This window comes from Pseudomonas sp. Q1-7, assembly GCF_028010285.1.
Lineage (GTDB): Bacteria > Pseudomonadota > Gammaproteobacteria > Pseudomonadales > Pseudomonadaceae > Metapseudomonas.
On record NZ_CP116304.1, the window covers coordinates 2,971,507 to 3,028,021 of the forward strand.

Annotated in this window: 49 protein-coding genes and 3 pseudogenes (2 of these 52 running past the window's edge); 19 read left to right on the forward strand and 33 right to left on the reverse strand. The window is 66.0% G+C overall.

Features of this window, described 5'->3' with window-relative positions:
- The 5 genes from PJW05_RS13645 to PJW05_RS13665 all read right to left on the reverse strand — a co-directional run.
- Positions 1–399, reverse strand: partial view of an SDR family NAD(P)-dependent oxidoreductase gene (locus PJW05_RS13645; RefSeq protein ID WP_271407557.1) — the 5' portion only. It extends 366 nt beyond the left edge of the window; only the first 399 of its 765 coding nucleotides appear in the window; it begins with the start codon at positions 397–399; the stop codon falls past the left edge of the window.
- Position 400: 1 nt separating this feature from the next.
- Positions 401–1,549: a thiolase family protein gene (locus PJW05_RS13650; RefSeq protein WP_271407558.1), complete on the reverse strand. Its 1,149-nt coding sequence runs from the start codon at positions 1,547–1,549 to the stop codon at positions 401–403.
- Entirely contained in the window at positions 1,546–1,902 is a 357-nt protein-coding gene (locus tag PJW05_RS13655; protein WP_271407559.1) for a Zn-ribbon domain-containing OB-fold protein, read from the reverse strand. The genes PJW05_RS13650 and PJW05_RS13655 overlap by 4 nt, the downstream gene beginning before the upstream one ends.
- Before the next feature lie 260 nt (positions 1,903–2,162).
- On the reverse strand, positions 2,163–4,328 hold the full coding sequence (locus PJW05_RS13660) for a xanthine dehydrogenase family protein molybdopterin-binding subunit (protein WP_271407560.1): 2,166 nt from the start codon (positions 4,326–4,328) through the stop codon (positions 2,163–2,165).
- Positions 4,325–4,804: a (2Fe-2S)-binding protein gene (locus PJW05_RS13665; protein ID WP_271407561.1), complete on the reverse strand. Its 480-nt coding sequence runs from the start codon at positions 4,802–4,804 to the stop codon at positions 4,325–4,327. Before PJW05_RS13665 ends, PJW05_RS13660 begins: the two co-directional genes overlap by 4 nt.
- Positions 4,805–5,232: 428 nt before the next feature.
- On the opposite strand from PJW05_RS13665, the gene PJW05_RS13670 reads away from it, so the two are divergent.
- The gene (locus tag PJW05_RS13670) at positions 5,233–6,189 is read left to right on the forward strand and encodes a LysR substrate-binding domain-containing protein (protein WP_271407562.1); all 957 of its coding nucleotides are present in this window, start codon (positions 5,233–5,235) and stop codon (positions 6,187–6,189) included.
- Positions 6,182–7,057, forward strand: coding sequence for a LysR substrate-binding domain-containing protein (locus PJW05_RS13675; protein ID WP_271407563.1), 876 nt, complete (start codon positions 6,182–6,184; stop codon positions 7,055–7,057). The genes PJW05_RS13670 and PJW05_RS13675 overlap by 8 nt, the downstream gene beginning before the upstream one ends.
- A gap of 340 nt (positions 7,058–7,397) precedes the next feature.
- On the opposite strand, the pseudogene PJW05_RS13680 reads toward PJW05_RS13675, so the two are convergent.
- The 7 genes and pseudogenes from PJW05_RS13680 to fae all read right to left on the reverse strand — a co-directional run.
- Positions 7,398–8,300 (reverse strand): annotated as a pseudogene (locus PJW05_RS13680) (IS3 family transposase); the annotation flags it as partial.
- Positions 8,301–9,650 (reverse strand): IS110 family transposase, encoded by a 1,350-nt coding sequence (locus tag PJW05_RS13685; RefSeq protein ID WP_442969162.1) that lies wholly within the window; start codon positions 9,648–9,650, stop codon positions 8,301–8,303. It abuts the pseudogene before it with no gap.
- A gap of 224 nt (positions 9,651–9,874) precedes the next feature.
- Positions 9,875–10,135 (reverse strand): annotated as a pseudogene (locus PJW05_RS13690) (transposase); the annotation flags it as partial.
- A 591-nt stretch (positions 10,136–10,726) separates the two neighbouring features.
- A complete protein-coding gene (locus PJW05_RS13695) occupies positions 10,727–12,088 on the reverse strand; it encodes an MFS transporter (RefSeq protein WP_271407564.1) in 1,362 nt (453 codons plus the stop codon).
- Between the two features lie 78 nt (positions 12,089–12,166).
- Positions 12,167–13,600: an NAD-dependent succinate-semialdehyde dehydrogenase gene (locus PJW05_RS13700; RefSeq protein WP_271407565.1), complete on the reverse strand. Its 1,434-nt coding sequence runs from the start codon at positions 13,598–13,600 to the stop codon at positions 12,167–12,169.
- Positions 13,597–14,631 carry an aldo/keto reductase gene (locus PJW05_RS13705; protein ID WP_271407566.1) on the reverse strand — a complete coding sequence of 345 codons (1,035 nt, stop codon included), beginning with the start codon at positions 14,629–14,631 and terminating at the stop codon, positions 13,597–13,599. Before PJW05_RS13705 ends, PJW05_RS13700 begins: the two co-directional genes overlap by 4 nt.
- A gap of 10 nt (positions 14,632–14,641) precedes the next feature.
- A complete protein-coding gene (fae, locus tag PJW05_RS13710) occupies positions 14,642–15,154 on the reverse strand; it encodes a formaldehyde-activating enzyme (RefSeq protein WP_271407567.1) in 513 nt (170 codons plus the stop codon).
- Positions 15,155–15,615: 461 nt separating this feature from the next.
- Between fae and PJW05_RS13715 the strand changes: the two genes are divergently transcribed.
- From PJW05_RS13715 to PJW05_RS13745, 7 genes and pseudogenes are all read left to right on the forward strand, one after another.
- The gene (locus PJW05_RS13715; RefSeq protein ID WP_442969257.1) at positions 15,616–16,926 is read left to right on the forward strand and encodes an OprD family porin; all 1,311 of its coding nucleotides are present in this window, start codon (positions 15,616–15,618) and stop codon (positions 16,924–16,926) included.
- A gap of 77 nt (positions 16,927–17,003) precedes the next feature.
- Positions 17,004–18,428, forward strand: a complete 1,425-nt coding sequence (gene aldA / locus PJW05_RS13720) for an aldehyde dehydrogenase (protein WP_271407569.1) — start codon at positions 17,004–17,006, stop codon at positions 18,426–18,428.
- A 99-nt stretch (positions 18,429–18,527) separates the two neighbouring features.
- The gene (locus tag PJW05_RS13725; protein WP_271407570.1) at positions 18,528–19,829 is read left to right on the forward strand and encodes an MFS transporter; all 1,302 of its coding nucleotides are present in this window, start codon (positions 18,528–18,530) and stop codon (positions 19,827–19,829) included.
- A gap of 2 nt (positions 19,830–19,831) precedes the next feature.
- Entirely contained in the window at positions 19,832–21,049 is a 1,218-nt protein-coding gene (locus PJW05_RS13730) for a mandelate racemase/muconate lactonizing enzyme family protein (RefSeq protein ID WP_271407571.1), read from the forward strand.
- A 116-nt stretch (positions 21,050–21,165) separates the two neighbouring features.
- The gene (locus tag PJW05_RS13735) at positions 21,166–22,776 is read left to right on the forward strand and encodes a GMC family oxidoreductase (protein WP_271407572.1); all 1,611 of its coding nucleotides are present in this window, start codon (positions 21,166–21,168) and stop codon (positions 22,774–22,776) included.
- A 371-nt stretch (positions 22,777–23,147) separates the two neighbouring features.
- Positions 23,148–24,206, forward strand: a pseudogene (locus PJW05_RS13740) (alkaline phosphatase family protein); the annotation flags it as partial.
- Between the two features lie 31 nt (positions 24,207–24,237).
- Complete coding sequence (locus PJW05_RS13745; RefSeq protein ID WP_271407573.1) at positions 24,238–24,657, forward strand: group II truncated hemoglobin; 420 nt, start codon at positions 24,238–24,240, stop codon at positions 24,655–24,657.
- Between the two features lie 139 nt (positions 24,658–24,796).
- Here PJW05_RS13745 and PJW05_RS13750 read toward each other — a convergent pair whose 3' ends face one another.
- Positions 24,797–25,375 (reverse strand): CGNR zinc finger domain-containing protein, encoded by a 579-nt coding sequence (locus tag PJW05_RS13750; protein ID WP_271407574.1) that lies wholly within the window; start codon positions 25,373–25,375, stop codon positions 24,797–24,799.
- Between the two features lie 175 nt (positions 25,376–25,550).
- Between PJW05_RS13750 and PJW05_RS13755 the strand changes: the two genes are divergently transcribed.
- The 3 genes from PJW05_RS13755 (at position 25,551) to acuI (ending at position 28,287) form a co-directional block, all read left to right on the forward strand.
- Positions 25,551–26,438, forward strand: coding sequence for an alpha/beta fold hydrolase (locus tag PJW05_RS13755; RefSeq protein ID WP_271407575.1), 888 nt, complete (start codon positions 25,551–25,553; stop codon positions 26,436–26,438).
- 168 nt (positions 26,439–26,606) lie between these two features.
- Complete coding sequence (gene acuR, locus PJW05_RS13760; RefSeq protein ID WP_271407576.1) at positions 26,607–27,239, forward strand: acrylate utilization transcriptional regulator AcuR; 633 nt, start codon at positions 26,607–26,609, stop codon at positions 27,237–27,239.
- A 64-nt stretch (positions 27,240–27,303) separates the two neighbouring features.
- Positions 27,304–28,287: an acrylyl-CoA reductase (NADPH) gene (gene acuI / locus PJW05_RS13765; RefSeq protein WP_271407577.1), complete on the forward strand. Its 984-nt coding sequence runs from the start codon at positions 27,304–27,306 to the stop codon at positions 28,285–28,287.
- Between the two features lie 28 nt (positions 28,288–28,315).
- Here the strand turns inward: acuI and PJW05_RS13770 are convergent, their stop codons facing one another.
- From PJW05_RS13770 to PJW05_RS13845, 16 genes are all read right to left on the reverse strand, one after another.
- Positions 28,316–29,176, reverse strand: coding sequence for a methyl-accepting chemotaxis protein (locus PJW05_RS13770; protein WP_271407578.1), 861 nt, complete (start codon positions 29,174–29,176; stop codon positions 28,316–28,318).
- A gap of 169 nt (positions 29,177–29,345) precedes the next feature.
- On the reverse strand, positions 29,346–30,602 hold the full coding sequence (locus PJW05_RS13775) for an OprD family porin (RefSeq protein WP_271407579.1): 1,257 nt from the start codon (positions 30,600–30,602) through the stop codon (positions 29,346–29,348).
- A gap of 108 nt (positions 30,603–30,710) precedes the next feature.
- Positions 30,711–31,925: a benzoate/H(+) symporter BenE family transporter gene (locus tag PJW05_RS13780; protein ID WP_271407580.1), complete on the reverse strand. Its 1,215-nt coding sequence runs from the start codon at positions 31,923–31,925 to the stop codon at positions 30,711–30,713.
- Positions 31,926–31,954: 29 nt separating this feature from the next.
- On the reverse strand, positions 31,955–33,286 hold the full coding sequence (locus PJW05_RS13785; protein WP_271407581.1) for an MFS transporter: 1,332 nt from the start codon (positions 33,284–33,286) through the stop codon (positions 31,955–31,957).
- 175 nt (positions 33,287–33,461) lie between these two features.
- Complete coding sequence (locus PJW05_RS13790; protein ID WP_271407582.1) at positions 33,462–34,238, reverse strand: 1,6-dihydroxycyclohexa-2,4-diene-1-carboxylate dehydrogenase; 777 nt, start codon at positions 34,236–34,238, stop codon at positions 33,462–33,464.
- Between the two features lie 125 nt (positions 34,239–34,363).
- Positions 34,364–35,377 (reverse strand): benzoate 1,2-dioxygenase electron transfer component BenC, encoded by a 1,014-nt coding sequence (benC, locus tag PJW05_RS13795; protein WP_271407583.1) that lies wholly within the window; start codon positions 35,375–35,377, stop codon positions 34,364–34,366.
- 10 nt (positions 35,378–35,387) lie between these two features.
- A complete protein-coding gene (benB, locus tag PJW05_RS13800; protein ID WP_271407584.1) occupies positions 35,388–35,876 on the reverse strand; it encodes a benzoate 1,2-dioxygenase small subunit in 489 nt (162 codons plus the stop codon).
- Positions 35,873–37,231, reverse strand: a complete 1,359-nt coding sequence (gene benA, locus PJW05_RS13805) for a benzoate 1,2-dioxygenase large subunit (RefSeq protein WP_271407585.1) — start codon at positions 37,229–37,231, stop codon at positions 35,873–35,875. Before benA ends, benB begins: the two co-directional genes overlap by 4 nt.
- A 243-nt stretch (positions 37,232–37,474) precedes the next feature.
- Positions 37,475–38,434 carry an AraC family transcriptional regulator gene (locus PJW05_RS13810; RefSeq protein ID WP_442969163.1) on the reverse strand — a complete coding sequence of 320 codons (960 nt, stop codon included), beginning with the start codon at positions 38,432–38,434 and terminating at the stop codon, positions 37,475–37,477.
- A 139-nt stretch (positions 38,435–38,573) separates the two neighbouring features.
- The gene (locus PJW05_RS13815; RefSeq protein ID WP_271407587.1) at positions 38,574–39,923 is read right to left on the reverse strand and encodes an MFS transporter; all 1,350 of its coding nucleotides are present in this window, start codon (positions 39,921–39,923) and stop codon (positions 38,574–38,576) included.
- A 249-nt stretch (positions 39,924–40,172) separates the two neighbouring features.
- Entirely contained in the window at positions 40,173–40,871 is a 699-nt protein-coding gene (locus PJW05_RS13820; RefSeq protein ID WP_271407588.1) for a class I SAM-dependent methyltransferase, read from the reverse strand.
- On the reverse strand, positions 40,855–41,817 hold the full coding sequence (locus PJW05_RS13825; RefSeq protein WP_271407589.1) for a C-terminal binding protein: 963 nt from the start codon (positions 41,815–41,817) through the stop codon (positions 40,855–40,857). The genes PJW05_RS13820 and PJW05_RS13825 overlap by 17 nt, the downstream gene beginning before the upstream one ends.
- Positions 41,814–42,125, reverse strand: a complete 312-nt coding sequence (locus PJW05_RS13830) for an AzlD family protein (RefSeq protein WP_271407590.1) — start codon at positions 42,123–42,125, stop codon at positions 41,814–41,816. Before PJW05_RS13830 ends, PJW05_RS13825 begins: the two co-directional genes overlap by 4 nt.
- Positions 42,122–42,829 (reverse strand): AzlC family ABC transporter permease, encoded by a 708-nt coding sequence (locus PJW05_RS13835; protein ID WP_271407591.1) that lies wholly within the window; start codon positions 42,827–42,829, stop codon positions 42,122–42,124. The genes PJW05_RS13830 and PJW05_RS13835 overlap by 4 nt, the downstream gene beginning before the upstream one ends.
- Complete coding sequence (locus PJW05_RS13840) at positions 42,826–43,926, reverse strand: aminotransferase class I/II-fold pyridoxal phosphate-dependent enzyme (protein WP_271407592.1); 1,101 nt, start codon at positions 43,924–43,926, stop codon at positions 42,826–42,828. Before PJW05_RS13840 ends, PJW05_RS13835 begins: the two co-directional genes overlap by 4 nt.
- Before the next feature lie 20 nt (positions 43,927–43,946).
- Positions 43,947–45,131: a KamA family radical SAM protein gene (locus PJW05_RS13845; protein ID WP_271407593.1), complete on the reverse strand. Its 1,185-nt coding sequence runs from the start codon at positions 45,129–45,131 to the stop codon at positions 43,947–43,949.
- 139 nt (positions 45,132–45,270) lie between these two features.
- Here PJW05_RS13845 and PJW05_RS13850 point away from each other — a divergent pair, with 139 nt between their 5' ends.
- The gene (locus tag PJW05_RS13850) at positions 45,271–46,662 is read left to right on the forward strand and encodes an aminotransferase-like domain-containing protein (protein ID WP_271407594.1); all 1,392 of its coding nucleotides are present in this window, start codon (positions 45,271–45,273) and stop codon (positions 46,660–46,662) included.
- Between the two features lie 15 nt (positions 46,663–46,677).
- On the opposite strand, the gene PJW05_RS13855 is transcribed toward PJW05_RS13850, so the two are convergent.
- Together PJW05_RS13855 and PJW05_RS13860 are read right to left on the reverse strand one after the other, a co-directional pair.
- Complete coding sequence (locus tag PJW05_RS13855) at positions 46,678–47,520, reverse strand: IclR family transcriptional regulator domain-containing protein (protein WP_271407595.1); 843 nt, start codon at positions 47,518–47,520, stop codon at positions 46,678–46,680.
- A gap of 157 nt (positions 47,521–47,677) precedes the next feature.
- Positions 47,678–48,646, reverse strand: coding sequence for an AraC family transcriptional regulator (locus tag PJW05_RS13860; protein ID WP_271407596.1), 969 nt, complete (start codon positions 48,644–48,646; stop codon positions 47,678–47,680).
- Positions 48,647–48,870: 224 nt separating this feature from the next.
- Between PJW05_RS13860 and PJW05_RS13865 the strand changes: the two genes are divergently transcribed.
- From PJW05_RS13865 to PJW05_RS13880, 4 genes are all read left to right on the forward strand, one after another.
- Positions 48,871–49,143 (forward strand): DUF4242 domain-containing protein, encoded by a 273-nt coding sequence (locus tag PJW05_RS13865; protein ID WP_271407597.1) that lies wholly within the window; start codon positions 48,871–48,873, stop codon positions 49,141–49,143.
- 9 nt (positions 49,144–49,152) lie between these two features.
- Positions 49,153–49,965 carry a class I SAM-dependent methyltransferase gene (locus tag PJW05_RS13870; protein ID WP_271407598.1) on the forward strand — a complete coding sequence of 271 codons (813 nt, stop codon included), beginning with the start codon at positions 49,153–49,155 and terminating at the stop codon, positions 49,963–49,965.
- A gap of 259 nt (positions 49,966–50,224) precedes the next feature.
- Positions 50,225–50,668 (forward strand): type II 3-dehydroquinate dehydratase, encoded by a 444-nt coding sequence (gene aroQ / locus PJW05_RS13875; protein ID WP_271407599.1) that lies wholly within the window; start codon positions 50,225–50,227, stop codon positions 50,666–50,668.
- Positions 50,669–50,673: 5 nt separating this feature from the next.
- Positions 50,674–51,531, forward strand: a complete 858-nt coding sequence (locus tag PJW05_RS13880) for a shikimate dehydrogenase (RefSeq protein WP_271407600.1) — start codon at positions 50,674–50,676, stop codon at positions 51,529–51,531.
- A 423-nt stretch (positions 51,532–51,954) separates the two neighbouring features.
- On the opposite strand, the gene PJW05_RS13885 is transcribed toward PJW05_RS13880, so the two are convergent.
- Both PJW05_RS13885 and quiC read right to left on the reverse strand, forming a co-directional pair.
- Entirely contained in the window at positions 51,955–52,623 is a 669-nt protein-coding gene (locus PJW05_RS13885) for a TetR family transcriptional regulator (RefSeq protein WP_271407601.1), read from the reverse strand.
- 96 nt (positions 52,624–52,719) lie between these two features.
- Complete coding sequence (gene quiC, locus PJW05_RS13890) at positions 52,720–54,630, reverse strand: 3-dehydroshikimate dehydratase QuiC (RefSeq protein WP_271407602.1); 1,911 nt, start codon at positions 54,628–54,630, stop codon at positions 52,720–52,722.
- Here quiC and PJW05_RS13895 point away from each other — a divergent pair.
- Together PJW05_RS13895 and PJW05_RS13900 are read left to right on the forward strand one after the other, a co-directional pair.
- Positions 54,629–54,874 carry a hypothetical protein gene (locus PJW05_RS13895; protein ID WP_271407603.1) on the forward strand — a complete coding sequence of 82 codons (246 nt, stop codon included), beginning with the start codon at positions 54,629–54,631 and terminating at the stop codon, positions 54,872–54,874. The two genes, quiC and PJW05_RS13895, sit on opposite strands and share 2 nt — an antisense overlap.
- Positions 54,875–55,319: 445 nt before the next feature.
- Positions 55,320–56,515 carry the 5' portion of an MFS transporter gene (locus PJW05_RS13900; RefSeq protein ID WP_271407604.1) on the forward strand. 142 nt of this gene lie beyond the right edge of the window, so 1,196 of the gene's 1,338 nt are visible here — the first part of the coding sequence; its start codon is at positions 55,320–55,322; its stop codon lies off the right edge, out of view.

The window sequence follows — 56,515 nt, forward strand, 5'->3', positions numbered from 1 at the left end:
CAGCATCAGCGGCAAGGCTGCCTTGCAGCAGAGGAACTGCGCCCGCAGGTTGGTATCCACCACCAGGTCCCAGTCGTCCTCGGTCATCTTCAGGAAACGCTTGTCGCGCACCACGCCCGCGTTGTTCACCAGAAAGTCCAGTCGCCCGGACCGTTCGCGGATCTGCCCGAAGGCCTGCTCCACTTCGCCGCCCTGGGTCAGGTCCAGGGCGATGCCATGGGCATCCAGGCCTTCGACTCGCAGCCGTTCGGCCGCGTCCTGCAGGGCCGCCACGTCGCGGTCCAGCAGATACACCGCCACACCCTGGCGCGCCAGGCGGGTGGCGATGCCCAGTCCGATGCCGCGGGCGGCGCCGGTGACGGCCGCCACCTGGCCTTGCTGGAATCGATTCGCGCTCATCTCACACCCCCAGCACGTGAACGGAAGACGCGGCGTGATCGACACCGGCGATACCGCCGCCGGTGCACTGGGCAACGCCGATGCGCGGCTGGTTGTCGGCCTGGCGGCCGTGGGCCCGGCCCTGCAACTGCCACATCAGTTCGACCATCTGCGCGACGCCGGTGGCGCCCAGCGGATGCCCCTTGGCGAGCAGGCCGCCGCTGGGGTTCACCGGCACCCGGCCGCCCAGGGCGGTGGCCCCGGACAGCAGCAGCGGCACGGCCTCGCCGTGGGGGGCCAGGCCCAGGGCCTCGTAGTAAAGGAGTTCGGCGATGGTGAAGGCGTCATGCAGCTCCACCACGCCGACATCGCGGGGCTCCACCCCGGCCTGCTCGTAGGCCAGGCGCGCCGCGCGGGCGGTGATTTCGGCGTCAAGGATGTCGTCGCGGGCGCCCTCGCGCAGGCCGGAAACCACGACGGAACCCAGCACGCGCACGTCCCTGGCGTGGGGGCCGGGCTGGTTGCCCAGCACCAGGGCGGCGGCGCCATCCACCTGGGACGGGCAGCACTGCAGCAGGGTCAGCGGGTCGGCGATCATGCGTGAGCCCAGCACCTCTTCCAGGGTCACTTCGCTGCGCTGCTGGGCGTACTCGTTGAGGGCACCATGGCGGCGGTTCTTCACCGCCACCCGGGCGAGGTCCGCCGGACTGGCGCCGCGCTCGTGGAGGAAGCGCGTGGCGCGCATGGCATAGACCGCCGGCAGGACCATCCCGGCGGTGGCGTAGAGGTCGGTCTTCTCGTCGTTGCGTTGCAGCGGGATGGTGCCGCCGCCGAGCTGGGTGAGTTGCTCGATGCCGAACACCAGCACCCGTTCGTACTGGCCCGCCAGCAGCGCGTGGCGCGCCAGGTGCACGGCGGTGGCGCCGCTGGCGCAGGCGTTCTCGACGTTGTAGACCGGGATGCCGGCGAGGTTCAGGTCACGCAGGATCACCTGGCCGAGGATCATGCCACCCAGCACATTGGCGCAGTAGATCGCCTGGATATCCTTGAGTTCGACACCGGCGTCGGCCACCGCGGCGAGGATCGCCTGTTGCGCCAGCTCCGGCGCCATCACGCCCGGGTGACGGCCGAAGCGGGTCATGGCGCCGCCCATTACATGCATCTGGCTCATTGGCGGGCCTCCAGGGATTCGAATACATAGCCATAGGTGTCGTCGGGCAGGATGCGGTAGCGGCCGCCGATCACCGGGCGCTCACCGCCGGTGATGCGACCGAACAGGCGCAACGGGCCTTCGAGGTCCAGGTAGCCCAGGGCGAAGGGCGCGAGGCCGCTCTTCGGGCTCGGGTGGATGAGGGTGAAGCTGTACAGCTCGCCCTCGCCGGCCAGGGCTTCGACCTGATACTGGTCAGCCAGCGGCGAGTGACCGGGCAGCGCCGGGAATACGAGTTCGCCACTGGCGATATGGCGGGAGCCAAGCAGGCGCGAGGGGCTATCGGCCCCCCAGAGGGATGGCAGCGGGTTCATGTCGACCTCCTGTTGTTTTCAGCCGCGAGAACGGCTCTGGACTGGAGCTATGGTCGACACCGGGCGGGAGCCCGACAAACGATATAAAGACCGCTATCGATTGAGTTTTAATCAACCCAAAGGGCGTACAGCCCCGGTAGGGCGCGCCGCGTGCACGTGTTGACGATGGGTTTCGCTCCGCTCTACCCATCCTACGGCTGCGTCCACATGTAGGATGGGTAGAGCCTGCGAAACCCCTCAGATCGGTGAAGGAGCCGTCCCTACGCCTGCTTAAGCTCCGCCGGATCGATGGGCAAGGACCGCAGCCGTTTGCCGGTGGCGGCGAAGATGGCGTTGACCACCGCCGGGGCGATGACCACGGTGGAGACTTCACCCATGCCGCCGGGAGATTCGCCGCTGTTGATGAGGTGAGTCGCGATGGGCGGCGCTTCGTTCAGGCGCAGCAGGCGATAGCTGTCGAAGTTGCCCTGCTCCACCCGGCCGTCCTTGAAGGTGATGTTGCCGAACAGCGCCGCCGTCAGGCCGAACAAGGTGCCGCCTTCCATCTGCGCCACCACCGAGTCGGGGTTGACGGGAATGCCGCAGTCCACCACGCAGGTGACCTTGAGCACCTTGACCGTGCCATTGGCATCCACGCTGACTTCCGCCACCTGCGCCGCATAGGTGCCGAAGCAGTAGGTCAGCGCCAGGCCACGGCCGTGGCCGGCCGGCAGCGGCGAATCCCAGGCGGATTTCTCGCGCAGGGTCTCCAGCACCTTGACGGCCCGTGGGTGCTTCTCCAGCAGCGGGTAGCGGTAGCTGAAGGGGTCGGCCTTGTTCATCGCCGCCAGCTCGTCCATGAAGCCTTCCACCATGAAGGCGTTCTGGGTGTGGCCCACACCGCGCCAGAACGCCGGGGTGATGCCCTTGGGTGGCTCGTGGCGCACGTAATGCACGGCCAGGTTGGGGAAGGCGTAGGGGCCGCAGGCGTCGCGCACCGCGTCGCCGTCCACGCCATTCTTGAACAGGCTCGGCGCCCAGCGCGCAAGGATCGAGCCACCGGTGACCTTGTGGGTCCAGGCGATGGGCCGGCCCTGCTCGTCCAGGCCTGCGGCCAGGTGGTTGTAGTGGAACGGCCGCAAGGAGCTGTGGCGGGTGTCTTCCTCGCGGGAATAGATCACCTTCACCGGGTAGTCCACCTGCTTGGCCACCTCCACCGCATGGCCGACGAAGTCCGTCTCCAGGCGCCGGCCGAAGCCACCCCCGAGCAGTTGGTTATGCACCTGCACCGCGTCTTCGGGCAGGCCGGTGAGCTGGGCCGCCAGGGCCTTGGCCCGCGTCGGCACCTGGATACCGACCCAGAGGTCGCAGCCATCCTTGCGCACGTGGGCGGTGCAGTTGACCGGTTCCATGCAGGCATGGGCGAGGAAGGGCACCTGGTAGGTCGCTTCGACCTTCTTCGCCGCCTTGCCCATGGCGTCCTGCACATTGCCTTCGGCGCGGGCCTGGGCGCCCTCGCCCTTGGAGGCCTCGGCGATGTTCTTCAGCAGTTCGGCGCTGGACACCTTGCCGTTCTCGCCTTCGTTCCACTTGATCTGCAAGGCCGCCAGACCCTTGCGCGCGGCGCCGGTGTGGTCGGCGATGACCGCCACCGCATCCTGGGTGCGCACCACCTTGCGCACGCCATTGATCGCCATCGCCGGCGCGTCGTCCACTTCGGCCAGGGTGCCGCCGATCACCGGGCAGATGGTCAGCGCGGCAACCTTGACCCCTTCGGGGCGGGCGTCGATGCCATACATTGCCTTACCGCGCACCTTGTCCGGCGTATCGGTGCGCTTGGCGGACGTGCCGATCAGCTTGAACTGCGACGGGTCCTTGAGCGGCACCTCGCCCGGCAGCGGCAACTGCGCGGCGGCGTCCACCAGTTCGCCATAGCCGAGCGTGCGGCCACTCTCGGCATGCACCACGGTGCCGTTCTCGGCGCGGCAACTGTCCACCGGCACCGACCATTGCTGGGCGGCGGCCGTGACCAGCAGGACTCGCGCAGTGGCGCCGGCCTGGCGCAGGGGTTTCCAGTTGGCCGGCACCGAGGTGGAGCCGCCGGTGACCTGGAAGCCGAGCATGGGGTTGGAGTAACGCTTGTCATCGGCCGGCGCGTGCTCGACGACGATCTGGTCGAGGCGTACTTCAAGCTCCTCGGCGATCAGCGCCGGCATGGAGGTGTAGGTGCCCTGCCCCATTTCCACCGGCTGGATGATGAAGACCACCTGGCCGTTGCGGTCGATGCGGATGTAGGCGTTGGGGCTGAACTCGCCCTCCGCCGCCTGCGCCTCGCCCATCAGGCCCGGCAGCGTGAAACTGATCAGCAGGCCACCACCCACGGCGGCACCCACCTTGAGAAAGCTCCGCCGACTGAGGCCTGGGGCAAAGGAAGAGAGGTCGTTCATGCCGCATCCTCCGCCTTGGGTTTGGTCTGTGCGGCAACCTTGATGGCCTCGCGAATGCGCAAGTAGGTGCCGCAGCGGCAGATGTTGCCGGACATGGCGCCGTCTATCTCGGCGTCGCTGGGGTTCGGGTTGCTGGCCAGCAGCGCGCTGGCGGACATGATCTGCCCGGATTGGCAGTAGCCGCACTGCACCACTTCCCGGGCCAGCCAGGCGTCCTGCACACGCTTGCCGACTTCGCTGTCGCCAATCGCTTCGATGGTGGTGATTTCGGCGCCGATCATGCTGCTCACCGGCATCACGCAGGAACGCACCGCAGCACCGTTCATATGCACCGTGCAGGCCCCGCACAGGGCCATGCCGCAGCCGAACTTGGTCCCGGTCATGCCCAGCACGTCACGCAGGACCCAGAGCAGCGGCGTGTCGGGGTCGACATCGACGCTGTGTTCGGTGCCATTGATCTTCAGGGTGAGGGCCATAACGCCTCCCATGTCTTCTCATCAGGTCGGACGGCCGCCCGTCGTCGCGGGCGATCCAGAGTAGGCCAGGGCGTCGGTCGGCCCTGGAGGGGGGGGACGGGCGGGAGGGAATCAGGGGGAGCCGGAATGGGCTTCGGGGAGTGTGCCTGGGACGTCGAGGGCCAGTGGGCATTCAAGCAGAACCTGAAGCATGGTTGCCTCCGTGGGCAGGCCGTTCCATCAGGACTGGGCGGCTGGCTGCCGGGGGCGCCAGCGCGGGTGGAGGAAATCCTAGAAGCCGTCTGCGCAAGCTGACAATCGATTTTATCGCACGCTTCGGCTGAGTTTTTTTCAAGCCGTTTCCGTTCCCGGCTGTAGCGCTCCACGGTTCGCGATATGCTGCCCCACCTCGGCGTCCGCCGCCGCGCAGCGAACAAGAAGAGTCCGAATTGAAACGCAGGTTGCCCGCGCTCAATGCGCTGAAAGCTTTCGAGATCGCCGGCACCACCGGCAGCTTCACCCGCGCAGCCGAGCTGCTCAACGTCACCCAGAGCGCCGTCAGCCGCCAGGTGCGCCAATTGGAAGAACAGGTCGGCGAAGCCCTGCTGGTGCGCCGCCATCACCATCTGGAACTGACCCGCGCCGGCCGTGTGCTACTCAACGCGTTGAACCAGTCCTTCGACCGCATCGAAATGGCGGTGCGCGGTATCCAGCAGAAGGGCCATCTCAAGCGTCTGCGCGTCAACGCCCCACCGACCTTTACCAGCCGCTGGCTGCTGCCACGGCTGGGCCGCCTGCGCGAACAGCATCCCGAACTGGAGCTGAGCATCACCACCCGCCTGCAGGACAGCCTGGTGGAGCGCGGCACCCTGGACTGTGCCATCCGCTTCGGCAACGGCGAATGGGAGCAGTTGGACAGCACCCTGCTGATGCACGAGCGGCACATCGCGGTCTGTTCCCCCGGCCTGCTGGCGAGCCGCCAGGACGTCGGCGAGACACCCGACCTCGACCATCTCACCCTGCTCCACGTGCTCTCTACCGAAGAACGCCGCTACCAGACCTGGCGCCACTGGCTGGACGCCGCCGGGATCGAAGGCGTGGATACCCAGGGCGGCTACGAATTCGACCTGCTGGACCTGGCCATCCAGGCCGCCGTCGATGGCCTTGGCATCACCATTGCCGACTGGCACATGGTGACCCGCGAGCTGGCCACGGGGCGGCTCACCCAGGTGCTCAATGTGCATGTGGAGGGCCACCAGTCCTATTGGCTGGTGACCCGCCCGGAACAGGCCGAATCCCCGGCCTTGCAGGTATTCCGCGAATGGCTGCAGCAGGAACTGTGGCTGTCGATGCGGGCCCTGGAACCGTCCACCGCAGCCAGCGGCGGGGACAGCGTCCATGCGTGAGCTGCCATCGCTCAATGCCCTGCGGGTGTTCGAGGAAGTCGCCCGCCACAGCAGTTTCAGCCGCGCCGCCCTGGCGCTTAACGTGACCCAGGGCGCCGTCAGCCGGCAGATCAAGCAATTGGAGGAATACCTGGGCGTCGCGCTGTTCGTACGGACGCCCCAAGGGCTCAGCCTGACCCCCGCCGGGGCCGCCCTGGTGCCGCAGTTGGCCGACGCCTTCGACCGCATGCAGCAGGCCTTGCAAGGGGTTCGCATACCGAATCTGCGCCAGCGCCTGCGCATCCTCGCGCCCCCCACCTACGCGACCCGCTGGCTGTCGCCGCGCTTGCGGCGGTTCAACCAGCGCTACCCGGATATCGCCCTCAGCGTGCGCAATGACGCCGGGCCCGAAAACCCGAACGAGATCGACTGCCGCATCCGCTTCGGCCTGCAGGCGGCGGCCGGTTGGCAGAGTCGGTTGTTGCTGCTGGAGCGGCATATCGCCGTGGCCAGCCCGGAGCTGTTCGACAACGGCCTGCCACCCGCGCTGAGCGCCCATCCGCTGCTGCACATCATTCACGAGGGCCGCCACCTGCAGGTGTGGGAAAACTGGCTGGAAGCCAACGGCAGGGACGACGTCGATCCGAGCCAGGGCCTGGAGTTCAGCACCCTCGACCAGGTCATCCACACCGCGCTGGCTGGCGGAGGCCTGGCGGTGATCGACCGGCGGATGATCGAGCATGAACTGGCCACCGGGCAGTTGCTGCCCATCAGCCCGGTCGAAGTCTCGGGGCCCTATGGCTACTGGCTGGATGTACCGGCCGGCAGCCAGGGGCTGTCGAAGGTGATGCTGTTCTGCGAATGGCTGGACGCGCAGAGCGCGGGATGAAATCAGGCAATTCTTCCGCCGCAGGCTGGCGCCGAGCGTAGCGTGTCCCAACAGCGATGGGTTTCGTACCTCTACCCATCCTACGTTCAGCTCCCAGCCCGTTCCCGCGTAGGTTGGTGTAGAGCGCAGCGAAACCCAACGCCACGAAACGATGGGTTTCGTGCCTCTACCCATCCTACGTCCCGCTCCCAGCCCACTCCCGCGTAGGTTGATGTAGAGCGCAGCGAAACCCAACACCCCGAAACGATGGGTTTCGTACCTCTACCCATCCTACGTCCAGCTCCCAGCCCGCTCCCGCGTAGGTTGGTGTAGAGCGTAGCGAAACCCAACGCTGTAGTGGTCAACCCATTCCGGACAGTGGGTTAAGTTTTTCTTCGGCCACCGCAGGTGGCAGTCCGTCGTTGAACTGATGCGGCCTGATCCAGTTGTAACGGTGCATCAGGTAATGACTGATGTCCCGTTGAGCTTCCTGGGCGGTCAGGTATCCGGTCGTTGGTACCCATTCCGACTTCAGGCTTCGGAACAGGCGCTCCATCGGCGAGTTGTCCCAGCAATTACCCCGACGGCTCATGCTCTGCTGCATCCGGTAACGCCACAGCCGCTGGCGGAACAGGCGGCTGGCGTACTGGCTGCCCTGATCCGAATGGAACATTACCTGTTGTGGCTTGCCGCGTTGCTCGTAAGCCATGTCCAGGGCCTTGATTACCAACTCGGCATCCGGTTTGGCCGAGAACGCCCAGCCAACTACCCGACGGGTATGTAGATCCAGCACTGCGGCCAGGTAATGCCAGCGACCTTGCGCCCAGACATAGGTGATGTCGCCACACCAGACCTGATTGGGAGTTTCGGTCGTGAACTCGCGATTCAGCCGATTCGGAATATCTGGTCGTTCAACAGTGGCTTGCTTGTAGGCGTGCGAGCCCGGCTGCTTGCTGACCAGGCCCAGTTCACGCATTAGCCGGCGTACACGAAAACGGCCAATCGTCTCGCCACTCTCGCGCAGCATGCCCAAGATGCTCCGGCTTCCGGCCGAGCCTCGACTCTGACTGAACAACTGATTGACCTGGCTGCGTAGCGCCACGCGGCGAGCATCGATACGGCGACATCGAAGACGATGGGCGTAGTAGCAAGAGCGCGCCACATCGAAGGCTGAACAGACCACCTCTACCGGCTCCTGCTCACTCAACTGGTCTATCAGCGCGTACGATCGAGTTCGTCTGACATCAAGAGAGCGGTAGCCTTCCTAAGAAACACCTTCGACGGCCTGTAGCGTGAAGCCGAATTCGGCTGCTCGCCGGTGCAGGCCTCTGACCACGCGCTCGCGATATTTTTGCTCATAGTGGTCGGCTCCCGGATCCTGATAAGCCATGCCGAAGCGCATCGCGTTGTAGAACAGGATGGCGATCTTGCGCGCCGTGGCGGTCACCGCCTTGGCCTTGCCGATACGCGCCGACAAGCGTCGATAAAAAGCGCCCAACGCCGTGTTCGTTCTGCCAGTGGTTACGGCAGCCAACCGGAGATGGGCTGTCACCCGATTCTTGGTCTTGCGCGTGTGTGCCGAGAGCACTTTGCCGCCGCTGATCCGGCAACCCGGCGCTAAGGTCAGCCAGGAGGTGAAGTGCTGGGCGGTACGCCAGCGGCTCAGATCGGTACCGCACTCGGCGACTAACCGCAGTGCCAGGTAGGGGCCGATGCCGTGGATCTGGGTCAGATCGACGCCGACCAGTTGATAGAGCAAGACACGGACATCGAAGTTGAGCGCGTTCGGCTGTCGCGCGCGGTGGCGTGGCTTCGGTAGCGGTTCACTGGGTGAGGGGCGCTGCCGGGCGAGCCGCTGCAGGCTCTCGGCAATCTGCTGGTCGCAGACTTCAAGCTGCGCCTGATAGGCGTCGTACATGGCCAATGCCTGCGCCAGGGCAAACACATGTTCCGGCTGGTAATTGCCCACCAGGGCACTCTGGATGGTCTCAACGCTCGACTTGCAGCGGGTATCGCGCAGGGTTGCCAGTGTCGCCGCGTTGCGCTCGCCGGCGACGATCGCCCGGATGATGCGCATGCCGGTGGCCCCGGTAATGTCGGCGACCACATGCTGCAATTGCAGGTTCATGTGGGTGAGCGCCTTCTGCATGTGCTGGATATGCGCCGCGGCGTAATCGAGGTGGCGTTCGCGCAAACGTAGATAACTGCGTAACGCTGCGATCTCGCGCTCGGGATGGAAACTGGCCCGCAGCAAGCCACAGGCATGCAGACGCTGGATCCACTGCGCATCGTTGACGTCGGTCTTGCGCCCAGGCACAGCGCGGGCATCGCGCGCATTGGCCAGCACGACGTGCAAACCGTGGCTCTCGAGAATCTCGTAAACCGGAATCCAATACACCCCGGTCGACTCCATCGCCACCGTGGTGACGCCCAGCTCGACCAGCCAAGCGGCCATGCGCTCCAGGTCGGCGGTAAACGCCTTGAAGGTTTGCACCGGCTCTTCGGCGAGATCGATGGGCACGGCCACCACATGGAAGCGCGATCCGATGTCGATGCCGGCTGCACGCTGGTGAATCACTGGCAGACCCTGCCGCTGTGAACTGGACGTTTTCATGAGAACCCTCCACTTACCGGATGTACTGGACGGGGACTCGGATCAGATCACATTCCTAAACGGGGTCACGAAACGCGCCACCACTCACGGGTCCGCAGCTTCCCCTGGGTCAGGTTTTTTGACGGGGACTGAGCCTCCAAAAAGCAGACGACCACTGTCCAGCGCTGTCAGTGTAGTGGTCGTGTTTCTAGCCCAATGGGGCGCGGTGCGCCGGGGAGGCGGTTTTTTAATATCGCTTTCTCCCGCTCCAGCCGGTTGATCCGGGCTTCCAGCTCTTGGATCTTCTGCTGCTCGGGCGTCAGCGCCTTGCTCTTCGGGGTGACTCCCTGGCGCTCATCTTGGAGCTGTTTCACCCAGCGGCGTAATGCCGAGTCCACGACGCCCAGCGAACGGCAGGCTTCGATATGGCTGTAGCCTTGATCCAGTACCAAGGCCGCTGCCTCTCGCTTGAACTCGGCGGAAAACGTACGTCGTTGCTTGCTCATCAGACACCTCTTTCACGGCGAGGATTTTCGCCTAAATCGGTGTCCGGGATCAGTAGACCACTACACGCCACGAAACGATGGGTTTCGTACCTCTACCCATCCTACGTTCAGCTCCCAGTCCACTCCCGCGTAGGTTGGTGTAGAGCGCAGCGAAACCCAACGCCACGAAACGATGGGTTTCGTGCCTCTACCCGTCCTACGTCCAGATCCCAGCCCGTTCCCGCGTAGGTTGGTGTAGAGCGCAGCGAAACCCAACGCCACGAAACGATGGGTTTCGTACCTCTACCCATCCTACGTTCAGCTCCCAGTCCACTCCCGCGTAGGTTGGTGTAGAGCGCAGCGAAACCCAACGCCACGAAACGATGGGTTTCGTGCCTCTACCCATCCTACGTCCCGCTCCCAGCCCGCTCCCGCGTAGGTTGGTGTAGAGCGCAGCGAAACCCAACGCCACGAAACAATGGGTTTCGTGCCTCTACCCATCCTACGTTCAGCCCCAGCCCGTTCCCGCGTAGGTTGGTGTAGAGCGCAGCGAAACCCAACGTTGGCGGGCGACGGGGCCGCTCGTTGGGCTTCGCATGGCCCGGCCACACCCTACAAGAGCGACCCACCTGCGGTCATGCCAGCGGCCGCCTTGCCTTCACCCTCCTCGGCCTGGCCGGCTTCGGTCAGGGACAGGGCCTTGGTTTCCGGCGCCCAGGCCCACGACACCAGGGCCCCGAACACCAGCACACCGCCCAGCACCGCCATGGTCGGGTTGAGGCCGATGCCGGCCACGCTCACCGGCAGCAGGAAGGTGCTGATGGCCGAGCCCAGGCGGCTGGCGGCGGTGGCCAGACCCACGCCGCTGGCGCGCACGTCGGTCGGGAAGCTTTCCGCCGGAAACACGCCCACCAGGTTGCTCACCGCCGACAGCACCAGGGTGAAGACGCCGAACAACGCCACCATTGCCCAGGTCGCGCTGCCAGGCATGGCCACCAGCAGGAACAACGAGGCGGCGAGGACCCAGAAGGAGCCGATGAGGAAGCCGCGCCGGCTGAACTTCACCGTGCACCAGATGCCCGCCAGGGCGCCCAGCACCAGCAGCGCGTTGAGCATCATTTCGGTACCCATGCCTTCGGCCAGGCCCATCTTCGCCAGGATCGACGGCAGGAAGGTGTAGATGGCGAAGTACGGCATCACGATGCAGATGAAGAACAGGCAGTTGAAGGCGGTCCGTTTGCGGTACTCACGGCTGAACAGCACGGCATAGCCGCCCTGCCGCTGCTGCGGGCGTTCGTCCTCCAGTTCGACGTGCGGGCCGATGTGCTTGTGCACGATGGCCCGGGCTTCTTCGACGCGCCCCTGGTTCACCAGCCAGCGCGGCGATTCCGGGGTGCCGATGCGGGCGATCAGGATGATCGCGGCGGGAATCGCCGAAGAGGCCAGCATCCAGCGCCACGCATCGTCGCCCAGGCTGAGCATCGCGGTGCCGATGAAGGTGGCGGCCACATAGCCGAAGGTCCAGATCACGCTGAACGAGCCGAGCAACACCCCGCGATGCTTCTTCGGTGCGAACTCCGCCAGCAGCGTATGGCCGACGCTGTAGTCGCCGCCCAGGCCGATGCCGATCAGCACCCTGAGCAGGAACAACTGCATGGCGCTTTCGGCGTGGAACTGCAGCACCGAGGCCAGGGTAATCAGCACGAAGCTGACGACGAAGATCTTCTGCCGCCCGACGTAGTCGGATATCCAGCCGAAGAACAGGCTGCCGAGGAACAGACCGATCAGCGCCGAGCTGCCGATCAGCCCCTGCCAGAACGGATCGAGCTGCATCTGCGGGCTGATCAGGGTAAAGGCAATGCCGATCAGGCCGAGGATGTAGCCATCGGTGAAATGGGCGCCGAAGGTGAGGCCGGCGATCTTGATATGGAACCGGCCCAGCGGGACGTCATCCAGCTTGGTGGTGTGTGTCATGTTTATCTCCCGTTTCTTGTTGTACGCCGTGGCGTGGTGTTGGGAGCGGGACTCCGGATGAGTCCCGCGACAGGGGCGTCAGAGGCCGCCCATCAGCACGTACTTGATCTCCAGGTAGTCCTCGATTCCGTACTTCGAGCCTTCGCGGCCCAGGCCTGATTCCTTGATGCCGCCAAAGGGCGCCACTTCGGTGGAAATGATCCCTTCGTTGATGCCCACCATCCCCGCTTCCAGGCCTTCGGCCACGCGCCAGACGCGGCCGATGTCGCGGCTGTAGAAGTAGGCGGAAAGGCCGTAGGGCGTGTCGTTGGCGCGGGCCAGCACCTCGGCTTCGTCCTTGAAGCGGAAGCAGGCGGCGACAGGGCCGAAGGTTTCTTCGCTGGCGATGAGCATGTCCGGCGTGGCGTCGCCCAGTACGGTCGGCTCGAAGAAGGTGCCGCCCAGGGCGTGGCGACGGCCGCCGCAGATCAGCGTCGCGCCCTTCTCCAGGGCATCGCCCACGTGCTGCTCCACCTTGGCCAGGGCCGCTTCGTTGATCAGCGGGCCCTGCTCGGTCTCGCCTTCCAGGGCGGCGCCGACGCGCAGGGCGCGCACGGCCTCGGCGAGCTTGCGGGTAAAGGCCTCGTACACCGCGTCCTGGACGAAGAAGCGGTTGACGCAGACGCAGGTCTGCCCGGTGTTGCGGAACTTGGACGCCATGGCGCCCTTCACCGCCGCGTCGATGTCGGCGTCGTCGAAGACGATGAAGGGGGCGTTACCGCCCAGCTCCAGCGAGACTTTCTTCAGGGTGTCCGCCGCCTGGCGCATCAGCAGCTTGCCGGTGCGGGTGGAGCCGGTGAAGCTCAGCTTGCGCACGCTGGCGGAGGCCTGCAGGGCAGCGCCGATAGCCGGGGCGTCGCCGGAAACGATGTTGAACACCCCGGCCGGGATGCCCGCCTCCTCGGCCAGCACGGCCAGGGCGAAGGCGGACAGCGGCGTTTCTTCAGAGGGCTTGAGGATCATCGTGCAGCCCGCCGCCAGGGCCGGGCCCACCTTGCGGGTGACCATGGCCAGGGGGAAGTTCCAGGGCGTGATGGCCGCCACAACGCCTATCGGCTCCTTGGTCAGGATGATGCGTGCATCCGTCTTGTGGCTGGGGATCACGTCGCCATAGACGCGCTTGGCCTCCTCGGCGAACCACTCGAGGAAACTGGCGGCGTAGACCACCTCGCCCATGGCCTCGGCCAGCGGCTTGCCCTGTTCGCGACTGAGCAGCTCGGCCAGCTCGCGCTGACTGGCCAGCATCCCCTCGGCCCAGCGACGCAACGCCTGGCTGCGCTGCTTGGCGGTGAGCGCCCGCCAGCCCGGCAGGGCGCGTTCGGCGGCGCCGAGGGCGAGTTGGGTCGCCTCGGCCCCGCCGCGCGCCACTTCGGCGATCAGCTCGCCGTTGGCCGGGTTGCGCACCGCGTAGTGGGCGCCCTCCTCCAGCCAGCGGCCGTCGATGTAATGCCCCTTGCGCAGCAACCGGCTCATGCCACGGCCTCCTGCGCTTGGAACGCTTCGCGGGCCGGGCGGGCGACGCGGAGGATGCGCTGGCCGGCGGTGTAGTCGTTGATCAGGTCGCAGGGGGTGTAGTTGCGCTCCAGCTCATAGCGTTCTTCCGCGTCCAGGCGGGTTTCCAGGGCGGCCAGGGCGCTGTCGAACTGCTCGGTGGAGTCGGCGCCCACCAGCATGCAGTCCACGCCCGGATGGTTGAGCACCCAGGCCTGGGCGATCTGCGCGTTGGAAACGCCACGGGCGCGAGCCACGCGCTGCACCGAACGGGCGATCTCGAAGGACGCCTCGTCGGCGTACATCTGCTGGGTGAAGAAGTCGGTCTGGTTGCGGGTGGACTGCGCGTCGCCGGTCAGCAGTCCGCGTGCCAGCGGGCTGAACACCGAGACGCCGAGGCCCTGGTCGCGGCAGAAGGGGATCATCTCGCGCTCTTCTTCGCGGTAGGCGCAATTCAGCTGCAACTGCATGTTGATCGGCTTGACCCAGCCATTGCGCTCGCAGGCCATGAGGATTTTCGCCAACTGGCCGGTGAGCATGGTGGAGACGCCGATGTAGCGCGCCTTGCCGGCTTTGACGATGTCGTTCAGGGCCTCCATGGTCTCTTCCACCGGGGTATTCAGGTCGAAGAAATGCAGCATGTAGAGGTCGACGTAATCCATGCCCAGGCGCGTCAGCGACGCGTCAATGCTATCGAGGATGTGTTTGCGCGAGTGGCCGCTGGCGTTGATCCCTTCGCGGGTGCCGTAGCCGACCTTGGTGGTGACCACCACGTCCTCGCGGCGCACCAGGCGCTTGAGGATGCGCCCCACCACTTCTTCGCCCACGCCGGCGGAATAGAAGTCGGCCAGGTCGATGAAGTTCACGCCCTTGTCCAGGGCGTGGCGGATGATCGGCTCGCTCTTCTGTTCGTCGAAGATCCAGGGCTTCCACTGGGGGGTGCCCATGTTCATGGTGCCGAGGCAGAGCTTGGAAACCTGCAGGCCGGAATGGCCGAGACGGGTGTATTGCATGGCGACCACCTCAGGCTTTCGGGGTGTAGAACGGGTTGGCGATAGCTCCCGCCACGTCGGCCAGCTGGGCGCGGGATGGCAGACCGGACAGCGCCGCGCGGATCGCGGTGCGGCAGGCGTTGTAGTTGTTCAGGTAGACGGCATCCAGGTCGTCGCAGGCGGGGTTGACCCAGTTGGCGGTGACGATGGCCCATTCGTCCTCGGCCTCCGGCGGCAGGGTGCCGTCCAGCAGGGCCTCGGTGACGGCCTTGGCGATGCCGGCCTGGGACGCCCCCCAGGTGGCGTTGGCATGCAGGTCGCCGCTGATCTCGGCCTTGTTCACGTAGAGGGTCATGGGCTTGACCGGCACATTGGGCTGGGCAATGACCATGAACGGGCAATGGCCCTGGCTGGGCGACGCCAGGCTGTTGGCGAACGCCTGGCCGGCCGGGCCGTTGCGCGGACCGATCAGGATGTTGATGTGGGCGGCGTTGACGCCGGGGCCTTCGAAGCCTTCGCCGATATAGAGGTCGAGTTGTTTCATGGCAGTCATCCTCGGGAGGTTGCGTAAAAGTCGGGTACGCCGCAGTGCCTCACCCGCACGCGATGGCGGGCTGGGAGCGCAGGGGAAAACGCGACGGAGGGGAGCGGAAAGGAACGGTCTCAACCCACGGCAACAGCGCGCCGAGGCAGCCGTAGGCAGGCCTGAACCCGAGGCGGGATAGGACATTCATGGTTGCGGTGCTCGTTGTTGTTGTTGGGAGAGCCGGGCCGGTGGATCCAGCCGCAGCGATTTTTAGCACCGCCCACCGCACCGCCAGTAACCATAAAAACGCAAGGGGCCATGACAAAATCTCATAGGCATGACTCGCCAGTAACATGCGTTTTTCGAATGTTTCACCCCGAATTTAATCGTTTGTTCACCGGCTCGCGGCGAACAACACTGGCGCACCCTCACACAACAACAATTCGAGGATCGTCAACGTGCCCTACCCGTCTCGTGCCCTGCCCGGACTGTCCGCCGCCACCCTGCTGCTGTGCAGCCTGCCACTCATGGCCGCTGAGGACGCCAAGCCTGCGGAAGGCTTCTTCGAAGGCAGCTCGCTCAAGCTGATCAACCGCAACTTCTACTTCAACCGTGATTTCCGCAGCCGTGGCGATGGCCTGTTCAACGGCCGCCAGCAGAGCTATCGCGAGGAGTGGGCCCAGGGTTTCCAGGGTTTCTACAGCTCCGGCTATACCCAGGGCACGGTCGGCGTGGGTGTCGACGCCCACGCCCTGCTCGGCGTGAAGCTGGACAGCGGTGGCGGCACCTCGGGGACCAACCTGCTGCCGCTGGACAGCCAGCGCCATGCCGAAGACGACTACTCCGCCGCCGGCGCCGCCCTCAAACTGCGCGCCTTCGACAGCGAACTGAAGCTGGGCGACCTGTTTCCCATCACCCCGGTGTTCCAGCGCGGCGACGGCCGCCTGCTGCCCCAGAGCTTCCGTGGCGCTTCACTGCAGAATGCCTCCATCGACGGCCTGATCCTCCAGGGCGGGCACCTGCATTCGGCGCGCAACAAGGCCAGCAGCAACCACGACGGCGAGATGACCACCGAATACGGCGGCACCACCTATGGTTCGGCCAGCTACCTGGGCGGTGATTACGAATTCGCTGGCGGCACCCTGCTGAGCCTCTACCAGGCGCAGTTCGAGGATGTCTGGAACCAGTCCTACGTCAGCCTCGGCCATCAGTTCAGCCTGACCGATGACGGCATCCTGGCCCTGGGCGCCAACCTCTACCGCACCCGCGACGAAGGCAGCGCCCGCGCCGGCGAGATCGATACCGACAGTTGGAGCGCCTATGCCAGCCTGCGCCTCGGCGCACACCGCTTCATGGTCGCGCACCAGCGCATCGACGGCGACCAGCCCTTCGATTACCTGGGCGACGGCGATTCGATCTACCTCGCCAACTCGGTCCTGTATTCCGACTTCAACTCGCCCAACGAACGTTCCTGGCAGCTGCGCTACGACTTCGACATGGCCGCGCTGGGCGTTCCCGGCCTGAGCGTCATGACCCGCTACCTGCGCGGCACCGACATCGATAACTCGAAGGTCGACCCCAACGGGGCCTACGCCTACTACGCGGTGCTCGGCGACGGCGGCAAGCACTGGGAACGCGACATCGAGATCAAGTACCTGGTCCAGGACGGCCCGGCCAAGAACCTTTCCATCGCCGTGCAGCAGACCGTCCACCGCGCCAATGCGGCGCAGGCCGATGGCGACGTCGACCAAGTGCGGATCATCACCCAGTACCCCCTGGACGTGTTCTGAGCACGATCGGCTGCGCTTTCCAGCGCGAGCGATCGTGTGGATTCACGAAAACCCGCTTCAAACCAGGTAAGAAACCCATGCGACAGGATCGAAATTTCGTCGACGGCCAGTTCGTCGAACCCGCCCGCGATGCCCGTATCGCCGTGTACAACCCGGCCACCGAGGAACTGATCGCCCAGGTGCCGGCCGCCAGCGCCGACGAGGCGCGCCACGCCGTGGAGGTGGCCGCCGCTGCACAGAAACGCTGGGGCAAACTGACCAGCATCGAGCGCGCCGAGCACCTGCGTCGTTTCGCCGACGCCCTGGTGGCCAACGCCGACGTCATTGGCGCCGCCCTGGCCGCCGAATCCGGCAAGAGCCTGGCGGACGCCAGCAACGAGGCGCGCTACGCCGCCGAGATCACCCGCTACCATGCCGAGTGGGCGCGACGCATCGAGGGCGAGGTGATTCCCAGCGACACCCCCGATGAAACCCTGCTGCTGCAGCGTGAGCCGATTGGCGTGGTCGCCTGCCTGATTCCCTTCAACTACCCGGTCTACACCCTGCTGCGCAAAGTGGCGCCGGCACTCATTACCGGCAACACAGTGGTGGTGCGGCCGAGCAACAACACCCCCACCTCGGCCTTCGAGATCGCCCGTGCGGCGCAGCAGGCCGGGCTGCCGGCCGGCGTGTTCAACCTGCTGACCATGGATCACGCCACCGCTGGCGTGCTCTGCACCCAGCCGTCCGTTGGCCTGATCACCCTCACCGGTAGCGTCAATGCCGGGCGCACCGTGCTGGAGTACTGCAAGGAGAACATCGCCAAACCGTCCCTGGAACTGGGCGGCAAGACCCCGGCGATCATCGAGGCCGACGCCGACCTGGAGAAAGCCGCCAGCGACCTGGTGCGATCCAAGACCACCCACTGCGGCCAGCTCTGTACCGCCATCGAGCGGGTTTACGTGCAGGACGCCGTGCATGATCGCTTCCTCGCCCTGCTCAAGGAAAAAATGGCTGCCGTGCGCATCGGCGATCGCGCCAGGGACGCGGGCCTGATGGGGCCGCTGGTGAACCGTAAGGCGCGCGAGCATATCCACGGCTTGGTGCAGCGCGCCCTGGCCGAGGGCGCGGTGCTGGAAACCGGCGGCGTACTGCCCGACGGCCCCGGCCATTTCTACCCGGCCACCCTGCTCAGCGGCTGCCGCCAGGACATGGAAATCATCCGCGAGGAAAGCTTCGGCCCGATCATGCCGGTGCTCCGCTATCGCGATATCGACGACGCCATCGCCCTGGCCAACGACCACCAGTTCGGCCTGGCCTCGGTGCTCTACACCGAGAACTACCGCACCGCGATGAAGGTGGCCAACACCATCGAGGCAGGCGAGCTCTACATCAACCGCACCCCGGCCGACCCCTACCAGGGTTTCCACGCCGGCTGGAAACGCTCCGGCCTCGGCGGCGACGACGGCAAGCACGGGATGCTCGAGTTCACCCAGACCCGCCTGGTGGTCATGAAGTACTGATCCTGGCTTCAAACCCTGCACGTCCGGGCGGCCGTGCAGGGTCATCCAACAAGAACAATCATTGAACAGGCGCCTTCGCGGGTGCCCGAGGATACCCAGATGTCCCGAACTTCTGCCCAGATCGCCGACCTTGCCGGCACCCACGAGAACGGCAAGGCCCAGCGCTACATCCAACTCATGCTGCTGGTGCTGGCCGCCGGCGCCATCTACCCCGTGCTTTACCTGCGCCAGGTGTACCAGAGCACCATGCTGGAGGTGTTCGCCATCAGCAACACCGAGCTGGGCTACCTCTATTCCATGCTCGGCACCCTGTTCCTGGTCAGCTACCTGCCCAGCGGCTGGCTGGCCGACCGCATCGCACCGCGCTACCTGATCAGCTTTTCCCTGGTGACCACCGGCCTGTTGGCCCTGTGGTACTCCACCGCACCGGGCTTCGACAGCCTGCTGGTGATCTACGCCGGCTGGGGCATCAGCACCGGCCTGACCTTCTGGGCCTCGGTGATCAAGCGGGTGAAGATGATCGCCCGGCATTCCGAGCAGGGCCGTTTCTTCGGCGTCCTCGACGGCGGCCGCGGCCTGGTGGAAGCCCTGCTGGCGACCGTCGCCATCGCCCTGTTCGCCTATGCCACCGAAACCCAGGGCCAGTCGGTGAAAGTCGGTTTCACCCATGTGGTGTACCTCTACGCCGCCACCTGCATCGTCATCGGCGTGCTGATGCTCGGCGTCAGGGACCCGAAGGCGCGCGTCGAGGACGACAGCCCCGCCGAACACCAGAAGAACAACCTGCTGCGCGACCTCAAGACCCTCGCGCGCATCCCCGAACTGTGGCTGGTGGCGGCTATCGTGTTCTGCGGCTACCACATCTTCTGGGCCACCTACAGCTTCTCCGCCTACCTCCAGGAAGGTGGCTTCGGCCTCAGCGCCGTGATGGCTGGCACCATCACCACGGTGAAACTCTGGATGCGCCCCATCGGCGGCATCGGCGGCGGCTACCTGGGCGACAAGTTCTCCAATATTTCGGTGCTGATCGCCGCCCTGGCGCTGGCGACCCTCGGCATGCTCGGCCTGATCGTCTTCCCCGCGCTGAACAGCCTCGCCGTGCTGATCGCCCTGGTCATCTTCATCGGCCTGCTGACCTATGCCATCCGCGGCCTGTACTGGGCGATCCTCGATAACTGCCAGATTCCCCTGCGCATCACGGGCCTGGCCATCGGCATCATCTCGGTGGTGGGTTATTCGCCCGACGTGTTCATTCCGCTGGTCAATGGCTGGATCGCTGACGCCTTCCCCGGCTTCCTCGGCTACCAGATCTACTTCGGCTACATCGCCGTCATCGGCACCCTCGGCGTGATCGCCGCCCTCACCCTCCAGAAGCGCATTGGCAACAAGGCAGGCCACTGACCATGAAGATCGTTTCCCTCCAGACCCATGTGGTCGCCGTTCCGCCGCCCCATATCGGCGGGATGTACTGGCTGTTCGTGCAACTGAAGACCGACTGCGGCATCGAAGGCGTCGGTGAGATCTACGCCGCCACCTTCCACCCCAAGGCGATGGTGCCGGTCATCGAGGACGTGTTCGAGCGCTATCTGCTGAACCAGGACCCGCACCATATCGAGCGCTTCTTCCGCCGGGCCTACTCCAGCGGCTTCACCCAGCGCCCGGACCTGACCATGATGGGCGTGGTATCCGGTCTGGAAATGGCGTGCTGGGACATCATCGGCAAGGCCGCCGACAAGCCGGTCTACGAGCTGCTCGGCGGCCTGGTGAACGAACGCCTGCGCGCCTACACCTACCTCTACCCGGTCAACAGCCAGGGCGAGTACGACTACGACGACCCGGACCTCGCTGCCGAGTGCGCGGTGAAAAACATGGAACTGGGCTTCACTGCCCTGAAGTTCGATCCGGCCGGCCCCTACACCGCCTTCTCCGGGCACCAGATTTCCCTGGACGTGCTGGAGCGCTGCGAGACCTTCTGCCGCACGATCCGCGACGCCGTGGGTAACAGGTGCGACCTGCTGTTCGGCACCCACGGACAGATGGTGCCCTCTTCGGCCATCCGCCTTGCCCAGCGCCTGGAAAAGTACGACCCGCTGTGGTTCGAGGAACCCATCCCACCGGGCCAGGAAGCGGCCATGGCCCAGGTCGCGGCGAAGACCCGCATCCCCATCGCCACCGGTGAAAGGCTGACCACCAAGTACGAGTTCCACAAACTGCTGGCCGCCGGCGGCGCCTCCATCCTGCAGATGAACGTCGGCCGCTGCGGCGGCCTGCTGGAAGCGAAGAAGATCGCCAGCCTGGCCGAGGCCTACTACGCGCAGATCGCCCCGCACCTCTATAACGGGCCCATCGGCGCCGCCGCCAGCTTCCAACTGGCCGCGTGCACGCCGAACTTCCTGATCCAGGAAAGCATCGAGACCTGGGGCGGCTTCCACGCCGAAGTGCTGAAGAAGCCGCTGCAGTGGGAAGACGGCTACATCATCCCCTCGAAGGAGCCTGGCCTGGGTGTGGAACTGGACCTGGACGTGGTGCGCCGGCACTCGCCCTACACCGGCGACCGCCTGCACCTGCAGATGGCCCCCAACCCCGTGGACGTGCGCGACACCGCGCCCGCCAAGGGCTGACCTGACTTGTGCTCCCCTCTCCCTCGCTTGTCGCCCTCTCCCTTTGGGAGAGGGCCGGGGTGAGGGTAACCAGCCCCCGCTCGGGGCCGACCCAACGAACGACGCGGTATCGATTCATGACGTACGACTACATCATCGTGGGCGCCGGCTCCGCCGGCTGCATCCTGGCCAATCGCCTGAGCGCTTCCGGCGAGCACTCCGTGCTGCTGCTGGAAGCCGGCGGCAGGGACAGCTCGCCCTGGTTCAAGGTGCCGGTGGGTTTCGCCAAGATGTACTACAACCCCACCTACAACTGGATGTACTACAGCCAGCCCGAGAAGGAACTGGCCGGCCGCAGCATCTACGCGCCACGCGGCAAGGTGCAGGGCGGTTCGGGCTCGATCAACGCGATGATCTACGTGCGCGGCCAGGCCCATGACTTCGACGACTGGGCGGCCAACGGCAATGAGGGCTGGTCGTTCAAGGACGTGCTGCCCTACTTCAGGAAGCTGGAAAGCCACCCCCTGGGCGACACCGAGTACCACGGCGCCAGCGGCCCGATCCGCATCAGCCCGATGAAGGGCCACACCCACCCCATCTGCGACACCTTCATCCAGGGCTGTGAGGAGCTGGGCTACCCGCGCAGCGAGGACTTCAACGGCAAGCACTTCGAAGGCGCCGGCCTCTATGACGTCAATACGAAGAACGGCCAGCGCTGCTCCAGCAGTTTCGCCTACCTGCACCCGGCCCTGGGCCGGCCGAACCTGACCATCGAACACCACGCCCTGACCGAACGCGTGCTGTTCGACGCGCAGCGCCGCGCCACCGGCGTGCTCATCAACCAGCACGGCGTGCAGCGCAGCTTCAGTGCGCGCAAGGAAGTCATCCTCGCCGCCGGCGCGGTGGACACACCCAAGCTGCTGCAGCTCTCCGGCGTCGCCGACCAGGGCCTGTTGGCGCAGCACGGCATTCCCCTGGTGCACCACCTGCCGGCGGTGGGCCAGAACCTGCAGGACCACCTCTGCGTCAGCTACTACTACAAGGCCAATGTGCCCACGCTCAACGACGAGCTCAGCTCGCTGCTGGGCCAGGTGAAACTGGGCATCCAGTACCTGCTGACCCGCAAGGGTGCGCTGTCCATGAGCGTGAACCAGGCCGGCGGTTTCTTCCGCGGCGAAGACGACCTGGAGCACCCGAACCTGCAGCTCTACTTCAACCCGCTGTCGTACCAGATCCCGAAGAACAACAAGGCCAGCCTCAAGCCCGAGCCCTACTCCGGCTTCCTGCTCTGCTTCAATCCCTGCCGCCCCACCAGCCGAGGCAGCATCGAGATCGCCTCGAAGAACCCGGCGGACGCCGCGCTGATCCGCCCGAACTACCTGAGCACCCAGAAGGACGTGGACGAAGTGATCCAGGGCAGCCGCCTGATCCGCAAGATCATGAACGCCCCGGCCTTGAAGAAGATCACCGTGGAAGAGGTGCTGCCCGGCCCCAGCGTCCATGACGACGCCGGCATGCTGCAGTATTTCCGCGAGAACTCGGGCTCCATCTACCACCTGTGCGGCTCCTGCGCCATGGGCAGCGACCAGGACACTTCGGTAGTGGACAAGCAGCTGCGCGTGCACGGCATCCAGGGCCTGCGCATCGTCGATGCGTCGATCTTCCCCAACGTGACCTCGGGCAACACCAACGCTGCCGCCATGATGGTGGCCGAGAAAGGCGCCGACCTGATCCTGGCCGACGCCTGATCACCTTGCCCGATGGGTTTCGCAGGCTCTACCCATCCTACGCGGTGCCCACCGGCGCTGATCGTAGGGTGGTGTAGAGCGAAGCGAAACCCACCAGCGGTGTCAGATCCGCAGCCTTAAACCAACCTGAAAATCACGCGCTGATCCCCACCGGACACGGCTCGGCGCGGTATCCTGTCGCGCTCGTTTTCACAGGCCCGTCGTTCCGATGTCCACAAACCTCCCCCCCGTCCTCGCCGGTCCCCTGCTACGCCGCATCGAAGCCCGCCGCCTGGTGTTCTGGCTGGTGGCGACGCGCCCGCTCGCACCTGTGCTGCGGCTGTCGCTGGACGGTGGCGTCGAGTATCCCCTGGGCGAGGAGGCCTGCCGGATTCCGCGATGGTCTGGCGGGGGCCGCTCGGGTCATGGCGCACCTGCCGACGCTGATGATCTTCGACGACCATGACATCACGGACGACTGGAACCTCTCCGCCCAGTGGGAACTGACCGCGTACGGCCACCCCTTTTCCAAGCGCATCATCGGCAACGCGCTGGTGGCCTACCTGCTCTGCCAGGGCTGGGGCAACGACCCCGATGCCTTCGCCGAGGTGCTGGAGCAGGTCCAGGCCCCGAGTCTCGATGCCCGCCGCGACAACCTCCTGGACAGCGCCGCGCTGGACCGGCTGATCGACCGTCTGATCGGCTTCAATCGCTGGCAGTACGTACTGCCCACCACGCCGGCGCTGGTCGTACTGGATACCCGCACCCGCCGCTGGCGCAGCGAGATCGCCCTCAGGCGGCCGTCCGGCCTGCTGGACTGGGAAGCACTGAGCGAGCTGCAGCAGGAACTGCTGGACCACCCCTCGGCCATCATCGTCTCCCCGGCGCCGATCTTCGGGGTCAAGCTGATCGAGGCGGTGCAGCGGGTATTCAGCGCCTTCGGCCACCCGCTGCTGGTGGATGCGGAGAACTGGATGGCCCATCGCGGCGCGGCGTAGGTGATCCTCAATATCTTTCGCCATTCGCGCACGCCGGGGTCCTACGTGATTCTCTCCGGCGACGTGCACTACTCCTTCGTCTACGACGTGCTGATCCGCCATCGCCAGCAGGGGCCGAACATCTGGCAGATCACCAGCAGCGGGATCAAGAACGAGTTTCCGCGTGGCCTGCTGGACGTGTTCGACCGCCTCAACCGCTGGCTCTACTCGCCGCGCTCGCCGCTGAACTGGTTCACCAAGCGCCACGCCATGAAGGTGCGTCCGCGCACGCCGGAACACAGCGAAGCCGGCGAACGCCTGTGGAACTCCGCCGGGCTCGGCCAGGTGTTTTTCGATGACCAGGGGCGGCCCACGCGCATCTTCCAACTCAACGCCGACGGCCGCGCGCCCACCGAGTTCCTGGAAGATCGCGCCGACCAGCCGGCCGGACATCCGCTGCCGCGGCGGGTATGATGCCGGCCCCGCATTCCCGAGGGTTTTTCCCATGAGCACGAACCGACCCTTCGGTACCGGCGACGCCTCCTACCAGGCCGCCGGCGGCATCGACGGCCTGCGCCGGCTGGTGGACGACTTCTACCAACTGATGGACGAACTGCCCGAAGCCGCCAACCTGCGCCGCCTGCACCCGGAAAGCCTGGAGTCGTCCCGCGACAAGCTGGCTTGCTTCCTCAGCGGCTGGCTGGGCGGGCCGAAGCTATTCAGCGACAAGTACGGTTCCATCGCCATCCCCTCCTTCCATGCCCGCTGGCCCATCGATGAAGCCCTCGGCAACGCCTGGCTCGGGTGCATGGAACGCGCCATTGCCTTGCAACCCTTCGCCCCCGAATTCGCCGACTACCTGCTGGCGCAACTGCGAATCCCCGCCCAGCGGGTGGTCCAGGCCAGCCGCGCGCGGCATGGCTGAATAGCGCCTCCACGCTATCGCGTCGGCAGTCCTCTCAGCACAACGCACGGCGGTCGATGAACCGTTCCCGCTCCAGCGCCATCAGTGCGGCGCGCGTGTAGGGAAAGTTGAAAGCCTTCTCGCGGTAGAAACCTTTCACTTACTGCTGCTGGCGTTTGCGGAACTCGGCGACCTTATGCCGATTGCCACAAAGCGCCATGCTGCACCAGCGGCGCCGATGGGACTTGGTGCGGTCGTAGAACCAGAGCACACAATCCGGATGCTCGCATTGGCGCACCAGGTTGAACTCGCCTTCCACCAACAGCTGGGCCGCCGCTTCCGCCAAGGGGGCCAGGTACTGTTCGGCGGTTTCCGTGGCGCGCCGCTTTTCCAGGCGCGGTTCGCCATCGACCGGCCAGTGCAGGCGCAGTTGGCTGGGTGTTGCGAGGAAACGGTTGAGTGCCTCGACCGAGGCCCGGCCGCCGGACTTGCGCCGCTCGACCAGTCCCCGCACCGCTTCGCGCAGATCGAGGGCCGCCGACAGCAGCTGGCCCTTGGCAAAGCGCGATACCGGAAGCTCCCAGCCGGTGCGTTCGAGCCAGGCTTGCACATCCGCATCGCTGCACCAGAACTCATGGGGCACGCCATCCACCCTGGCCTGGGTGTTGAGCATGTCGAGCACCGGGTGATCGGCCAGCAGCAAGGGTTCGGACGGCGCAGTTGAGGGAGGGATGGTCATGTCGAAGCTCCGGCACTTTGGGCTTGGCAAGTGTAACCCTATAAGAATCACATGAACAGTTACGACTAACGGAGCATGTAACCCTAATAATTGCAGTTGACAGGTTACTAATTAGGTTCATACTCAGCCCCGTAACCACCTACCAACGTTTCACAAGTTACGGAGCACCGCCATCATGACCTTCCCCCTCGCCCATGTCCCGGTCCGCCACCAATTCGTCGAAGCCGACGGCGTACGCGTGTTCTATCGCGAAGCCGGCGACCCCGGCGCCCCCACACTGCTGCTGGTCCACGGCTATCCCAGCTCGTCCCACCAGTTTCGTGACCTGATCCCCCTGCTCGCCGACAAATTCCACATCATCGCGCCGGACCTGCCGGGCTTCGGTTTCACCGAAGTGCCCGCCGAGCGCGAGTACCGCTATAGCTTCGATGCCCTGGCAACCACCCTGGGCGCCTTTGTCGACGTACTGGGCCTGGAGCGTTATGCGCTGTACGTGTTCGATTACGGCGCACCCACCGGCCTGCGCCTGGCCCTGGCGCATCCCGAACGGGTGACGGGCCTGGTTTCGCAGAACGGCAATGCCTACCTGGAAGGCCTGGGCGATGCCTGGGAACCGATTCGCGCCTACTGGGCCGAGCCCGGCAACCCCGAGCGCCGGCAGGTGGTGCACGATGCCGTGCTGAACCTGGAAGGCACCCGCTGGCAGTACGTGCACGGCGTAAAAGACCTGGCGCTGGTGGCTCCCGAGTCCTACTACCTGGATGCCCTGCTGCTGGAACGTCCGGGCAACAAGGACATCCAGCTCGACCTGTTCCTCGACTACGCCAACAACCTGAAGCTGTATCCGGCGTTCCAGGCCTTCTTCCGCGACACGCGCCTGCCGACCCTGGTGATCTGGGGTGAACACGATCCCTTCTTCATTCCGCCAGGCGCGGAGGCGTTCAAGCACGACAACCCCAATGCGGTGGTGGAGCTGCTGGATACCGGGCATTTCGCCCTGGAAACCCATGTGGGCCATATCGCGCGGCGGATTCGGGAGGTTCTTGGGGATAGTCCGGCTTAAGCCGCACCTTGTGGGAGCGAATTCATTCGCGATTGGGCAGCATCGCTGCCCCCGGGAAGCCTGGGGCAGGCCTGCGGCCTGCTTCGCGAATGAATTCGCCCCCACAACAGAAGCACGCCAATCATCTGTGGTTGACTTTGTAGACGACCGGTCTAAACTCCCCTCCCCATGACCGACTCGAACGCCAAGCCCCGTCGCGGCCGCCCCCCCAAGGTCGACCGCGACTTCTCCGATACCCGTGCCGCGCTGATCCGCTGCGGCATGGAACTGCTCACCGAGCAGGGTTTCATGGCCACCGGCATCGACGCCGTGCTCAAGCGCGTGGGCGTCCCGAAGGGCTCGTTCTATCACTACTTCGACAGCAAGGACGCCTTCGGCCAGGCGGTTCTGGACGGCTACGCCGGCTACTTCGCGCACAAGCTGGACCGCTGGCTGCTACAGGACGACGTCCCGCCGCTGCAGCGCCTCTGTCATTTCGCCGAGGACATCAAGGCTGGCATGGCCCGCTACGACTTCTGCCGGGGGTGCCTGGTGGGCAACCTGGGCCAGGAGGTGACCGTGCTGCCGGACGAATTCCGCCTGCGGATGGAAGCCATCCTGCGCAGTTGGGAGGCTCGCCTGGCGCGCTGCCTGCGGGCTGCCCAGGACGCCGGTGAACTGGCGGCCGATGCCGATTGCGATGCCCTGGCGGCGTTTTTCTGGATTGGCTGGGAAGGCGCCGTGCTGCGCGCCCGCCTGACCCGGACCACCGGTCCGCTGGATACGTTCTTCAAGGGTTTCCTGGCCGGATTGCCGCGCTAGCCCGACAGGCAGCGCGGCTTTTTCGGCCTATTTATAGACGACTGGTCTAATTGGAGGTGAAAGCATGTTCGACGCAATCCTGATCGAGAAGGACGAGGACGGTTACCGTGCCCGCAACACCCGGCTGGACGAGGCGCGTTTGCCCGAGGGCGATGTCACCGTTCGCGTGGCCTACAGCACCCTGAACTACAAGGACGGCCTGGCCATCACCGGCAAGAGCCCGGTGGTGCGGCAATTCCCCATGGTGCCGGGCATCGACCTGGCCGGCACCGTGGAAGCCAGCAGCCACCCGGATTACCAGGTGGGTGATGCGGTACTGCTCAACGGCTGGGGCGTGGGCGAAACCCATTGGGGCGGCCTGGCACAGAAGGCGCGCCTGAACGGCGACTGGCTGATTCCGTTGCCCGCCGCCTTCACTGCGCGCCAGGCCATGGCCATCGGCACCGCCGGCTACACCGCCATGCTCTGCCTGCTGGCCCTGGAGCGTCACGGCCTGAAACCCGGCCAGGGGGATGTGCTGGTGACCGGCGCCAATGGCGGCGTCGGCAGCTTCGCCATCGCCCTGCTCGCCCGCCTGGGCTATCGCGTGGTCGCGGCCACCGGGCGCACCAGCGAAGCCGACTACCTGAAAGGCCTGGGCGCTGCCGAGATCATCGATCGCAGCGAACTCTCCGAACCGGGCCGCCCCCTGGGCAAGGAGCGCTGGGTCGCGGCCATCGATTCGGTGGGCAGCCACACCCTGGCCAACGTCTGCGCCGGCCTGCGCGCCGATGGCGCCGTGGCCGCCTGCGGCCTGGCCCAGGGCATGGACCTTCCGGCCAGCGTGGCGCCCTTCATCCTTCGCGGCGTAAGCCTGCTGGGCATCAACAGCGTCACCCGCCCGCGCGCCGAGCGGATCGAAGCCTGGGACCGTCTGGCGCGGGACCTGGATATCACCCAGCTGGACGCCATCACCCGCGAGATCGGCCTGGGCGAAGCCATTGCCGTCGCCGGCGACCTGCTGGCCGGCAAGGTGCGCGGCCGCGTGGTGGTCAACGTCGACGCCTGACGCCCGGACCGCCTGGAGCCTGGCGGCTTCAGGCGGTTTCTTCGAGCAACCCCGCCATTTTCTGGGCCAGTCCCCGCTGTCCCGCCAGGCGCTGCACGATGCGTTCGACGATTTCCACCCGCGCGGCGGCGCCGGCACGCATTTCACCCATGGCCTGCAGGGCCGCGGCGGATTTCTCCAGGCCCGCGCGGGTGGAGCCGCTGACATGCTCCATCCCCGCCCGCGCCTCTTCGGCGGCCTTCTGCAGGCCCTCGGCGATCAGGCGGATCTGCCCGCTGGACTCGTTGGCGCGCAACGACAGGTTGCGTACCTCATCGGCCACCACGGCAAAACCACGCCCGTGACTGCCGGCCCGCGCCGCCTCGATGGCGGCGTTCAGCGCCAGCAGGTTGGTCTGCTTGGCGATGTCCTGAATGCTGCCGACGATGGCGCCGATGCGCATGGACTGACTGCCCAGTTCGTTGAACACCTGGCCGATGTGCGCCATGTAGGCGTCCAGCTCGCCAATGGCGCCGGCGGTGGCCTGCATGCTCTCGGCGCCCAGTTGGACCTTTTCGCCGGCCGCGCGGGCCAGGGAGTTGGCGTACTGCATGTCCGCCTCGCAATGGCAGATGGCGTCCAGCAGCTCGCCCAGGGGGGCTTGCAGGTGGTCTGTCGCGGGTGCGCGTGACGGCGCCGGGGCGGGCGCGGCGACGGCCTGGGGAACCGGCACCGGCACCTCCACACGCACCTCGACCACCTTGGGCGGTTGCACATGGTAGAGCAGTCCGCCGGCGGCGATGGCAGCCAGCGCGAGGGCCAGCAACCAGCCAAGGTGCAGGACGAAAGCGACCGGGCACAGCAGGCCGCCGCCAATGATCAGCAGTGCAGCCAGGGGTTTGCGGGGCATGAATGGAACTCCTTTCGTACAAAGACCAGTAGGAGCGAATTCATTCGCGAAGGGCAGCGCAGCTGCTCCTTTTGGCCTGAACAACGCAGTCTTGCGGACTGCTTCGCGAATGAACTCGCTCCCACGGGTAAAGCGTGGCCGTGCCCAGCCTGGACGACGGCACTCGGGATTAGAACAGCGCGATGGTGTAGCTGAGGATCAGCCGGTTCTCGTCGATATCCGTGCGGTAGTTGGAACGCGCGGTGACGTTGCGCACCCGCACGCCCAGCCCCTTGAGGGCGCCGCCCTGGACCACGTAGCCGATGTCCAGGTCGCGTTCCCAGTCCTTGCCCTCGAAGCCCTGGCCGGTGTCGACGTTGTCGCCGCTGATGTAGCGCAGGGTGGTGGTCAGGCCGGGCATGCCAAGGGCGGCGAAGTCGTAGTCGTAGCGGACCTGCCAGGAACGTTCGTCGGCGAAGGCGAACTCGTAGGTGGGCACCTCGTTGCCCAGCGGGCTGATGTTGGCGAAAACACGCGGGAAGGCGCTGTCGCCGAACATGGCCTGGTAGCCGACATAGACGGTGTGGCCGCCGCGCCTGGCCGACAGCAGGGAATAGAACGCCTGGTTGTCGATATCGCCGATCAGGTGTTTGCCATCCTCACGGGAATCGAAGTAACCGATGTTGGCACCCAGCACCCAGGCCCCCACCGGTTCACTGTGCTTGAGGCCGAAGTAGCGCTGGCCGTAGATGTCTTCCAGTTGGCCGTACCAGGCGCTGAGGGTGGTGCGGTTGTCGTTGAAGGCGTAGTCGGCGCCGGCATAGTTGAAGGCGTCGGAGGTGGCCTGGCGCTGCGGGAGGTGGCCGAGCATGGCCTGCAGCTTGTCGTCGCCGGCCTCGTTGCGCAGGCTGGTGGAGTTCAGGTGGCCGCCCTGCAAGGTCAACCCGGCGATCTCGCTGGAGGTGATGCTGGCGCCTTGGTAGCTGGGTGGCAGCAGGCGGATGTCACTGAACACCAGTACGGGCAGGTTGGGTTGCAGTTCGCCCACTTTCAGTTCGGTCCTGGACAGGCGCATCTTCCCCGCCACGCCAAGACGGCTGTAGTCGTCAGCGGCACGGCCGTCTTCCTTGACCGGCAACAGGCCGGTGTTGACCCGGTCGGGGCTGCTGTCGAGCTTGATGCCCAGCGTGCCGACGGCGTCGAGGCCGAAGCCCACCGGGCCGGGCGTGTAGCCGGACTTGAAGTTGAGGATGAAGCCCTGCGCCCACTCCTCGGCCTTGGACTGCTTGTTCGGCCCGACGATGTCGGAGAAATCGCGACTGAAGTAGTAGTTGCGCAGTTGCAGGGTGGCGCTGGCGTCCTCGAAGAAGCCGGACTCGGCCTGGGCGACACCGGCGCTGACGCCGGCGCACAGCAGTACGGAAAACTTGCTCGCAGTGTTGGTCATGTCGTCACTCTTGTTTTTATTGGGACAGATCTCCCCCGTCGGACGCCTTTCAGGCCCCCGTACGCAAGGTGGGGAGAGGAATGGCGCCGCACGCGGCGCCGGGATCGGTCAGGGATTGGCTTCGAGCACCTCCTCCCGTTCCACTGCGGCCTTGGGCACGCGGCGCGCCGTCAGCAGCAGATGGGCGAAGAGGCCGAAGATCAGTCCCCAGAAGGCCGCCGAAAGACCGAGGAAGGACATGCCCGAGGCGGTGACCAGGAAGGTGATCAGGGCCGCCTCGCGGTCTTCCGGCACGGCCATGGAACCGGCCAGGGCGCCGGCGATGGCGCCGAACAGCGCCAGGCCCGCCAGCGCCGCGACCAGTTCCTTGGGCAAGGCGGTGAAGATCGACACCAGGGTGGCGCCGAAGATGCCCAGCAGCAGGTAGAACACCCCGCCCACTACCCCGGAGACATAGCGCCGGGCCGGGTCTTCATGGGCCTCGCGGCCGGTGCAGATGGCGGCGGTGATCGCCGCCAGGGTCAAGCCGTGGCAACCGAAGGGCGCCAGCAGCAGGCTGCCCAGGCCGCTGGCGGAGATGATCGGGCTGGCCGGGGTCGGGTAGCCGGCGTTGCGCAACACCGCCACACCGGGCACGAACTGCCCGGTCAGCGCCACCATCACCAGCGGCAGGGCGATATTGAATAGGCCATGCCAACTGAACTCGGGGGTGACCCAGTGTGGCGTGGCGACACCGATCACCAGCGCCGAGGCGTCGAGCTGGCCACTGCCGGCGGCGATCGCGCAGCCCACCAGCAGCACCGCCATCACCGCGTAGCGCGGCGACAAGCGGCGCACCAGCAGGTAGGTGACGAACATCGCCATCACCATCAGCGGCTCGTCGGTGAGCGAGGTGAACAGCCGGGTGCCGAAGCTGAACAGGATGCCCGCCAGCATGGCCGCCGAGATCGCCGCTGGCAGCCTGCCGACGATGCGGTCGAAGGCGCCGGACAGCCCCACCAGCAGGATGATGGCGTTGGCCATCACATAGGCGCCCACCGCCTCGCCGGCACCGATGCCCGGCAGCATGGAGACCAGCAGCGCCGAACCCGGCGCCGACCAGGCGATGATCACCGGCACCTTGTAGCGCAGGCTGAGGACGATCCCCAGCACCCCGCTGCCGATAGAAATCGCCCAGACCCAGGAGGACAGCAACTCGGCCGGCATGCCGCCGCTCTCCGCCGCCTGGAAGACGATCACCAGGGGGCCGGCGTAGGAAATCAGGGTGGCGATGAACCCCGCCACCACGGCGGACAACGAACAATCCTTGAACAAGCTGCGCATGCTGCCTCCAGGTCAGTGCTGCGTGACGATCAACCCTGTGCGGCGGACGCCATCGGCGCAGCCCTGGACTGTCCCTGGTGCACGAAGCACATGGCCAGGGCAGCGATGGCCCCGGGAATGGCGAAGGCCATGAAGTTCAGTTGCAGCGGCAGGTTGATGCCCAGCAGCGCGCCACCCAGCAGCGGGCCGACGATGGCACCGTTGCGGCCGATGCCCGAGGCCCAGCCCAGGCCGGTGGAGCGGAACGCCAGGCCGTAGAACTGCGCGGCGGTGGCGTAGAGCAGGATCTGCGTGCCGATGGTGGTGGCGCCGGCCACGGCGATCAGCAGGTAGAGCACCGGCGTCGGGCTCTTGAAGCCCAGCAGGCTGATGGACACCGCCGCGACGATGAAGAAGGCCACCACCACCTTGGGCAGGTTGAAGCGGTCACCCAGGAAGCCGCCGGCGATGGCGCCGAACATGCCGCCGAAGTTCAGCGCCAGCAGGAAGGACAGGCTGGACCCCAGGCTGTAGCCGGCGTTGGCCATCAGCTTCGGCAGCCAGGAGCTCAGGGCATAGACCATCAGCAGGCAGCAGAAGAAGGCCACCCAGAGCATCAGGGTGCGCAGGCCACGGCCTTCGCGGAACAGCTCCAGCACCGGGGCGCCCTGCACTTTCACCTCGTTCAGCAGCAGTTCGTCGTGGTCGCCGATGGACGCCTGCGGGTCGATGCGCTTGAGGATCGCGCGGGCCTGTTCGACGCGACCCTGGCGCAGCAGGAAGCCGACGGATTCCGGCAAGCGCCAGAGGATCAGCGGGAGCAGCAGCAGCGGCAGCAGCGCGGCGAAGAACATGGCTTCCCAGCCGAAGCGCGGCAGCATGTAGATACCGACCCCGGCGGAGAGCATGCCGCCCAGGGAGTAGCCGCTGAACATGACGGCAACCAGGGTGCTGCGCAGGCGCTTGGGCGCGTACTCGTTCATCAGCGCCACCACGTTGGGCATCAACCCGCCGATGCCGAGGCCGGCGACGAAGCGGCAGATGCCGAACTCGGTGGGCGAACTGGCGAAGCCATTGAGTACGGTGAAACCGGAGAAGAGCACGAAGCAGATGGCGATGCCCTTCTTGCGGCCGATCTTGTCGGCCAGGGAGCCGAAGGCCAGGGCACCGAACATCATGCCGAACAGCGCATAGCTGCCCAGCGCGCCGGCTTGCAGCGGGGTCAGGCCCCACTCTTTCATGAGCACCGGCAGGACCACGCCATAGATGAACAGGTCATAGCCGTCGAAGATGAGCAGGAGTGCACACCAGCCCATCACCATCCAGTGGAAGGGCGTAAAGCGCGCGTTGTCGATGATCGCGTGTACGTCGAGTTTTCGCATGGCATCTGTCTCTTGTTGTAATTGTCGAGAAACCGCTTGGTCGGGCGCGTGACGGTGCCCGACTGGTCAATGCTCTGGAACTGATGGGTTTCGCTTCGCGAAACCCATCCTACGAATGACCCTCCCTGTAGGATGGGTAGAGCGGAGCGAAACCCATCACCACGGTGTACCTCTGTTAACCGAGGTCACCTCCGCCCACCGGCAGGGTGACGCCGGTGATGTAGGAGGCTTCGTCGGAGGCGAGGAAGAGAATGGCGCCGGCCTGTTCGTCGATGCTGCCGTAGCGCTTCATCAGGCTGCTGTCGACCGTCTGGTCGACGATCTGCTGGTACCAGGCCCTTTCCTGCTCGCTCTGCTCGGCACTGTTGCGCGGGATGCGCCGCGGCGGTGCCTCGGTGCCGCCCGGCGCGGTGGCGTTGACGCGGATGCCGCGCTCGGCGTTCTCGAACGCCAGGCAGGCGGTCAGCGCGTTGACCCCGCCCTTGGCCGCGCCATAGGGCACCCGGTTGACGCCACGGGTGGCGATGGACGAGACGTTGACGATGGCGCCCGCACCCTGCTCCAGCATGTAGGGCAGCGCGGCATGGCAGCACCAGAGGGTCGGGAACAGCGAGCGACGCACCTCGGCCTCGATCTCGTGCTCCTGGTAGTGCTCATAGGGCTTGGCCCAGATGGTCCCGCCCACGTTGTTGATCAGGATGTCCAGCCGGCCGAAGCGTTCCACCGCGGCGGCAGCCACGCGGTGGCACTCGTCGAAGCGTTCGAGGTCGGCGGTCAGGGCCAGCATGTCCACGCCGCCGCCCAGTTCGTCCTGCAGTTCGAAGACCAGCTCGGAGCGGTCCACGGCGACCAGCCGCGCACCCTCCTCCGCCAGCCGCTCGGCCACGCGGCGGCCGATGCCCTGGGCCGCGCCGGTGACCAGCGCGACCTTGTCCTGGAATCTCTTGTACATGGCTATGCACCCTAATGTTGTTAGCCCCCTCTCCCTTCAGGGAGAGGGTTGGGGAGAGGGTGGAGTCCGTGCGGTGGCACCGCCCTCTCCCCCGGCCCCTCTCCCGCAAGCGGGAGAGGGGGGCGTCAGGCCGCGCTGGCGGCGAACTTCTCGTAGTAGAAGTTGGCGGGCGAGATGCCCTGCTCGCGGATGTACTGGTTTACCGACTCGACCATGGGCGGCGGGCCGCACAGGTAGACGTCCACGTCGCCCTCGTTGAGGTGCCGGGGCTCGATGTGGTGAGTCACGTAACCCTTCTGCGGATAGCTGCTGTCCGGGCTGGACACGCAGGCGCTGAAGGTGAAGTTGGGAATGCGCGCGGCAAAGGCTTCCAGCTTGTCCATTTCCACCAGGTCGTGGTCGTGGGTCACGCCGTAGATCAGGTGCAGCGGGTGTTCGCTGCCCTCTTCCGCGATCTTTTCCAGCATCGCGGTGAAAGGCGCCAGGCCGGTGCCACCCGCCAGCAGCAGCAGCGGACGGCGGATGTCGCGCAGGTAGAAACTGCCCAGCGGGCCAGCCAGGGACAGGCTGTCACCCGCCTTGGCCAGGCCGGTGAGGAAGCTGCTCATCAGACCGCCAGGTACGTTGCGGATCAGGAAGCTGACTTCGCCATCCTTCTGCAGGGAGCTGAAGGAATAGGCGCGGGTCTGCTCGCTGCCCGGCACCTTGAGGTTGACATACTGGCCCGGCAGGAAGGCCAGTTTCGACAGGGACTCGCCCTTGATGGACAGCGAGATGGTGCTGTCGGACAGCTGGCGGACGGCGCTGATGCTCGCCTCGTAGCTGGCCTGCTGGGTCTTGCAGACATCGGACGACGCCGGCACCCGCACCACGCAGTCGCTCTCGGCGCGCATCTGGCAGGTGAGCACGTAGCCCTGGGCAGCTTCTTCCTCGCTCAGGGCGTCTTCGATGTAGTCCTGGCCCATGTCGTAACGGCCAGCCTCGGCGAAGCACTTGCAGGTGCCGCAGGCACCGTCGCGGCAATCCAGCGGGATGTTGATGCCCTGGCGATAGGCGGCATCGGCCACGGTTTCGCTGGGGTTGGCGTCGATGAAGCGGGTGACGCCGTCTTCGAAAGTCAGTGCGATCTTGTGGGACATGGCGGGCACCCTAAATGTGATAGACGTCGATGACTTGACGCACGTAATCGTTTTTCAGAACCACCTTCTTCGCCTTGATCAGCGGGCTCTCGCCGCGCACGTCGAGGGTGTAGAAGCTGGTGCCGAAGTAGCTGTCCACGGTCTTGTAGCGGAAGCTCAGGGTGTGCCAGTTGAAACGCACCTTGCACTGCCCGTCGGCCACTTCGAGAAGCTCGATGTTGCTGATGTTGTGGGAGGTGCGGGTGTCCGGCATGGTCGCGCTGGAGCGCTCGGTCTTGATGCGGAACACGCGGTCTTCCAGGCCGCCACGGTTGCCGTACCAGATCAGCGAGATTTCGGTCTGCGGGTCTTCGGTCAGCTCGTCGCGGTCGTCCCAGGACGGCATCCAGAAGCTGGCGTCGCTGGCGTACAGCTCCAGCCAGTTGTCCCAGTCCTTGTCATCCAGGTAGCGCGCTTCGCGGTAGAGGAAGTCGCGCACGGCGTCGTAAGAGATGCTCATTGCACGGCCTCCACGGGGATCAGTTGCTGCTCGGCGGCGGCCGCCTTGAGCATGGTTTGCTGCCAGTACTGGTGCTGCAGCACGAACAGGCCTTCATCCTCGGTGCGCACACCGGAGAGCAGCGGATGCAGGTCGATTTCCTGGGCGGCGGCATCGGCGCCTTCCACCCAGTGCTCGGCACCACGGGACATGTCGTTCCAGCCACGGCTGCCCTGGTAGCCCAGCTGGCAGGAGCGGAATTCCTCCAGGTCGTCCGGGGTGGCCATGCCGCTGACGTTGAAGAAGTCTTCGTACTGGCGGATGCGCTTGGCGCGGGCATCGGCACTCTCGCCCTTGGGCGCGATGCAGTAGATGGTGATTTCGGTCTGGTTGACCGAGATCGGCCGGGCGATGCGGATCTGCGAGCTGAACTGGTCCATCAGGTAGACGTTCGGGTACAGGCAGAGGTTGCGCGAGTTCTCGATCATCCAGTCGGCGCGGGCCTTGCCGAAGTCCTGGGCCAGTTCGTCGCGGCGCTCGTAGAGGGGGCGATCCTCGGGGTTGGCCCAACGGGTCCAGAGCAACAGATGGCCGTGGTCGAAGGAATAGAATCCGCCGCCGTTCTTGGCCCAGCTGCCGGCGCTCATGGTCTTGATCTCTTCGCCCGCCTCGCGCTGCTTGCGCTGGTTCTGGGTGGCGGCGTAGTTCCAGTGCACGGAGCTCACGTGGTAGCCGTCGGCGCCATTCTCGGCGGTCAGCTTCCAGTTGCCCTCGTAGATGTAGCTGGAGGAACCGCGCAGCACTTCCAGGCCCTCGGGGGACTGGTCGACGATCATGTCGATGATCTTCGCGGACTCGCCCAGGTGCTCAACCAGCGGCTTGACATCGGGGTTCAGGCTGCCGAAGAGGAAGCCGCGATAGGACTCGAAGCGCGCCACGCGGGTCAGGTCGTGGGAGCCTTCGCAGTTGAAGCTGGACGGATAGCCGGCTTCGGCCGGGTCCTTCACCTTCAGCAGCTTGCCGGAGTTGTTGAACGTCCAGCCGTGGAAGGGGCAGGTGTAGGAGGAACGGTTGCCGCTCTTGTGGCGGCACAGCTGCGCGCCACGGTGGCTGCAGGCGTTGAGGAAGGCATTGAGCTCACCGTCCTTGTTGCGCGCGATGAAGATCGGCTGGCGCCCCATGTTGAGGGTGAGGTAGTCGTTCTTCTCGGGAATCTGGCTCTCGTGAGCCAGGTAGATCCAGTTGCCCTCGAAGATGTGCTTCATTTCCAGCTCGAACAGGCGCGGGTCGGTGAACATCTCCCGCTTACAGCGGTAGATGCCCTTCTCCTTGTCTTCCTCAAGCAGCGAATTCAGGTAGTCGAATCCCAGGGACATGGCCGGGGCCTCCGTTGTTATTGTTCAGGCCAGGTCAGGTTAGGGATGCGGAGGAACGGGCAATATCCGCTTTGTGCAGATCGCTATCCGTTTTGTGCAGGGTGGTGGTGAAGGTCATTGAAAGCCTGTAGGAGCGAATTCGTTCGCGAAGGGAACGCGCAGCGTTCCCGTGGCCCCACGCCCGCGCGGGTGCCGATGATCGCGAATGAATGCGCTCCCACAAGGAAAGACGATGAACGCGCGCTACGACCCGCGCCGCTTCAAGGTATCCGACGGCAACTCGCCGAACAGGCCCTTGTAGGTCTCGGAGAAACGCCCCAGGTGGAGGAAGCCGTAGTCCAGGGCCAGTTCGGTGACGTTGCGCACGTTGCAGCTGGGGTCGGCCAGGCTGGCGCGGATGCGTTCCAGCTTCTTCTGGCGGATGTAGTGCTTGGGCGTGGTGCCCAGGTGGCGCTCGAACAGCGCGTAGAGCGAGCGCAGGCTCATGTTCGACTGCTGGGCGAGCATCTCGCTGCTGATGTCCTGCTTCAGGTTGCCCTCGATGTAGTCGAGGATGCGCTCGAAGGACGCCGCCTGGGAGCCCAGGCTCTCGCGGCTGACGTTGGTCTTCATCACGGACAGCAGCTTGGCCCCGACAATCTGCGCGTAGTGTTCCTGCACCCGCAGCAGCGGATCGCTGGCCTCGGCTTCCTGGCAGACCATGGCCAGCAGGTTGACGAAGCCCTCCAGTTCATCCAGCCGGTAGGTGTTCTGCAGGAAGCGCACGCCGGAACCCGGCCGCTGCCAGCGCTGCTCTTCGCAAATGCCTTCCAGCAGCGCGGTGGGCATTTTCAGGATGAATTTTTCGCAATCGTCCGAGTAGGTCAGGTCGACCGGGTCGTCCGGGTTGATCAGCAGCAGTTCGCCCGGCGCCAGGTAATGCTCTTCCTTGTGCCCACGCCACAGGCAATGGCCACTGAGGAGAATCTGCAGGTGGTAGATGGTTTCCAGGGCCGGCGAGGTGACCCGCACGGCGCCGCCGTAACTGATGCGGCAAAGATCGAGGTTGGCGAACTTGCGGTGGTTGAGGCTGGCCTCGGGGTGGCCTGCGGCAGGCAGCCGGATGCAGTGTGACCCGACATGCTGGTTCACATATCCGGACACGGCGTAGGGGTCGGCACGTTCGAACACCCTACTGCGTTCACTCAGCAGGCGACTATCCATCACAGGCACTCTTGTCGTTGTTGTATGTCGCGGGCGTCATGCCGTTCGGCAAGCGCCCGCGATCTTCATAACCGCGATTCTATGTGAGCCTTTTCCTACATGCTGCAGGCAGAGATAAACGGTTACGAATGGGGATGCATCAGGTCGCGTCGGCGTGGCTGACCAGGCCCTTGATGATCACCGCCGTGGTGGCGATGGCGGCGGGCACCACCAGCGCCGTCAGCACCTGTTCGAAGTTCCAGCCCAGGCCCAGCAAGGTCGCGCCGATCCAGGCGCCGAGGATGGCGCCGAAACGGCCGATGCCGAGCATCCAGGACACTCCGGTGGCGCGGCCCAGGGTCGGGTAGAAACGCGCCGCCAGGGACGGCATGGCCGATTGCGCGCCGTTGACGCACATACCGGCCAGCAGCACCAGGGTGGCCAGCAGCGTCACCTCGCCCAGGCTCTGGCCCACGCAGTAGGCGAACACGCCGGCCAGCAGGTAGAAAATGCCGATCACCTTGTGCGGGTTGAAGCGGTCCATCGCCCAGCCCACGCCGACGGCGCTGAGCACGCCGCCGAACTGGAACAGCGCGCCGATGAAGGCCGCCTGCTCCAGGCTGGCGCCGCTGTCGCGCATCAGGGTCGGCAGCCAGCTGGTGAGCAGATAGACGATCACCAGCCCCATGAAGTAGGTGAGCCAGAGCAGCAGGGTGCCGGCGCTGTAGGTGCCGGAGAAGATCACCCGGAAAACACTGCCCCCCTGGGCGGTCTTCTGCTCCGGCACGCTGAATCCGCTGGCCACCGCCACCTCGGCCGGCGCGATGGGCGACAGCGCCTTGCGCACCTTGTCCGCGCCCTTGTTGCGCACCACCAGGAAGCGGGCGGATTCCGGCAGCCAGAGCAGCAGCACCACGGCAAGCGCCAGGGGCAGCAGACCGCCGAGCAACAGCAGACTGTGCCAGCCATAGGCCGGGATCAGCGCGGCGGAGACGAAGCCGCCGGAAGCCATGCCGAGGTTGAAGCCGCAGAACATGCTGGTCACCAGCAGCGACTTGAGGCGTTCCGGGGTGTACTCGGAAAGCAGCGTGGTGGCGTTCGGCATCGCGGCGCCCAGACCGAGACCGGTAAGGAAGCGCAGCACCAGCAGTTGTTCGAGGTTGGCGCTGAATGCGGAGACCAGACTGAACAGCCCGAACAGGAATACCGCCGTCACCAGGACGACCTTGCGCCCGAAGCGGTCAGCGATGGGCCCGGAGCCGAGGGCGCCGAAGACCATGCCGATCAGCGCGGCGCTCATCACCGGGCCGAGGCTGGCGCGGTCGATGCCCCAGTCCTGGGTCAGCGCCGGGGCGATGAAACCCATGGCGGCAGTATCCAGGCCGTCGAGGAAGACAATGAGGAAACACAGCAGCACGATGCGCCATTGGTAGGCGGACAGTGGCTGGGCGTTGATGAAGGATTGGACATCGAGACTGCCCGTGGCGGGCAGATGGGCTGGGCTGGTCATGCAAGAATTCCTGCTAATGGTCTTCCTCCGCATGCGGGCCGTTCTCTGCGGCCTCTGACGGGGAAGTCCCGGGCTGGACAGGAATGAGGCGTCGCCCGGCGCGACAGGCCATTGCCGGGGAAGAGCGCTCATTGTTGTTATGAGCCGCGCCGGCTGGTGGCGCGACTGTGCAGACCTTACGAAGAGCCGACAGGCGGTTCAATTCGATAATCGGCAAATCGTTCGATAGTCGAACATTGTTTGCCCGCCCTACCCCGGCCTCGGCCCCAGCACCAGGGCGAAGCGCCCCGCCCCTTCGTCCACCCGCAGGTCTCGCCAGGCCAGCCCCAGCGCGGCGAACGGCGCCGAGAGTTCCTCCGGGTCGAACGCCCGCTGGCGGAAGCGAAAGCGCCGGGGCGGCTCGTCGCCCGCCTCGGGCCACAGGTCCAACGTCACCTCGAACCGGCAGGGTTCGCCGGGGCAAGGCCGGTTGCGGGCCTCGCGCCACCAGCGGCGGCCGCCCAGCAGCAACGCCTGACGGCCGTTGAACTGCGGACTGACCTGGATGGACCGGCGATGGTAGGCATCCAGATAAAGGCAGCGCGTGCCATCCGGGCGCAGCGCGGTGACCAGGGAGCGCGCGGCACTGGCCAGGATGCCGTCATCCAGCAGGTAGGCGCTCACCGCGCCGGCCATGAGAATGCTGTCGAAGCACTGGCGGAACGGCAGCCGGCAGACGTCGGCCTGCACCACGGGAATGCCGGGGAAACGGCGCGCCGCTTCGCGTACCGCCCCGGGGTCGATGTCCAGCAGCAGCGCGGGCGCCTGCGGCAACTGCGCGATCAGCCCGAAGTAGCTGCCGATCCACAGCGTGTCGCCGAGCCGCGCGGGCAGCCCGCCGAGGTCGACGAAACGCTGCGAGTGGGCCGCATAGGCGTCGTAGAGCAGGCCCTCAGGGCTGGACGACATTGCGGTGGCGGCCGCTGCGCAGGATATCCAGCAGCACGCCGGCCGCCTTGCGCCGCAGCTCCGGCAGCGCGGCCTCGGAGTAGAACGCCACGTGGGGCGAGAGGATCACCTCCTCACGGTTGCAGAAGGCCTCGGGAATCGCTTCCCGTTCGTTCTCGTAGACGTCCAGGCCGACGCCCCGCAGGTGCCCCGCCTCCACCGCGGCGGCCAGGGCGGTGCCGTCGATCAGCGGGCCACGCGCGGTATTCACCAGGTACTTGCCGTGCAGGCGTTGCAGTTCCCGCGCACCGATGAGATGGCGGGTTTCGTCGTTCAATGGCGTGTGCAGGCTGACCAGGTCGGAATCGCGCAGCAGGTCATCGAGGTTCTCGCAGCGCTGTACGTTCAGCGATTTTTCGGTACCGCTGCTGATGTAGGGGTCATAGAAGCTGACCTGGCAACCGAAGGCCTGGAAGCGCCGTGCCACGGCCATGCCGATGCGGCCGAAACCCACCAGGCCGACGCGCAGTTGCGACAGGCGCGGCAGCGTGCCCACCTGGCGCCAGTCCCAGCCACCGCCGCTGACCACCGCATGACCGCGCGGCACCCGGCGCAGCAGGCCGAGGGCCAGGGCCAGGGTGTGATCAGCCACTTCCTCGGTGCCGTAGTCCGGCACGTTGGCCACCTGCACGCCGTGGCTGACGGCCGCCAGCAGGTCGATGTTGTCGAAGCCCACCGCCGCCCGCACCACGGCCCGGCACCTGGGCACGTCCTGGAAGAAGGCGCGGTTCAGCGGCACCAGGTGCCAACTGATGAAACCGTCGCAGGCGTACGCCTCGGCGGGCAGCTCACAGGTGTCCGACACCTGGTAAAGCGTGACTTCGGCGGCGTCGCCGAACACGCTGCGTTCGATGTCGGGATCGGTGACGTAGCAGTTGTGGCGGGAATCGATGATGCCGATTTTCATACGAAAGCTCCTGTCAGCCAGCGGATCAGCGCGCAGCAGGCCGTGCCCGCGGCCACGCCGACCAGTACGTTGCGAAAGCGCCAGACCAGCGCGAGGGTCAACAGCGCGCTGATCCAGATGGAGGGATCGCCCTCCACCAGCCGCGGGCTGATAAGGGCGGCGAGGATGGCCGCCGGCAGGTTCTGCAGGAAGCGCTGGCCGAAGCCGTCAAGGGCTTCGCCGCTGACCGGCAGCAGCAGCGGCAGCGTGCGGGTCAGCCAGGTGGCCAGGGCCATGCCGAGGATGGCGAGGAGTTCGAGCGACGTCATGCGGCACCTCGTGACAGTTGCGGGAGAGGCAGTGCGGCGACCACGGCGCTGGCGACCACGGCGGCGATCACCACCGAGGCGTCACCCAGGCCAGGCAGGTGCATCACCGCCGTGGCGATGGCGCCGGACAGCAGCCAGGTGCCGAAGTCCATCAGGTGGCGCCAGAGCAGCACCATCAGCGACAGGAACATCGCAATGAAGGTGAAATCCAGGCCGAAGGCGTCCGGGTCGGGGATGCGGCTGCCCACCAGGGTGCCGATCACCGATCCGCCGACCCAGCCGGCGTAGATCAGCAGGCCGGCCTGGACGAAGTAGCGCAGCGAGGGCTGGGCCTGCTTGAAGCGGTGTTCGGCCAGGGCCCAGGTTTCGTCGATCAGCAGCAGGGCGAAGGACGGCAGCAGGCGGCTGCGCGATTCCCGCAGGAAGGCGCGGCGCAGCGACAGGCTCATCAGCAGGTGGCGCAGGTTCACCAGCAAGGTGGTGAGGACGATGCCCACCACCGGCAGGTGCCCCGGCTGCCACTGTTCGATGGCGACGAACTGCGAGGCACCGGCGAACACCAGCAGGCTCATCAGCGCGGTGGCGAAGGTGGTCAGCCCGGCCTTGCTGGCCAGCACACCGAACACCAGGCCGAACATGAAGCCGCTGACGATGATGGGTGCGGCGTCGGTGAAGGCATCGCGGAAGGTCAGGACAGGTTTCATGGCAATACCTCGCGCAGTCGTTCGAGAAAGCCCGAGGTGATGCTGGCCTGGCACAGGGTGACGCGGATCAGGTGCTGGAACGCCCTGTGCTGCGGGCGATGCACGGCAATTCCCGCCTCCAGCAGGCGGGCCTGCACGCGTTCGGCCGACTCGTTGGTGGGCAGCTCGAACGAGACGAAGTTGGTGCCCGACTGCAACGGGCGCTGGCCGAGGGTGCGCAAGTGCTCGGAAAAGCGCAGGCGCAGTTCGGCATTGCGCTCGATGATCGCCGGGCCGTTATTGGCATCGTCCAGGGCCAGCAGCGCGGCGTACTGGACCAGCCCGCCGAGGGCGTAGTGCACCTTGCTCCGTTCCAGGATATCGAGCAGCGGCCGCTCGGCCAGCGCATAGCCGATGCGCAGTCCGGCCAGGCCATGGGACTTGGACATCGAGCGGATGCGCACGCAACGGGGCAACGGCCTGGCGCTGCCTTCGCCAAGGGCCGGACAGAAGTCCAGGTAGGCCTCGTCCAGCAGCAGCAGGCAGCCTTCCGGCAATTGCTCGATGAAACGTTGCACCTCGTCGTGGGCGCTCCAGGAACCGGTGGGGTTGTCTGGATTGGCCAGGTACACCAGCCGTGCCTGGGCGCTCCGCGCGCGCTCGGCGAGGAGCACGAGGTCCACCCGCGGCCCTTCGATGCCATAGCGGTACGGCACTTCCACCAGGTGGCAGGCGTTGGCACGGGCGAAATAGCCGAAGGTCGGGTAGGTGCCGGCGCTGCACACCACGGTATCGCCGGGACGACACAGGGCCTGGACGCAGAGACCGATCACCGCGTCGGCACCGGCGTCCAGGCTCAGGTGCTCCGGGTCGAAGCCGTAGTACTGGGCCAGGGCCTGGCGCAACTCCCAGGCCCCCGGATCACCGTACAGGCGCGCGCGCTGGCAGAAGGCATCGCCGAAGGTTTCGCGCAGGCGGGTCAGGGGTGCGTCGAGACTCTCGTTGCCCCCCAGGCGCAACTGCACGCGCTTGCCGGTACGCCGCTCCAGTGCGGCCACGCCCGGGAACGGATTGGGGTTGTCCTTGCCTGGCGCAAAGGAAGAACCGCTCGACTGCATGGTGGTCTCCTCCTGCGGGCTCATTCCGGGAACGTGCACGGCTGGCCCTTCCAGTTGATGAAGTGGAGAAACTCTCCGTGGGGCCCCTGGTCCAGCATCGGGCGCTGGCCGACCAGGTCCAGCGGCACGGTGAACTTGCCGGTCTTGTGCGGCAGTACGTACTCCGGCACGGCGATGTTCGACAGCCGGCGCTTCATCCTCGCCACCAGGGCCACGGCTGCGCTGATGTCGGTGCGGTAGTTCGCCGAACCCGGCGAGAACGGCATGAAGTGGTAGAGGTAATGCGGCTGCACGCCCATCCGGTAGAGGCTCAGGCACAGCTCGGAAAGGGTCTCGTAGTCGTCGTTGATGCCGCGCAGCAGCGGGATGTTGGCAAACAGGATCGGGCAGGCGCCCTGCAGGCGCCTCACCGCCATGCGGAAGTCGCGGGTCAGTTCCCGTGGATGGGCGACGTGCAGGCCGACGGTGTTGACCTCGTGGCGCGCCAGCACTTCCACCAGTTCGCCGGTGATGCGATAGGGGTTGAAGGTCAGCGCGCGGGTGTGGATGCGGATGATCAGCTCCGGGCGCAGTCCCCGCAGGTCGCCGAGGTAACGGTCGAGGTGGGCGTCGGAATGCATGAGCGGTTCACCGCCGCTGAGGATCACTTCGTCCAGCTCGCGGTGGCTGCGGATGTAGGCCAGGGTGTCGAGCCAGTCCTGGCGACGCAGGCTGCCCTTGTCGGTGTGTTTCTCCAGGGTGCGCAGCGCTTCGTAGCAGAACTGGCAGTAGGCGTGGCAGGCATTGGCCATGCGCAGGATCACGCGGTTGTCGTACTTGTGCTGGCAGATCGGCGTGACCATCTCGTCCGGCAGCTCCCAGTTCTCCGACTCTCCGTCGTAGGCGAGCGCGACGGCCGCTTCCGTGGCCTGCCAGTCGGGCACCAGTTGGCGCCAGATGGGGTCGCTGGCCAGCGGGCGATCGGCCTCGTCCCGGTGGATCAGGCTGGCCGTGTAGGGCGTGATGCCCAGCTTGCGTTCGGCCAGGTGGTGGCGAACGCGCTCGGCCAGGTCGCCGTTGGCCAGGCCGGGAAATGATTGCAGCAGGTCATCCAGGCTGGTCAGCGCGTTGCGCTGTTGCCAACGCCAGTCGGACCAGCGGTCGGTGCCATCGACGACTTCGACGGGGATCGTTCCAGACAGGGCTTGGGTAGCGGAAAGCGTCATCCTGGAGCACTCCTGAACAAGGTGGATTGGGCCCGTTCAGGATGTGGGAACGTCGCTTCACTTGAAAAAACAGCGGGCTATCGACAACACTCACTGTTATGCATTTTGTCTAACAGTTGAGATAAGGACTCGGGAAGCGATGGATATCGTCCTGGATGCCGACGATGAGGTTCCACTGATCGAACAGGTCTTCCGCTGTATCAGCGATGCCATCCGCGCCGGCACGCTCAAGCCCGGTCAACAATTGCCCTCCATTCGCCGCCTGGCCAGCCAGGAGCGGTTGACCTTCCACATTGTCGTCGGTGCCTACGAACGCCTGCAGAGCTACGGGCTGATCAGCGCCCAGCCCGGACGCGGCTATTTCGTCTGCGCCATGCCGAACCTGCCCAGCGTGCAGCCCCAGCCTGCCGCGCCGGTGCCCGAGACGAGCCGGCTGGCCGCATTCTGGAACATGTTCCATGGCGACGACCGCTGCATGAAGGTCGGCTGCGGCTGGCTGCCCCCGGCCTGGCGCGATACCAAGGAGCTGGCCCGGCATGTGCGCCGCACCGCCAATTTCGGCCACAGTTCGCTGGTGGAATATGGCGATCCCGGCGGCTACCTGCCGCTGCGCCAGCACCTGGTGCGCCACTTGGGCAAGCGCCTGCAGGTCGCTCTGTCGCCGTCCCAGTTGCTGACCACCCTGGGCGCCACCCAGGCGCTCGACCTGCTGATCCGCCACATCGTGCAACCGGGCGACCGTGTGCTGGTGGACGACCCCTGCAACAGCACCCTGGTGCAGTTGATCAAGATGCGCGGGGCGCAGGTGGTGGGCATTCCCCGGCGCCAGGACGGCCCCGACCTGCAGGCCTTCGAGGCGGCCGTCAGCCAGTCGCGTGTCCGCGCCTTCTTCATCAACACCCAGTTGCACAACCCTACCGGCACTTCGCTCAGTCCTCAGTGCGCGTTCCGCCTGCTGCAACTGGCCCACGCCCACGATGTGGTGCTGGTGGAGGACGACGTCTACGGCGACTTCTGCCAGGAAGGCAGCCGCCTGGTGTCGCTCGACGGGCTGCGCAAGGTGATCTACATCGGCAGCTTCTCCAAGACCCTGTCGGCCAACCTGCGCGTCGGCTACCTGCTGGCGCCGGCGCCCCTGGTGGCGGAACTGGCCGACCTGAAGCTGCTGACCAGCGTGTCGGTGCCGATCTTCTTCGAACGCTTCCTCAGCGCCATGCTCGCCGACGGCACCTACGCGCGCCACCTCGACGCGGTGCGGCGCCGCCTGCAAAGCGCCCAGGCGGACGTGCAGGACAGTTTCCAGCGTTGGGGCTGGGAGATGTTCCACCGTCCTGCCGAAGGCATGTTCCTCTGGGTGCGCCACCCCGCGATCCAGAACCAGGCACCGTTCATCGAGCGCGCCTTCGCCCAGGACATCCTCCTCGCCCCGGGGGCGCTGTTCAGCGCCAGCGGCAGCGACAGCCCCTGGTTCCGCATCAATGTCGGGCACCTCGACCCGGCCAAGGCCGAAGGACTGTTCGCCGGGGTCTGACGGGGCGTCCGCGGCTCAGTGGAACAGCCGCGCGCTGAGTTCCTTGCTGGCTTCCAGCAAGGCCGGCAGGAAGCGGGTTTCCAGCTCCTGGCGGCTGACCCGGCCGACATGGGTGCCGACGTTGAGCGCCGCGAGCACCTGTCCCGCCGAATCGCGCACCGGCACGGCCACCGAACGCAGGCCCATTTCCAGCTCCTGGTCGATGATCACCCAGCCCTGGCGGCGGATTTCCGCGACGCTGGCGCGCAGGCCTTCCACGGTATGCACGGTGCGGCTGGTCTTCACTTGCAGCTCGGCGTGGTCGAGGTAATCGTCCAGCGCGGCGTCATCCAGGGCGGCGAGCAGGATGCGGCCCATGGAGGTGCAATAGGCCGGCAGCCGACTGCCGACGCTGAGGTCCACCGAAATCAGGCGGTTGGGGGTGGCCGAGCGGGCGATGTAGAGGATTTCGTCGCCTTCCAGGGTCGCCATGGAACAGGCCTCGTGGAGCTGGTCGCTGAGGCGGTCGAGGATCGGCTGGGCCGTGACCGCCAGCGGCGTCGAGGACAGGTAGGCATGCCCCAGGGTGAGCACCTTGGGCAACAGCGAATAGGTGCGCCCGTCGGTGGTGACGTAACCCAGTTTCATCAGGGTGTGCAGGCAGCGGCGCACGGCGGCGCGGGGAATCTCGGTGCGGTGACTGATCTGGGCGATGGTCAGGTGGCGCTTGCGCTCCTGGAATGCGTGGATCACCGCCAGGCCACGCGCCAGGGACGTCATGAAGTTGGGATCGCCGGTGAAGGCTTCGATGCGCTTGGCCGGCGAGGCAATGATGGGCGGAGCCAGCGGGAGCAAGGGGGCACGCAGTTCGTCGGTCATTGTTGTTGTCCTTGGCGGTTCAGGGGCACGGCGAATGCGGCCGATTATCGAACCCTGGTTCGATAATCGCAAATGACCGTGTGCGTTCGACTCGTACTTTCGCCCGCCGCCTACGGCACGCCACCGTCCATTGCCAGCGCCCCGCTACGCCTTTGAACTAGCCGGCCTGGCGGCGCACCTGATTGCGCCGCCAGGCCGCCGGCGGTGCGCCGAACTCGCGGCGGAACGCCCGGCTGAAGGCGGTGTCGGTCTGGTAACCGACGTCCTCGGCGATTCGCGCCAGGGGGGCATTGCTGCGGCTGAGCAGATTGGCCGCCAGCAGCATGCGCCACTGGGTCAGGTACTGCATGGGCGAACTGCCCACCAGTTGCTGGAAGCGCTCGGCCAGCACCGAGCGCGAGGTGCCGGCCGTGCGCGCCAGCTCGTCCAGGGTCCAGGGCTGGGCCGGACACTTGTGCAGGGCGGTCAGCGCCGAACCGACAATCCGGTCACCCAGCCCCGCCAGCCAGCCGGTGCGGCCCTCGGCCTGCTCGTTCATGTACAGGCGCAGCACTTCGATGAACAGCACCTCCGCCAGCTTGGCGAGCACGCCTTCGCCCCCCGGCCGGGGCGACCTGGCCTCGGCCAGGGCATAGCGCACCGAGGCCTCCAGCCAGGGGCCGGCACTGGAGCCACGCACATTGACCCGCACCAGGGGCGGCAGCCCCGCCAGCAAAATGTCCGCCAGCCGCGCGTCGCAGGCCAGGTAGCCGCACACCAGGCGGGTGATCGCACCGCCGCCGCCGTAGGCCAACTGCCGGGGCCGCCGCGCCAGCACCTGGTCCAGGCGGCCACGGTTGGCCGGCGGCAGCCCAGGCTGCGAGGTCATGCGATGGGCATCGCCCTGGGGGAAGATCACCACGTCCCCGGCCACCAGGCGCACCGGTGGGTCAGGGCCCAGTTCGACGAAGCATTCGCCGTCGGTGATCAGGTGGAAGATCACCACCCGTTCCGCGCCAGGCTCCAGCAGGGGCGCCACGAAATCGGCGCGCGGCGACTGGTAGCACCAGGGTGCGCTGAACCTGGCGTTGATGAAGATGGCGCCGACCAGGCGGACGACGCGCAGGGTTTCCGACAGAGCGTCCATCAGCCCTCACCTCAGGCCGCACTCCTGAAATTCTGGTCGCCGCCGGCAACGGACAGCGGTTCGTCGGATAAATGGCCATGCGCGGACGATCGGGCAGGCCTTGCCGACGTTCGGGCAGGACGGCGGCGCGGCGCGGGTGGATAGTTTCGCCTGCACGCCCCTCGCCGCCCAATCCACCCACGGCGTGCGCGCGACACCCCGAAAGCCAGGAAAACGAGGTCGCCATGCCCAAGTTCCTCATCGAAAGAGAGATACCGGAAGCTGGAACACTCACGGAACGAGACCTCAAGGCCATATCGCAGAAGTCATGCCGGGTACTCAGAGAAATCGGACCAGAGGTGCAGTGGGTCCAGAGCTACGTCACCGACGACAAGCTGTACTGCGTCTATCTCGCCGCCAGCGAGGAACTGATCCGGGAACATGCCCGCCAGGGCGGATTCCCGGTCAGCCGCATCTCCCGCATCAGCTCGATCATCGATCCGACCACAGCCGAATGAGCCCCCGAAATGACTACCGCAACTGATCTGAATGCCCTGAAAAGCCGGCAGATGGCCTCCTGGGCCAGCGGCGACTACGCCGTGATCGGCACCACCCTGCAGCTGGTCGGCGAACTGCTGGCCGAAGCCTGCGACCTGCGCCACGGCGACAGCGTACTCGACGTCGCCGCCGGCAACGGCAACGCCACCCTCGCCGCTGCGCGCCGAGGCGCCCGCGTGACCTCCACCGACTACGTGCCGGCCCTGCTGGAACGTGGTCGGGAACGCGCCCGCGCCGAACACCTGGACGTTGCCTTCCAGCCCGCCGACGCCGAGGACCTGCCCTTCGCCGACGGCAGCTTCGATGTGGTGCTGTCCACCTTCGGCGTCATGTTCACCCCCGACCAGGCCAAGGCCGCGGCCGAGCTGACGCGGGTCTGCCGCTCCGGCGGCCGCATCGGCCTGGCGAGCTGGACACCCGAAGGCTTCATCGGCCAGATGTTCAAGACCCTCGGCCGCCACCTGCCACCCCCACCCGGCGTGCAGCCGCCCTCTCTCTGGGGCGTGGAAAGCTACCTGCGCGAACTGTTCGACGGTGACGCCCGCGAAGTCTCGGCGGCGCGCCGCCTGTTCAACTTCCGCTACCAGTCGGCGGCGCACTTCATCGAGGTGTTCCGCACCTGGTACGGCCCGGTGCACAAGGCCTTCGCCGCCCTCCCCGCCGACGGCGCGTACGCCCTGGAACAGGACCTTACCGAACTGCTGGAACGCTACAACCGCGCCGGCCCCGACTCCCTCATCGTGCCCAGCGAGTACCTGGAGGTGGTGATCACCCGACGCTGACGGGTGATCGCGAATGAATTCGCTCCACGAGGTGGGACGCCCCCCTTGGAGCGAATTCATTCGCCAAGCGCATCAACGACAAGGCCCATCCAGGTGCGCCGCGCCAGCTGACCAGTCTCTCCGGCAGGTGGCCTTACGTCCGATAACCGCACAGAACCCCATGCGGCAAATTGACGTAATTAACTGGTTAGTACATTTTCATTGCCATTCCACCCCGACCTTCCAGCCGGGGCCAGAACGACAATGGAGAACCGCTGCAATGACCCGCACCGTCCTGGTGCTCAACGGCCCGAACCTCAATCTGCTCGGAACCCGTGAGCCCGCCACCTACGGCAGTGAAACCCTCGCCGACATCGCCGCCCTGTGCAGCCGTACCGCGGCCGGTCTGGGTTTCGAGGTGGACTTCCGCCAGACCAACCACGAAGGCGAGCTGCTCGACTGGATCCACGCGGCCCGTGGCCGCTGCGCCGGCATCCTGATCAACCCGGCCGCGTGGACCCACACGTCGGTCGCCCTGCGCGACGCCCTGGTGGCCAGTGAGCTGCCGGTGATCGAGGTGCATCTGTCCAACGTGCACAAACGCGAGGAATTCCGTCACCACTCCTTCGTTTCCGCCATCGCCATCGGTGTGATCTGCGGACTCGGCAGCCAGGGCTACAGCCTGGCCCTGCAGCACTTCGGCCAACTGTTTTCCAAGGGTTGATCAGCATGTCCCAGAACAAGCATTCCATCCTCGCCGGCCTGATCGGCGCCGGCATCCAGGCTTCCCGCACCCCCGCCCTGCACGAGCACGAGGGCGATGCCCAGGGCTTGCGCTACCTCTATCGCCTGATCGATCTGGACCCACTCAAGCTGGACAGCGCCGCCCTCCCCGAGCTGCTCGACGCCGCCGAACGCATGGGCTACACCGGGCTGAACATCACCTTCCCCTGCAAGCAGGCGGTCATCCCGCTGCTGGACGCGTTGTCCCCGGAGGCGGCCGGCATCGGCGCGGTGAATACGGTGGTACTGAAGGACGGCAAACGCATGGGGCACAACACCGATTGCCTTGGCTTCGGCGAAGGTTTCCGCCGTGGCCTGCCGGATGTGCAACGCCGCCAGGTGGTACAGATGGGCGCCGGTGGCGCCGGCTCGGCGGTGGCCCATGCGCTGCTGGCCGAGGGCGTCGAACGCCTGACCCTGTTCGAAGTGGACGCCGTCCGTGGCCAAGCCCTGGTGGACAGCCTCAATCGGCACTTCGGCGCCGGCCGCGCGGCCCTGGGCACCCACCTCGCCAGTGCCATGGCGGAGGCCGATGGCCTGGTCAACACCACCCCCATCGGCATGGCCAAGCTGCCAGGCACGCCGGTGCCAGCCGAGTTGCTGCGCCCTGAGCTGTGGGTAGCGGAAATCATTTATTTCCCGCTGGAAACCGAACTCCTGCGCGATGCCCGCGCCCTGGGCTGCCGCACCCTGGACGGCGGCACCATGGCGGTATTCCAGGCGGTCAAGGCGTTCGAACTGTTCAGCGGCCGCAGCGCCGACGCCGACCGGATGATGGCTCACTTCGCCAGCATGAATGGCTGACCCGCAGGAGGGGTCAAACCGGAAGAAACGAATGCGGGATGCGGTTCTGCCGTAGGGTGGATGACGCTCTTTTCATCCATCCGCGGTGTCCGGCCCGGCCTCGCAGGGTGGATTGGTAAAGCGTGCCCCCGCTGCCCCCTCTCGATGGGTTTCGTCCCTCTACCCATCCTACGAAAGCGGCCCCAAGCCGGTGGCGGGCGATACGCCAGGCGAAACCACAGTCCGGCCGTAGGGTGGATGGCGCTCTCTTCATCCACCAACGGTGCCCGACCAAGCCCCGAGTGGTGGACCGAGAAAGCGTGGTCCACCCTACTTCACCGCCTCCTCTCGATGGGTTTCGTGCCTCTACCCATCCTACGATAGCGGCCCAGGCCGGAGGGGGCGAGCGATACGCCGCGCCCCTCACGCGAGCTTGGGCGTCGATCAGGCCTGCAGGTAGCGCAGCACCGACTCGCAGATCATGTCCTTGTGCCGCGCCTTGACCTGTTCGTCATCCAGGTCGATCTGGAAGATTTCGCCGAAGGTGTTGTGGTTGGAGACGCGGTAGAAGCAGAAGGAACTGATCAGCAGGTGCAGGTCGAGCGGATCCAGGCGGGGCCGGAAGAGTCCCTCGGCTTCGCCACGGCGGAGGATGTCGCCGAGGGCGTCGAGGATGGTGGTGCTCATGGAGCGGATCGCCTTGGACTGCCTGACGTACTCGCCGTGGTGGATGTTCTCGATGCTGACGATGCGCACGAAGTCCACGTTGCGGTCGTGGTGGTCGAAGGTGAATTCCACCAGCCGGCGGATCGCCTCGCGGGGCTCCAGTTCGGCCAGGTGGAGCTTGCCTTCGGTGCTGCGGATATCGCCGTAGAGCTTTTCCAGCACTTCAACGTAAAGCTGCTCCTTGCTGCCGAAGTAGTAGTAGATCATCCGCTTGGAGGTGTGCATGCGCTCGGCGATGGCATCGACACGGGCACCGGACAGCCCCTGCTGGACGAACTCGACTATGGCCGCCTGAAGGATGTTCTCGCGGGTTTTCTCGGGGTTGTTCTTGCGCCCTTGGCGGGGTGCCTCGGCGGGGGATTCGGAAAGATCGGCGGTTATTGTCATCGTCGGCTCACGGCCAGAAAGAACTGGCGTCGATTATGGGCTGACGGGCAACCCGAAGGAACCCCGGGGCCGTGTTGCCCCGGGCCTCCTTGCTGCCTACAGCCTGGCCTTGGTGGGGGCTCCGCTGCGCGCCTTGGCCATGGCTGCCAGGCGTACGGCGACGTTGGCGGCGCCGTAGCCGCCGTAGCCGTTCCGGCGCTGCAGGATTTCGAAGAAGAAACGTCCCTCGAACGGCTCGGTATACACGTGGAACAGTTCGCCGCCCTGGGCGTCGCGGTCGTAGAGCACGTTGTAGTAGGCCAGTTCGCTAAGGAATTCGTCGTCGAAATCGAAGCGCGCCGCCAGGTCGTCGTAGTAGTTCAGCGGTATGTCCAGCAGCGGGACCCCGGCGTCCTTGGCCCGGCTGACCTCGCTGAAGATGTCGGCGCAGGAGAAGGCGATATGGTGGGCGCCCGAGCCGCGATAGCTGGACAGTGCGTGGGAAATGGCGGTGTTGCGGTTCTCCGAGATGTTCAGCGGCAGGCGGATGCTGCTGCAGCGGCTGCGAATGGCACGGCTCTTCACCAGGCCATAGGGGTCCGGCAGCACCACTTCGTCGTCGGCCTCGAAATCCAGCACGCTCTTGTAGAACAGCACCCAACTGTCGAGTCCGTCGGCCGGCAGCGCCAGGGCCATGTGGTCGATGCGTTCGAGCGCGCCGCTCTGACGCGCGTCCGGGTCGAGGACGAAATCGCTGTCATAGATGGTCTGGCCAGCCGGCGCCTGCTCCACCAGGTAGATCAGGCTGCCATCCGGCGCGCGCACGGCGGGAATCTCGCGCTCGTTGGGCCCCACCAGGCCACGATAGGGCTGTCCCTTGAACTCGCGAGCACGCTCCAGGGCACTGCCGCTGTCCCTGACCCGCAGGGCGGTGGCGCAGAGCGACGGGCCGTGGGCTTCGAAGTAGCCATGGGCGAAGGAATAGGGTTCGGCATTGAGCACGATGTTGATGTCGCCCTGGCGCAGCAGGCTGACAGCCTTGGAGCGGTGCTTGCCGGCGCGGGCGAACCCCAGGCGCTCCAGCCAACCGGCCAACGCGGCACCCAGGGCCTCGTCCACGGCGAATTCGAGGAATTCCACGCCGTCGTAGCGGCTGGCCGGCGGCGGTGCGAAAAGGACGTCCAGGTTGGCCGGCGGTGTCGGGTCCTTGGCCAGCAGCGTGCGGGTCTTCTCCTCCAGGTAGAGCAGCGAACGCAGGCCATCGGCGGCATTGCCGCGCGGCGGAGCGGCGCGGAAACCATCGTTGAAGATTTCCAGTGACAGCGGCCCCTGGTAGCCGCTGCGGATGATGGGCGCAAGGAAGCCTGGCAGGTCGAACTCGCCCTGGCCAGGGAAGCAGCGGAAGTGCCGGCTCCACTCCAGCACGTCCATGGCCAGCAGCGGCGCGTCGGCCATCTGCACGAAAAAGATCTTGTCGCCCGGGATGTCGGCAATCCCGCTGGGGTCGCCCTTGATCGACAGCGTGTGGAAGCTGTCCAGCAGCACGCCGAGCGCCGGGTGGTCGGCCTGGCGAACCAGATTCCAGACCTGCTGCCAACTGTTCACATGGCGTCCCCAGGCCAGGGCTTCGTAGCCGATGCGCAGGTTGCGCGCGCCGGCGCGCTCGGCCAGCAGACGCAGGTCGTCGACCAGGATGTCCTCATCCGCCATGGCGTCGGCCTGGACGTTGCTGCACACCAGCACCAGGTCGGTGCCCAGTTCCTGCATCAGGTCGAACTTGCGCTCGGCGCGGTCGAGGTTCTTCTGCAGGCGGTCGCGGCGGCAGCCCTCGAAGTCGCGGAACGGCTGGAACAGGGTGATGGCGATCCCCAAGTCGGCGCACATCTGGCGGATTTCCCGTGGGCTGCCGGCGTAGTACAGAAGGTCGTTCTCGAAGATCTCGACGCCGTCGAAGCCGGCTGCGGCGATGGCTTCGAGCTTTTCCGGCAGGGTACCGCTCAGGGAGACGGTGGCAATGGAACGCTGCATGCGTCAGCTCCTTGTAGGGTGGGCGCGGCGAATACCTGTAGGGGCGAATTCATTCGCCATGGGACGCGAAGCGGCCCTCTGCGACGCCCTACGGCAGACCTTCGGCCCGCTTGGCGAATGGATTCGCCCCTACAAAAGTGGCTGGATCGATTATTCGCGCGTAAAGTCAGCCCAGCAATTCAATATGTACGAACCGGTTAGTTTTGTGTTCGATCATCGAACACAAGGCCGGTTATCGAATTGACGCTTTTTCGATCACTGCGCAACATGAATCCCATGTTGCAGGGACCCGCCGGGGGGCATCACTGCCAGCCCAGTCACCCGGAAGGCCCTGCGATGGCAACCACGCGTCACGACATAACAATTTCAAGAAACGGGTACCTGCTCATGCTCGCACTCAACGCTCTACCAGCCTGCACTCCCCCTTCCCGCTCTCCTTCTGCAGCGTCATCGGCCAGTCCCGGTCCGCATACCGCCGCGCCGCACTCCGAATAACCCGGAATCCTTCAGCGCCCCGGGCAGTACCCCGGTCAAGCGGCCGCCAGCCACCTCCAAGGACGATCCGCCACCTTTTGGCGCAGATTGCCCCTTCGTGCACCGTCTCGACGGCGGAGCGCAACGGAAATGGCGGCCGATTCGAGTCGAAAACCGACTGGCCTACCAGTCACAGAACGGATGGCAAAACAACAATGATCCAATCTCATACCACTCGCATCGCTCCCGATCCCCAGCTTCACCAGGGCGGCATGTTCAGCAAGGTCCGCGGCGCCATGGCCGTCGGCAAGATGCGCTGGGGCATGCTCGCCCTGGTGTTCTTCGCCACCACCCTGAACTACATCGACCGCGCCGCCCTGGGCGTGATGCAGCCCATCCTCGCCGAGAAGATGAGCTGGACCGCGATGGACTACGCCAACATCAACTTCTGGTTCCAGGTCGGCTATGCCATCGGCTTCCTTCTCCAAGGGCGCTTCATCGACAAGGTTGGCGTCAAGCGGGCGTTCTTCCTCGCGGTGCTGTTCTGGAGCATCGCCACCGGGGCCCATGGCCTGGCCACTTCAGCCGCTGGCTTCATGGTCTGCCGTTTCATTCTCGGCCTGACCGAAGCCGCCAACTACCCGGCCTGCGTGAAGACCACCCGGCTCTGGTTCCCGGCCGGCGAACGCGCCCTGGCCACAGGGATCTTCAATGCCGGCACCAACGTCGGCGCCATGGTCACTCCGGCCCTGCTACCGCTGATCCTCAGCGTCTGGGGCTGGCAGGCCGCCTTCGTCGGCATGGGCTGCCTGGGCCTGGTCTGGCTGGTGTTCTGGTCGATCAACTACTTCAACCCGGAAGAGCATCCGCGCGTGAAGCCGAGCGAACTGGACTACATCAACCAGGCGGTCGAGCCCGAGCCGGTCAAGGTGCCCTTCAGCCGCATTCTGCGCATGCGTGGCACCTGGGCCTTTGCCCTGGCCTACTCGATCACCGCCCCGGTGTTCTGGTTCTACCTCTACTGGCTGCCGCCCTTCCTCAACCAGCAGTACGGCCTGGGCATCAGCGTGACCCAGATGGGCATCCCCCTGATTTTGATCTGGCTGACCGCCGACTTCGGCAGCGTGGGTGGCGGCATCCTCAGCTCCTGGCTGATCGGCCGCGGCGTCAAACCCATCACCGCCCGCCTGTCCTCCATGCTGATCTTCGCCTGCACCATCGTCGGCGTGGTCTTCGCTGCCAACGCCAGCGGCCTGTGGGTCGCCGTCCTGGCCATCGCCCTGGCCGTGGGTGCTCACCAGGCCTGGACCGCCAACATCTGGAGCCTGGTGATGGACTACACGCCCAAGCACCTGATGAGCACCGTGTTCGGCTTTGGCGGCATGTGCGCCGCAATCGGCGGCATGTTCAT

What these genes read in the sequence shown, in the direction of transcription:
- PJW05_RS13650 (WP_271407558.1), bottom strand. Translation starts at nt 1,549, where the DNA reads ATGAGCCAGATGCATGTAATGGGCGGCGCCATGACCCGCTTCGGCCGT.
- PJW05_RS13665 (WP_271407561.1), bottom strand. Translation starts at nt 4,804, where the DNA reads ATGGCCCTCACCCTGAAGATCAATGGCACCGAACACAGCGTCGATGTC.
- PJW05_RS13830 (WP_271407590.1), bottom strand. Translation starts at nt 42,125, where the DNA reads ATGACGTCGCTCGAACTCCTCGCCATCCTCGGCATGGCCCTGGCCACC.
- PJW05_RS13855 (WP_271407595.1), bottom strand. Translation starts at nt 47,520, where the DNA reads ATGACCGACGAACTGCGTGCCCCCTTGCTCCCGCTGGCTCCGCCCATC.
- PJW05_RS13775 (WP_271407579.1), bottom strand. Translation starts at nt 30,602, where the DNA reads ATGACCAACACTGCGAGCAAGTTTTCCGTACTGCTGTGCGCCGGCGTC.
- acuR (WP_271407576.1), top strand. Translation starts at nt 26,607, where the DNA reads ATGACCGACTCGAACGCCAAGCCCCGTCGCGGCCGCCCCCCCAAGGTC.
- PJW05_RS13895 (WP_271407603.1), top strand. Translation starts at nt 54,629, where the DNA reads ATGCGTCAGCTCCTTGTAGGGTGGGCGCGGCGAATACCTGTAGGGGCG.
- PJW05_RS13840 (WP_271407592.1), bottom strand. Translation starts at nt 43,926, where the DNA reads ATGCAGTCGAGCGGTTCTTCCTTTGCGCCAGGCAAGGACAACCCCAAT.
- PJW05_RS13860 (WP_271407596.1), bottom strand. Translation starts at nt 48,646, where the DNA reads ATGGACGCTCTGTCGGAAACCCTGCGCGTCGTCCGCCTGGTCGGCGCC.
- PJW05_RS13755 (WP_271407575.1), top strand. Translation starts at nt 25,551, where the DNA reads ATGACCTTCCCCCTCGCCCATGTCCCGGTCCGCCACCAATTCGTCGAA.
- PJW05_RS13655 (WP_271407559.1), bottom strand. Translation starts at nt 1,902, where the DNA reads ATGAACCCGCTGCCATCCCTCTGGGGGGCCGATAGCCCCTCGCGCCTG.
- PJW05_RS13685 (WP_442969162.1), bottom strand. Translation starts at nt 9,650, where the DNA reads ATGAAAACGTCCAGTTCACAGCGGCAGGGTCTGCCAGTGATTCACCAG.
- PJW05_RS13845 (WP_271407593.1), bottom strand. Translation starts at nt 45,131, where the DNA reads ATGACGCTTTCCGCTACCCAAGCCCTGTCTGGAACGATCCCCGTCGAA.
- PJW05_RS13825 (WP_271407589.1), bottom strand. Translation starts at nt 41,817, where the DNA reads ATGAAAATCGGCATCATCGATTCCCGCCACAACTGCTACGTCACCGAT.
- acuI (WP_271407577.1), top strand. Translation starts at nt 27,304, where the DNA reads ATGTTCGACGCAATCCTGATCGAGAAGGACGAGGACGGTTACCGTGCC.
- PJW05_RS13770 (WP_271407578.1), bottom strand. Translation starts at nt 29,176, where the DNA reads ATGCCCCGCAAACCCCTGGCTGCACTGCTGATCATTGGCGGCGGCCTG.
- benC (WP_271407583.1), bottom strand. Translation starts at nt 35,377, where the DNA reads ATGTCCCACAAGATCGCACTGACTTTCGAAGACGGCGTCACCCGCTTC.
- PJW05_RS13705 (WP_271407566.1), bottom strand. Translation starts at nt 14,631, where the DNA reads ATGCAATACACCCGTCTCGGCCATTCCGGCCTGCAGGTTTCCAAGCTC.
- fae (WP_271407567.1), bottom strand. Translation starts at nt 15,154, where the DNA reads ATGAAACAACTCGACCTCTATATCGGCGAAGGCTTCGAAGGCCCCGGC.
- PJW05_RS13780 (WP_271407580.1), bottom strand. Translation starts at nt 31,925, where the DNA reads ATGCGCAGCTTGTTCAAGGATTGTTCGTTGTCCGCCGTGGTGGCGGGG.
- PJW05_RS13835 (WP_271407591.1), bottom strand. Translation starts at nt 42,829, where the DNA reads ATGAAACCTGTCCTGACCTTCCGCGATGCCTTCACCGACGCCGCACCC.
- PJW05_RS13735 (WP_271407572.1), top strand. Translation starts at nt 21,166, where the DNA reads ATGACGTACGACTACATCATCGTGGGCGCCGGCTCCGCCGGCTGCATC.
- PJW05_RS13790 (WP_271407582.1), bottom strand. Translation starts at nt 34,238, where the DNA reads ATGTACAAGAGATTCCAGGACAAGGTCGCGCTGGTCACCGGCGCGGCC.
- PJW05_RS13745 (WP_271407573.1), top strand. Translation starts at nt 24,238, where the DNA reads ATGAGCACGAACCGACCCTTCGGTACCGGCGACGCCTCCTACCAGGCC.
- PJW05_RS13700 (WP_271407565.1), bottom strand. Translation starts at nt 13,600, where the DNA reads ATGAGCCGGTTGCTGCGCAAGGGGCATTACATCGACGGCCGCTGGCTG.
- PJW05_RS13695 (WP_271407564.1), bottom strand. Translation starts at nt 12,088, where the DNA reads ATGACACACACCACCAAGCTGGATGACGTCCCGCTGGGCCGGTTCCAT.
- PJW05_RS13810 (WP_442969163.1), bottom strand. Translation starts at nt 38,434, where the DNA reads ATGGATAGTCGCCTGCTGAGTGAACGCAGTAGGGTGTTCGAACGTGCC.
- PJW05_RS13865 (WP_271407597.1), top strand. Translation starts at nt 48,871, where the DNA reads ATGCCCAAGTTCCTCATCGAAAGAGAGATACCGGAAGCTGGAACACTC.
- PJW05_RS13880 (WP_271407600.1), top strand. Translation starts at nt 50,674, where the DNA reads ATGTCCCAGAACAAGCATTCCATCCTCGCCGGCCTGATCGGCGCCGGC.
- PJW05_RS13730 (WP_271407571.1), top strand. Translation starts at nt 19,832, where the DNA reads ATGAAGATCGTTTCCCTCCAGACCCATGTGGTCGCCGTTCCGCCGCCC.
- aroQ (WP_271407599.1), top strand. Translation starts at nt 50,225, where the DNA reads ATGACCCGCACCGTCCTGGTGCTCAACGGCCCGAACCTCAATCTGCTC.
- PJW05_RS13820 (WP_271407588.1), bottom strand. Translation starts at nt 40,871, where the DNA reads ATGTCGTCCAGCCCTGAGGGCCTGCTCTACGACGCCTATGCGGCCCAC.
- aldA (WP_271407569.1), top strand. Translation starts at nt 17,004, where the DNA reads ATGCGACAGGATCGAAATTTCGTCGACGGCCAGTTCGTCGAACCCGCC.
- PJW05_RS13675 (WP_271407563.1), top strand. Translation starts at nt 6,182, where the DNA reads ATGCGTGAGCTGCCATCGCTCAATGCCCTGCGGGTGTTCGAGGAAGTC.
- benB (WP_271407584.1), bottom strand. Translation starts at nt 35,876, where the DNA reads ATGAGCATCTCTTACGACGCCGTGCGCGACTTCCTCTACCGCGAAGCG.
- PJW05_RS13850 (WP_271407594.1), top strand. Translation starts at nt 45,271, where the DNA reads ATGGATATCGTCCTGGATGCCGACGATGAGGTTCCACTGATCGAACAG.
- PJW05_RS13870 (WP_271407598.1), top strand. Translation starts at nt 49,153, where the DNA reads ATGACTACCGCAACTGATCTGAATGCCCTGAAAAGCCGGCAGATGGCC.
- PJW05_RS13660 (WP_271407560.1), bottom strand. Translation starts at nt 4,328, where the DNA reads ATGAACGACCTCTCTTCCTTTGCCCCAGGCCTCAGTCGGCGGAGCTTT.
- PJW05_RS13785 (WP_271407581.1), bottom strand. Translation starts at nt 33,286, where the DNA reads ATGCGAAAACTCGACGTACACGCGATCATCGACAACGCGCGCTTTACG.
- benA (WP_271407585.1), bottom strand. Translation starts at nt 37,231, where the DNA reads ATGTCCCTGGGATTCGACTACCTGAATTCGCTGCTTGAGGAAGACAAG.
- PJW05_RS13885 (WP_271407601.1), bottom strand. Translation starts at nt 52,623, where the DNA reads ATGACAATAACCGCCGATCTTTCCGAATCCCCCGCCGAGGCACCCCGC.
- PJW05_RS13815 (WP_271407587.1), bottom strand. Translation starts at nt 39,923, where the DNA reads ATGACCAGCCCAGCCCATCTGCCCGCCACGGGCAGTCTCGATGTCCAA.
- PJW05_RS13725 (WP_271407570.1), top strand. Translation starts at nt 18,528, where the DNA reads ATGTCCCGAACTTCTGCCCAGATCGCCGACCTTGCCGGCACCCACGAG.
- PJW05_RS13750 (WP_271407574.1), bottom strand. Translation starts at nt 25,375, where the DNA reads ATGACCATCCCTCCCTCAACTGCGCCGTCCGAACCCTTGCTGCTGGCC.
- quiC (WP_271407602.1), bottom strand. Translation starts at nt 54,630, where the DNA reads ATGCAGCGTTCCATTGCCACCGTCTCCCTGAGCGGTACCCTGCCGGAA.